The organism is Amycolatopsis jiangsuensis, assembly GCF_014204865.1.
GTDB classification, from domain to species: Bacteria; Actinomycetota; Actinomycetes; order Mycobacteriales; family Pseudonocardiaceae; genus Amycolatopsis; species Amycolatopsis jiangsuensis.
In genome coordinates this window covers 7,041,882-7,099,552 of record NZ_JACHMG010000001.1, presented here as the reverse complement: position 1 = coordinate 7,099,552, position 57,671 = coordinate 7,041,882, and the positions used below count along the sequence as shown (strand labels likewise).

Here is a 57,671-nt window from a genome sequence, read left to right as displayed (position 1 = left end):
CGCCGGAGGACATCATCACGAACGCGTCGAGCTCGGTGTCGCCGAGCAGCCGGTCCAGCAGCGCCGCTCCGGTCACCTTCGCGCGGGTCGCCGCGGCGAACTCCTCCGGGCTCACCTGGGCGAGCTCCGGTTCCTTCGCCAGCACCCCGGCGGCGTGGACCACCGCGGACGGCGAGTGCTCGGCGAGCACGCCGGCCAGCGCGGTCTCGTCGGTGACGTCGCAGGCCACGACCGTCACCCGGGTACCGGAAAGCTCGTCGACCAGCTCACGGGCACCATCCGCGTCGAGGCCCCGACGGCTGGTGAGCACGAGGTGCTGCGCGCCACGCGCAGCGAGCCAGCGGGCGACGTGCGCGCCGACCGCCCCGGTCCCGCCAGTGATCAGCACGGTGCCGCGTGGCGACCACCGCTCGACGGTCTCCGACCCCAGCGGCGCACGCACCATCCGCTTCGCGAACACGCCCGACTGCCGGATCGCCACCTGATCTTCGTTGTCCACTCCGGACAGCACCGCCGCCAGCCGAGCCGCACCGGACGCGTCGGCGAGATCCACCAGCCCGCCCCAGCTGCCAGGCTGGTCGAGCGAGGCCACGGTGCCGAGACCCCAGACAGCGGCCGCCTCGGGATCGGCGTCGGCGAACGCGTCCACCGCGACTGCACCGCGGGTGCCGACCCAGAGCGGGGCGTCCAGATCGTTGTCCCGCAAGGCCTGCAGCAGCGCGATCGTCGCCGCGACCGGGGTGCCGAGAGCCGGCGCCAGCGGATGTTCGGACCGATCGAACGCGAGCAGTGACAGAACTCCGTCGAACGGCCGGACCGCCGTCGCCTGCCCCACCAGCTCGGCCAGCGCGCCGCGGTTCGCGGGCTCCGCGGCGACGAGGCGGACGACCTCGCCGTGTACGGCCAGCGCGTCGGCGATCTCCGCCGCCTCGGCACTCCCGGCCGGAACGACGACCAGCCACGTTCCGGTCAGCCCACCGGTCACGCCGGTGAGCGGAACCCAGGAGACCCGGTATCGCCACGAGTCCACAGTGGACCGCTCAGTCCGGCGCCCGTGCCAAGCGGCCAGCGCGGGGACGACTTCGGACAGCGGCGCGGCCGGGATCCCGAGCCGGGACGCGAGCCCGTCGACATCGCCCTCGGTCACGTCCCGCCAGAAGTCCTGATCGGCCACCGGAAGCGCCGGATCCGGCACGGCGGACTCCGGCTCGTGCCAGAAGCGTTTGTGCTGGAACGGGTAGGTCGGCAGTTCGAGCACGCGTCCGCCCGGCGTCAGCGAAGCCCAGTCGACCGCGCCACCGCGCACGAAGTACTCGGCGAGCGAAGTCGCGAAGCGGGGCAAGCCGCCTTCGTCGCGGCGCAGCGTGCCGGCGACCGCACCGGAGTGCCCGGCCTCGTCCAGCGTCTCCTGAATGCTCATGGTCAGCACCGGGTGCGGGCTGACCTCGACGAACCGGGTGTACCCGGCCGCCGCCAGCTGCGCGACGACCGGCGCGAACCGCACCGTCCGGCGGAGGTTGGAGAACCAGTAGGCGGCGTCCACAGTGGAGTCGTCGACCGCGTCGAGGGTGACCGTCGACGTCATCGCGACCGTGCCGCGGTGCGGAGTGATCGGGCCGAGATCGGCCAGCAGCCGCTCGGACAGGTGCTCCACGTGCGTGGAGTGCGAGGCGTAGTCCACCGGCACCCGCTTGGCACGGAAGCCATCGTCGACCAGCTGATCGCGCAGTTGGTCCAGCGCGTCGCCGTCGCCGGACAGCACCGCTGAGGTCGCACCGTTGTCCGCGGCCACCGAAATCCGGCCGTCCCAGGCGTCGAGCCGCTGTTCGAGGTCCGCGACCGAGAGGCCGGCGGCGAGCATCCCGCCGCCCCGACCGCCGAGCACGTCACCGATCGCCTTGCTGCGCAACGCGACCACCCGCGCACCATCCTCGAGCGACAGTGCACCGGAGACAGTCGCCGCGGCGATCTCGCCCTGAGAGTGACCGATCACCATGTCCGGCTGCACACCATGCGCGCGCCATACCGCGGCGAGCGAGACCATCACTGCCCACAGCATCGGCTGGACCACATCGACGCGATCCTCGGGTGGCGTACCCGGCTCGCTCCGCAGTACCGAAAGCACCGACCAGTCCGTGAACCGCCGCAGCGCGGCGTCGCATTCGGACAGTCGCTCGGCGAACACCGGCGAATGATCCAGCAGCTCCAACGCCATCCCGGTCCACTGCGAACCCTGGCCGGGGAACACGAACACCGTGCGTCCGCGGACGTCGGCGGTACCGGTGACCACGTCGGGTCGCGATCGGCCGGCGGCCAACGCGCCCAAGGCTTCCGTCGCCTGCTCGGAATCGTGCGCGAGGACCACGGCCCGCTGATCGAGTTGTGCCCGTCCGGTGGCGAGCGTGTACGTGACGTCGGCGAGATCGTCCACCGAGGACGTGAGCTGTCCGGCAGCGGCGGCCAGTGCGGGCGGTGTCTTCGCCGACAGGACCAGTGGGTACACCGGTTGCGCGGTCACCGGCTCCGGCTCGGCTTCGGCCGGCGCCTGCTCCAGGATCACGTGCGAGTTCGTGCCGCTGACCCCGAACGACGACACCGCGGCACGACGCGGGCGCCTGAGCACGGGCCAGTCCCGCGCCTCGGTGAGCAGCTCGACGGCGCCGGAAGCCCAGTCGACATGCTTCGACGGCGTGCCGACGTGCAGAGTCCGCGGCAGCCGCCCGTGCCGTAACGCCTGGATCATCTTGATCACGCCGGCCACCCCGGCAGCGGCCTGCGGATGGCCCAGGTTCGACTTGATCGAACCGAGCAGCAACGGCTCCCCGGCCGTGCGCGTCCCGTAGGTCTCCAGCAGCGACTGCGCCTCGATCGGGTCGCCGAGCGCCGTACCGGTACCGTGCGCCTCGACGGCGTCCACATCGGACACGGACAGTCCGGCGTCGGCCAGCGCCGCCTCGATCACCCGTACCTGCGAAGGCCCGTTGGGTGCGGAGAAGCCGTTGCTGGCCCCGTCCTGGTTCACTGCCGAGCCGCGAAGGAGCGCGAGCACGCGGTGCCCGTTGCGGCGGGCGTCGGAAAGCCGTTCCAGCACCAGGACTCCCACGCCCTCTGCCCACGACGTGCCGTCCGCGTCGTCGGAGAAGGACTTGCTGCGTCCGTCCGCGGACAGGCCGCGGCGGCTGCAGAAGTCGACGAACATCTCCGGCGTGCCCATCACCGCGACCCCACCGGCCAGCGCGAGCGTGCAGTCACCGCGGCGGAGTGCCTGCGCGGCCGTGTGCAACGCGACCAGCGACGACGAACAGGCCGTGTCCACCGAGACCGACGGACCTTCCAGCCCGAGCGTGTAGGAGACCTGGCCGGACACCAGGCTGCCGTCCGGGCTGCCACCGCTGTAGTCGTGGTACATCACCCCGGCGTAGACGCCGGTCGGACTGCCCTTCAACGACTGCGGATCCAGTCCGGCGCGCTCGAAGGCCTCCCACGAAGCCTCCAGCAGGATCCGCTGCTGCGGGTCCGCGCGACGCGCGTCACGGGGGCTGATACCGAAGAACTCGGCGTCGAAGTCCGGGGCGTCGTAGAGGAAACCGCCGTGGCGGGTGTAGGTCTTGCCCGGACGCTCGGGTACCGGGTCGTAGACGCCTTCGACGTCCCAGCCGCGGTCCGCGGGGAATTCCCCGATCGCGTCCCGGCCCTCGTCGACGAGGTCCCACAGGTCGTCCGGAGTGCGCACGCCCCCGGGGTAGCGGCAGCTCATGCCGATGATCGCGACCGGTTCGGTGTCACGGGCCTCCAGCTCGTGCAGCCGCTGCCGGGTCTGCTTGAGGTCCGCTGTCGCCCGCTTCAGGTACTCGCGGAGCTTGTCCTCGTTGCGCATTGCCGCCTCCGCGGAAGGTGCGTCGCCGGTGTCCTTGGCGTGACCGTTCATGAGATGCCCAATTCGTCGTCCAGGACGGCAAACAGCTCGTCGTCGGTGGCCTCGCCCAGATCGGCGGACCCGGTGGTGCCCGTTGTCCCAGTGGTTGCCGTGTTCCCGGTGGAGTGCGCGTCGGCCCACTTCCGGACCAGCGCGTCGAGCCGCGCGGCGACCTTCGCGGTCGACCCGTTGAGCGCGCCCGCCGCCCCGCCGAGCACGGCTTCCAGCCGGTCGATCTCGGCGAGCACCGGGTCGGCAGGGCCGCTGCCCGCCCCGAGCAGTTCGTGCAGCCGCCGCGCGAGGGCAGCCGGCGTCGGATGGTCGAACACGATCGTCGCGGTGAGCTTCACTCCGGTGCGCGTGCCCAGCTGGTTGCGCAGCTCGACCGAGGTCAGCGAATCGAAGCCCATTTCCTGGAACGCCCGCTCGGGTTCGACGGCGGCCGCCGAGGTGAACCCGAGCACCGCGGCGACCTGGTCGGACACCACGTTGAGCAGGTAGGGCGCGCGCTCTTCGTCCGGCAGCGCGCCCCACCGCGTCGCGACGTCCCCGCCGGCGCGGGCCGGGCTCCGCCGGGGCGTGCTGCGGACCAGACCACGCAGCACCGGCGGCAAGCCATCGGTCCGGGCACGCAGCGCGGACAGGTCCAGCCGCACCGGCGCGAGGACGGCGTCCTCCGCGGTGAGGCAGGCGTCCAGCAGGGCCAACGCCTCCGAAGTCTCCATCGGCGGGGTACCCAGCCGGCGCAGGCGGCGGAGGCCGGCTTCGTCCAGTTCGCCTGCCATGCCGCCGTCCTCGGCCCAGGCGCCCCAGGACAGCGACGTGGCGGGCAGGCCCTGTGCCCGGCGGTGCCGCGCCAGCTCGTCGAGGAACGCGTTCGCCGCGGCGTATCCGGCCTGCCCGGCAGCCAGCGCGGTACTCGCCGCCGAAGAGAACATCACGAACGCGTCGAGGTCGCCGGTCTGCTCGTGCAGGTGCCAGGCACCGTCGACTTTGGACGCGAAGACGCGGTCGGTTTCGTCCTCGGTCAGGCTTTCGACCCGCCCCGCGGATGGCACACCAGCGGCGTGGACCACCGCGGTCACTCCTGTCTTGGCGAGTAGCGCGCGCACCGAAGCGGCGTCGGCGACGTCGCAGCTTTCGATCGCGACCTCCGCGCCCAGTTCGGTCAGCTGAGCACGCAGTTCGGCCGCGCCCGGAGCGTCCGGACCACGACGGCTGGTGAGTAGCAGGTCGCGCACGCCGTGCTTGGTGACCAGGTGCCGGGCGACGATCGCGCCGAGGCCACCGGTGCCACCCGTGATCAGCACGGTGCCTCGCCAGTTCAGCTCGGCCGGCTCCACAGCCGCCGCGGTGAACCGGGGCGCGTAGACCTTCCCGTCCCGGACCGCGGCCTCCGGTTCACCAGTGGCGAGTGCCGGAGCCGGATCTCCGTCCACCAGCACGAAGCGGCCCGGATTCTCCGCCTCCGCCGCACGGACCAGACCCCAAGCCGTCGCCAGCGCCGGGTGGACGTCCTCACCGGACACCGACACCGCGCCTCGGGTCACCACAGCCAGTCGTCCTTCACCGGTAAGGGTTTCCCTTACCGCAGCAAGCACCTGCCGGGCCACGCCACGAGCCGCAGCCGGCACTTCAGTGTCCGAGGTGGACACTTCCAGTATCCGGACGTCGCCCGGCTCGGCGACTGCGCTGACCGGTTCCCACGAGACGCGGTACAGCGAGTCGCGGGCGGGCGCCAGCTTGTCCAGCGAAATCGCCCGGGCGGCCAGCGTGTCGACCGAGAGGACCGGCCCGCCGGTGGCGTCGGCGATCTGCACCGTGACAGCGTCCGGGCCGGACGGTGCAACGCGCACTCGCAGCGCCGAAGCACCTGCGGAATACAACGTCGTGCCACTGAACGAGAACGGCAGCATCGGCTCGGCCTCGCCGGTTTCCGGCGCCGGACCCAGCAGTTGGGCGTGCAGTGCCGCATCGAGCAACGCGGGGTGGAGACCGTAGTCACGCGCGTCGGCGCCGTCCGGCAGTACGACCTCTGTGTAAGTATCCTCACCACTGCGCCACATCGCACGCAGGCCTCGGAACGCGGCGCCGTAGTCGTAACCGAGATCGGCAAGTGTCGCGTACGGATCGTCGAGCTCCACCTTCGTCGCCCCTGGCGGCGGCCACGCGGTCAGGTCGAACGACGGCGCCTCGGTCACCGGAGTGACGAAGCCGCTGGCATGCCGAGTCCAGTCGTCGGATCCGTCCGGTCGCGAATGGACAGTGACGCTGCGGCGTCCGGCCTCGTCAGCAGCTTCCACGGAGACCTGAACGGACACCGCCTCGGTCAAAGCCAGCGGAGCCTCGAGGGTCAGCTCTTCGATGTGCGCGCAGCCGGCCTCGTCCGCCGCGCAGCGCACCAGCTCGACAAATGCCGTGCCCGGCAGAAGAACCGTCCCGAGAACCACGTGGTCGGCGACCCAACCCTCGGGCGACAGCCGTCCGGTGAGGATCGTCGCCCCGGTCTCCGGGACCTGAACCACCGCGCTGAGCATCGGGTGCGCGGACGGCTGCTGCCCGTGGCCGGCCGCATCGCCGGATCCGGCCGTGGCAGGCAGCCAGTAGCGAGTGCGACGGAAGGCGTAGGTGGGCAGGTCGACACGGCGTGCGCCGGGGTAGAAGGCCGCCCAGTCCACCGGGACACCGCGGGTGTGCAACGTCGCGACCGCGCTGACCACCGTCTCGGCTTCACCGCGGTCCTTGCGCTGACCCGCCACGAAGGCCAGCGAGTCGTCATCGAATCCGGACGTCGCCGCGGCGGTGAGCACTGCGGAAGGTCCGACCTCCAGGAAGGTACGGACCCCTTCGTCGGCAAGCAGCTGCACGCCCTCGTGAAAGCGCACCGCAGCGCGGACCTGGTGCACCCAGTAGTCCGCAGTGGACACATCTCCACCAGCAGTGGACACCACCGGAATCTCCGGCTGTCGATACGTCACCCCACGAGCGACCGACGCGAACTCGTCCAGCATCGGCTCCATCAGCGGTGAATGAAACGCGTGCGAGACCTTCAGCCGGCTCGACTTCCGATCAGCGAACCGCGCCACTGCAGCGTCGACAGCCTCCTGGGTACCGGAAAGAACCACTGAATCCGGGCCGTTGATCGCGGCGATGCTCACCTCGCCGGTGAGGTACGGCGCGACCTCGTCCTCCGCCGCCTGCAGAGCCACCATCGCCCCGCCAGAAGGCAACCGCTGCATCAACCGCGCCCGTGCACCGACCAAGGCAGCAGCATCCGGAAGCGACAACACACCCGCGACGTGAGCCGCAGCCAGCTCACCGATCGAATGACCCAGCACATAGTCCGGCTTGATACCCCACGAGGACAACAGCCGGAACAACGCCACCTCGAACGCGAACAACGCAGGTTGTGTGCAGCCAGTCTGTTCCAGCGCCTCCGCGTCCTCCAGCACTGTCCGCAACGAACGATCCACATGCGTGTCCAGCTCGGTGCAGATCGCGTCGAAAGCCGCTGCGAACACCGGGTACTTCGCGGCCAGCTCCGTACCCATACCGGCCCGTTGCGCACCCTGGCCGGTGAACAGGAAAGCCAGCTTGCCGTCGTTCCGGCGGTCGCGAATCACCCCGGGGCCGTTCTCGGCGAGCGTGGCCAGCCCGGCCAGCAGCTCCTCGCGGGACGACCCGACCACGACCGCCCGGTGGTCGAACGCGGTACGCGTGGTCGCGAGGGAAAAGCCGACGTCAGCGGGTGCGCCCTCGGCCTGTTCGGCCAGCCGCCGGGCCTGCGCGGCCAGAGTGTCCGCGGAGTCCGCCGACACCGGCCACGCGACCACCGGCAGGTCAGCCCGTACCGGAGCGTCTTCGACGACCGGCTCTGCCTGCTCGACGATCACGTGCGCGTTGGTACCGCTGATGCCGAACGAGGAGACCCCGGCGCGGCGCGGACGGCCGGTCTCGGGCCAGGCACGTGCTTCGGTAAGCAGTTCCACTGCGCCGGCGGACCAGTCCACGTGCGGTGACGGTGCATCGACGTGGAGGGTCTTCGGCAGCAGTCCGTGCCGGATCGCCTGCACCACCTTGATCACGCCGCCGACGCCGGCGGCCGCCTGGGTGTGCCCGACGTTCGACTTGAACGAGCCCAGCCACAGCGGTTCGTCCGCGGGCCGGTCACGACCGTAGGTGGCCAGCAACGCCTGCGCCTCGATCGGGTCGCCCAGCTTCGTCCCGGTGCCGTGGCCTTCGACCAGGTCGACCTCGGCGGTGGTCAGTCCGGCCGACACCAGTGCCTGTCGGATCACGCGCTGCTGCGCCGGTCCATTGGGGACGGTCAGCCCGCTCGACGCACCATCGGAATTCACCGCGGAGCCGCGCACGAGCGCCAGCACCGGATGCCCGAGACGACGCGCCTCGGAAAGCCGTTCCACCACGAGGACGCCGGCGCCTTCACCCCAGCCGGTGCCGTCCGCCGCGGCGGCGAACGCCTTGCACCGGCCGTCGTCGGAGAGGCCGCGCTGCTCGCTGAAGTACACAAAGGTCTCCGGCGTGGCCATCACGGTGACACCACCGACCAACGCCAGCGAACAGTCACCGCGGCGCAGCGCCTGCGTCGCCCAGTGCAAGGCGACGAGCGACGACGAGCACGCCGTGTCCACGCTCACCGCCGGCCCTTCCAGGCCGAGTGCGTAGGCGACCCGTCCGGACACCACGCTGCCGGCCGCCGCGTGCCCCGCGTAATCGTGGTACATCACGCCCGCGAACACCCCGGTGTCGCTTCCCCGCAGTGTTTCGGGGACTATTCCGGCCCGTTCGAGAGCGTTCCAGGAAGTCTGCAGCAACAGCCGCTGCTGTGCATCCATCGCGAGTGCTTCACGCGGTGAGATACCGAAGAACTCCGGATCGAATTCCGCCGCGTCGTACAGGAAGCCCGCTTCGCGGGTGTTCGTGGTGCCGGGTCGTTCCCCGGCGGGGTCGTACAACGTGTCGAGCGGCCAGCCGCGGTCGGACGGGAACCCGCCGATCGCATCGGTACCATCGGCGACCAGCTCCCACAGCGCCTCCGGCGAATCCACCTCGCCCGGGTAACGGCAGGCCATGCCGACGATCGCGATCGGTTCGGTGTCCCGTTCGCGCACGTCCTGCAGGGCCCGCTTGGCCTCACGCAGATCGGTGGTCGCACGCTTGAGGTAGTCGAGCAGCTTGCGCTCGTTCTCGCCGGTCATACCGCACCTCCCGGTTCGGTGCCGGAAGTGCGGGAAATGCCGCCGGACAGGAAATCGGTCATCACGCCAGTCGCCCACCTAACCGCGGAAAAGGGTGGAAGGTGCCACGCCCGAAACGCTACCGACGACCTGGTGACCGACCCACCCCTAACGGGGCCGCGACCGCCCCACTTTCACCGCGCGAGATCGGCCACCACGGCACGCGGTGCGGGCAACGCGGCCACTTCCGCACCCAGCGCGGCCGCCCCTGCCCGGAGCGCATCGTCGGCCACCAGCCGGGAAATCCCGTCCGCCGCGCCGACCAACCCGGCGCCCGCACCGGCCACCCGACGGCCGAAAGCGGACTCGGCCAGCGACAGCTGCGGCAGCCCCGAAGCCACCGCGGCCAACGCGAGTGCGCCATCCCCGTCGTGAACCACGGCGGCGCAGGTCGGCAGCACGGCCGCGGGTGGCGCGGCGTCAACCAGCTTCACGTTGGCGGGTAAGGAAATGTCCGAGGGCAGCGCACTCGGCTCGACTGCACACACCAGTTCGGCGTCCACATCGGACACGGCGGCGAACACGGGACCGAAGGCCGCGGCTTCGTTCAGCGAAAGCAGGATCCGGCTGCGCCGCGCTTTGCGGCGGAGCCAAGCCGGCACGACGGCGGGTCCGAAGTACGGCACGTGTCGCACCGGCGTTGCCGAAGATCCCGGGTCCCGTAACGAGGGCGGGACGACGTCGAGCGCGAGGTCCACTTCGGACGCGTCCGGTTCGTCGAGCACGCCCAGCAGCCGGACAGCCACTGCGGCCACCGCGCGCGCGGCGGCGGTACCGGCCGGTGCCTGCGCGTCGGAGACCACGACCTCCGGCCGCCACAGCTTCGCGAACTCAACCAGAGCGGCGGACTCGGCCAGCTCCGCCTCGTCCCCGCCTTCGAGGTCGACCGCGACACAGCCGGTACGCAGGATTTCCTCGACGAACGAAGGACGTCCGGCGATCTTCACGTCGTGCCCGGCCGAGCGCAGCGCCCACGCGAAGGGCACCAGGCTGTGCAGACGGGACGGCGACGACGGCGCGGCCAGGAGTACACGCATGGGATCCCTCCGGAAACGGGAAATCGAGCAGCCTCGTGAGTGGCGAGTCCGGTTGTGCCCGGACTCGCCACTCATGAGGTGGTTGTCACTGACCGGGCAGGGTGACCGCGTCGATCGGGTTGCGCCGCATCGCCAGCCGGGCCGAGAGGGCGGTGACCGGCCACACGATGAGGAAGATCGCCAGCACGACGGCCAGGAACACCCAGATCGGCCCGGACGGGATGATCTCGCCGGTGGTGATCGCCATCGGCAGCACGGTGAACAGCGAGATCACGATGCCGAGCACCAGCCCGGTCACCGACACGATCCCGCCTTCCACGAACAGCATCCGCCGCACCTGCCGCCGGTCCGCGCCGGCGAGCCGCTGGGCGCCGAACTCCCGGCGCCGCGCCAGCACCGCCACCGCGAGCGTGTTCACCGCGGCGATCGCGGCGTAGGCGATGGCGAGCACCGCCAGCAGGTAGTTGATCAGCGCTTCCACGTCCGCGCTCGCCTGGAAACTCTCGGCGAGCGCGTCCGAATCCCCGACTGTGGAACCGGGCCAGTTCGCGGTCCGGTCCGACAGCGCGGACACCAGCGTGTCGGCGTCGGTGCCCTCGGCCGCCCGCACGAGCACCTGCGGGGCCAGCCCGCTGGTGGTGTGCGCGGTGAGCAGGTCGGCAGGCAGCACCATGCTCGCGTAGCTGGACGGGCTGTCCAGCAGCGCCACCAGCTTCACCGGCACCTGGGCGCCGTCCCCGAGCCGCATGGTGATCTGGTCGCCGACCTTGATCTCGAGGTCGTCGGCGACGTCCTCGGGCAGCGCGACGGTGTTGCCGCGCAACTGCTCCAGCGAACCCTCGGTGACCTCGGTGGCGAGTACGGTGCCGCCCTGGTCCTGCCCGGCGACCCCGAGCAGGCGCAGTGGATCGCTGCCGTTGCCGTCGTAGGGCTGTTCGATCCAGCCGGAGCTGGTGACCAGCGGCGAAGCCGTGCCGACCCCGGGCGTGCTGCGGATCCGCGCGAACTCGTCCGCCGAGATCCCGCCCGCCTCCGAACTGACCACGGCATCCGCCTGCAGCTGCCCGGCGTACGCGGCGACCTGGGCCTTCTGCGCGGTCGTCTCCGAATAGACGTTCCCGAGCGCCACCGCGCTCGCGAGCGTGACCGGGGTGAGCACCGCGGCGAACGCGACGGCACGGGCCCGCGAGTTGATCACCGCGAGCGTGGCGTCGCGTCCGGCGACCCGCCGGATGAACGGGCCGAACCGGTCCGCCACCCAGGCCATGATCTCCGGCCCCAGCAACGCCACCGCGATCGCGCCGGTCAGCACGGCGGGCCCGCCGATCGCGGACGCCGTGTCTGCCGGCATGAACAGGGTGGTCGCGGCCAGCAGCACGGTCGCCGCGGCGAACACCACCGCGCCCATGCGGCGCAACGGGTTCACCTTGGCGCCCGGGATCGAGGCCTCGGCCAGCGCCTGGATCGGCCGGGCACGGGCCGCGGCCAGCGCGGCGAACCACGCGGCGGCGTAGGTGATCGCCAGTGTGGCCACGATCCCGGCACCGAACGCGATGATGTCCTGGGTGAACGCCAGCTCGTGCGGCACGATGCCGAGCGAGACGCTGGTGGCGAAGATCCGGCCGCCGAGCAGGCTGCCCAGTACCGCGCCGCACACCGCGGCGAGCACCCCGACCGCCATCGTCTCGAACAGCACCATCCGGTGCACCTGCTTCGGCGTGGCACCGGTGGCCCGCAGCAGCGCCAGCTCCTGCTGCCGCTGCCGGACGGTGAGGCTGATCGTCGCCGAGACGACCAGCGCCATGACCACCAGGACCATGCCGCCGAACACCGCGGCCAGCAGGATCAACGGCAGCTGCCCGGCGTCGACGCCGAGGAATTCGGCCGCGCCGCGGTCGTCCCCGGTCAGCACGGTCAGCCCCGGCACCTGCTCGGCGATCCGGCCGGCCAGCTCGTCGGCGTCCACCCCGTCGGCCGGGAACACCCCGGCCAGCCCGACGCTGCCCGGATGCGGGTTGTAGCGCTGGGCATCGGCCGCGGAGAAGAAGAACCCGGGCGCCTGCACCTCCTGGGCGGGCCGGGCGATCCCGGAGACCAGGAAGGACTGCCGTGCCCCGGCGACCGCGAGGTCCACAGTCGTCCCCGGACGTATCCCGGCCGCACCGGCGGTGGCCGCGTCGAGCACCACCTGGCCGGTCGCGCCCGGCGCCGCGCCCTCGACGATCTTGTACCCGCCGAGCGCGGCGGAATCCCAGCCGTGTCCGGAAAGGACGGAGGTACCGGACCCGGCCGCCGGAGCACCGTCCCGCAGCAGCGCCGCGGCGAACGACACGTCCGGCACCGCCTGCCCGACGCCCTCGACCGCGGAGATCTTCGCGATCCCGTCCTCGGGCAGCCCGGCACGCTCGGCGTACGGGACCACCTGGGACTCCTCGTCCGGCAGCTTGAAACCGGCGGACCCGCCGACCACGACCGGCGCCGCGGCCAGCCGCTGGGGCTGCGCCTTCAGCACGATCGCCGTCTCGAACAAACCGGCACACGCGATGAGCAGTCCGCACCCGATGAGGATCGCGACGAACGACGCCAGTGACGCCGCCGCGCGGTACCGCAGGCTCGACAGCGCGAGGCCGAGCACCACCCGCCGCGAACTCACCGCTGCCCCCTGGCCTGCTTGGCCCGGGCGCCGAGCTGCGCCAGGGTGCCGGCCACCGCCTCCACGGTCGGCGTCGCCATCTGCGTGACGATCTGTCCGTCCACGAGGAACAGCACGGTGTCGGCACAGGACGCGGCGACCGGATCGTGGGTGACCATCACGATGGTCTGGCCCGCGTCGACCAGCTCCCGCATCAGCCCGAGCACCTCGAGCGCGGTGTTCGTGTCGAGCGCGCCGGTGGGCTCGTCGGCGAACACCACCTGCGGCCGGGCGGCCAGCGCACGGGCGATCGCCACGCGCTGCTGCTGCCCGCCGGACAGCTCACCCGGCCGGTGCTTCACCCGCTGGGTCAGCCCGACGCGGGCGAGCACCTGGCTCACCCACGCCTGGTCCGGCTCGCGGCCGGCCAGCAGGGTGGGCAGGGTGACGTTCTGCTCGACGTTCAGCGCGGGCATCAGGTTGAAGGACTGGAAGATGAACGCCACGTGCTGCCGGCGCAGCTCGGTCAGCTTGGTCTCGCTCTTGCCCTTCAGGTCGGTCCCCACCAGGGTGACCCGGCCCGAGGTCGGCTTGTCCAGCCCGGCCGCGCAGTGCAGCAGCGTGCTCTTGCCGGAACCGGAGGGCCCCATCACCGCGGTGAAGGACCCGGCCGGAAAGCCGACGGAGACCCCGGCGAGCGCTTCGACCGCGCTTTCGCCGGAGCCGTAGGTCTTGTGCACCGCGTCCAGCTGGACCGGTGTCTCGACGGAAGTCATCGTGGGCACGTCGTTCACTCCGATCCGCTCCCGGCACCCCGGCGTTCCGAGCCGAGATACCACCACAGGGCGAGCAGTACCCCGCCGACGCCGACCGTCCAGAGCCAGAACGGGGCCTTGAAGGACATGCTGATCAGGCTCATCAGCAGCCAGATCACGAACTGGACGCCACTGACGACGGCCCAGACGATGGTGACGATCCGGCGAGCGAGTCCGCTCGCTGAGCGGGTTTCTCCGGTGCTCTCCGGCATGAGGCCCCCAATACGGCTTCGGCGGAGTCAATTAACTGTGTAAGGCGTGCACAGTTTAGCGGAACCCGGGCGAAAGCGGTAGCCACCCCTCCCCTGGAGCCTGAGGGGTACCGGGCCCGCAGGGGTCAGCCGGACCCGCGGGCGGCGGCGCGGGTGCGCCGGTCGAAGTCGCGGACGCTCCACACGCCGACGACCAGCACGCCACCGCCGAGCAGGACCCACAGCAGCCACAGCGGGTCCCACTGGCCGCCGATCACCCCGATGAAGAACCAGATCAGCACGTTCACCCCGGCGACGAGCACCCACAGCCCGAACGCCAGCCGCGGCGCAGCCTCCAGCAGCGCGGGCGCCGGCGCATCCGGACGACCCTCGATCGCCGCGCGCAACGCCGGACGCGAACCGGCGAGCCGGACCCGGGCCAGTCGGCGGGCCGCTTCCTGCCCGTCGTACTGTCCGGCGGAGCGGGCGTGCTCGATCTCGGTGGCCGCCAGCTTCCGGTCCAGCTCGGTGACCCGCCCGAACCCGGACCGGTTGGTCTCGCTCACGTCCGCTCGCCCCCAGCCCAGATCAGTGTAAGACTTGCACAGTTTACTGAAGGACGTCCCGGAGCGAAAGATGCCGATCGAGCCCGACCCGCGTGATCTCCCTCCCGGCCTGGCCCCCGCCTGGCTCGGCGGCCCCCGGCCGCGCCGCGGCCCGAAGCCCGCGCACACCGTCGCGGAGGTGGTCGCGGCCGCCGTCGAGCTGGCCGACACGGAGGGTCTGGCCGCGGCGTCACTGCCGAACATCGCCGCCTCGCTCGGCCTGACCACCAATGCGCTGTACCGCTATGTCGGGTCGAAGGACGAGCTGGTCGCCCTGCTCGCCGACGCCGGGTTCGGGCCGCCGCCGGAGCGGACGGCCGCCGGCAGCTGGCGGGAGGAGGTCCGGGCGTGGACCGAGGCCGCGCTCGAGCGGTACGCGGCCCGGCCGTGGCTGCTGGAAGTGCCCTACCGCGGCGGTGGCCTGACCCCGCACCGCCTGCGCTGGACGGAACTGCTGCTGGTCACCCTGACCGGAGCCGGTTTGTCCGAAGTGGACGCCTTGGGCTGCGCCGAGCTGGTCACGGATCTGGCCCACACCACCGCGGAACGGCGCCGGGCACTGACCGGCCCGGACTCCGCGGACACCCCGGTGGACGACGTACGCGCCTTCCTGCGGCCCCGGCTCGCCGACGAGGGTTACCCGCATCTGGCCGGTCTCGCCGAGGCGGGGCGCTTCCCCGCCCCGGCGACGGCCGGGTTCGCGCTGGAGCGCGTGCTGGACGGGATCGCCGCCCTGCTCAGCGCCGCGCGCTGACCCGCTGGCGCAGGAAGAGTCCCGCCCGGTCCAGCGCCTCGTCGGCCTCGTCGAGCATCCCGGTGAAGCACGGGAACACGTGCGGCACGCCGGCGACGACGTCCAGGATCACGTCCACCCCTGCCTCCCGCGCCCGCGCGGCCGCCCTGGTCGAGTCGTCGAGCAGGATCTCGTTGGTGCCCACCTGGAGCAGCAGCGGCGGCAACCCGGTGAAGTCGGCCGAGACCGCCGGGCTGAGCAGCGGCTGCCGCGGGTCCTGCCCGGCGAGGTACAGCGCCGCGGGCCCGGCCAGCGATTCCGGGGTGAACATCGGATCGGCGGCCGCCCTGGTCACGATGCTTTCGCCGGTGCCGGTCAGGTCCAGCCACGCGGAGAACACCACGACCGCTGCGGGCAACGGCAGTCCCGCGTCGCGAGCGGACAAGCAGGTGGTGATGCTCAGGCCACCACCGGCGGAGTCCCCGGCGAACACGATCGACTCCGGGTCCACGCCCTGCTCCAGCAGGTCACGGTAGGCGCCGAGCGCGTCGTCGGCCGCCGCCGGGTACGGGTCCTCCGGGGCCAGCCGGTAGTCCGGGGAGAACGCGCGGAAACCGGTCCGGGTCACCAGGTTCCCGGTGGGCGAGAGCGCGGTCTCGGGTGAGCCGACGACGAACGCGCCACCGTGGAAGTACAGGATCGTGCCCGGTCCCGGATCGGCGGCGGGTTCCACCAGCAGGGCACGCCGGCCCCCGAGCTTCGTCTCCTCGGTGCGAATCCCGCCGGGAACGAGGGTGTTGGCCATCGTTTCCCGGAACTCGGCACGGAACTGCTCGACGGATTCGTGATTGCCCGGGGGACGTGCCCGGATCGCCGCGTCGACCTGCTCCCGCTGCTGCCTGCTCATCGCGCCTCCCTCGTGGAGTCCTGACCACCGGACCCTACGGCCGGGGCGAAGCGGGACGGGTGTGCCCCGCCGTTCAGAGGGTCTCCAGCCAGGTGTGCACGGCTTTCGCGGTGGTCTCGGCGTCCGAGTCCACCAGGCTGAAGTGGTCGCCCGGCACCGTCACCACGGTGTCCGCGCGGTGCCACGTCGTACGCCAGGTCGCCGGGTCTTCGCTCGCACGCGCGGGATCGTCGCCGGCGGTGGTGAAGCGGTGCTCGGGTTGCAGCAGCACCGTCGGCGCGGAGACGGCGGGCAGGCCGAGGCCGTCGAGCAAGCCCAGGTAGTGCGCCATCGCGGTGAGCTTGTCCCGGTCGAACGGGCCGTACTGGTCCTCCCGTTCGAGCATGCCGGAGGCCATGTCCGCGACGGTGTCCGCGGTCTGCTCCCCGCCGCCGTTCATCTCGTAGCTGTCGAGCAGCACGATCGCGGCCGGAGCCCGGCCGGTCTCCTCGAGCCGCGCGGCCAGCTTGTAGGCCAGCACACCCCCGGAGGAGTAGCCGAGCAGCGCGAACGGCTCGTCGCCCGCGGTCAGCCGGACGCTTTCCGCGAGCACGTCCAGCAGGGACTCGACGTCGGCAGGAATCCGTTCCCCGGCCAGGAAACCGGGCGTCGGCAGGGCGGAGAAGCCCCGCGTTCCCCGGAACCGGGCGGCCAGCTTCGCGTACTGGTAGGCGCCACCCATCGCCGCGGGCGGCGGAACGGCCAGCAGCCGGGGTGCGGCCGGGCCTTCGGCCAGGTCGAGTGCACGGGGTTCCTCGCCGAGGTCGGCGACTCCGGTGAACTTCGGCCGCAGGTTCGCCGCGGCGGCCAGCAGTGCGATGCCGTCCTCGACCCGGCCGCCACGAACCGCTCCGAAGAACATGTCCTTCAACGGATTCGCGTTCTCCCCGGTTCCGGGTCCGGTGAGCGCACCGAGCAGGTGCGTGGCGAGTCCGGCCGGAGTGCGGTGGTCGAACACGACCGACGCCGGCAGCGCCATGCCGGTCGCGCTCGTGATGCGGTTGCGCAACTCCACTGCGCTCAGCGAGTCGAATCCCGCCTCGAGGAAGTGCGCATCCGGGTCGATGGCGTCGGTGTCGCCGTATCCGAGCAGGTCGGCTGCCTGCGCCACCACGAACTCGCGCAGGCCTTTCTCGGTGATCTCCAGATCCACAGTGGACTCTTCGACCACGGAGCGCCGCTTCTTCACCGGCGCGACCCGGTGTGCGCCAGTCGCCGCGGACTCAGCTTCACCCAGCACCACCGATGCCGCGGAAGCCACCGGCTGACCGGAGAGGTCGGTGAGCAGCAACGAAACCGAGTCGTCACCGGTCCGCGTCAGCTTGGCCCGCAGACGCGACGCACCAGTGGCGAACAGGCGGAAGTCGTGCCATTCCACCGGCTGGCCACCCACACTGGACAGTGCCGCGTCGAGTGCGATCGGGTGCACCCCGAACTGCCCGGCCCGGTCCCCGGGCGCGAGGTCGACTTCGGTGTGGGACGAGCCGTCCGCCGGCGGCCACTGGGTCAGCGGCTCGGGCTCCGGGCCGACGTCCGCGGCCACGACTCCTTCCGCGTGGCGAACCCAGCTCTCCCCGGTTCGCGAGTGGACGGTGACCGGCCGGCGGCCGTCGCCATCGGGCTCGCCGACGACGACTTGCAGCTCGATCGTCGTGTCACCGAGGGCCAGCGGGGCATCGGTGCGCAGCCGTACCAGCCGCCCGCATCCGACCTCGTCTCCGGCTCGCACGGCCAGTTCCACGAAACCTGCCGTCGGGAACACGTCCCCGGACGGCCAGGTGGACCGCGAAAGAGAGACCGGCAGGACCACAGTGGACGATCCGGCCACGGTCAGCGGTGAACCGGTCAACGCCACCTCACCAATGTCCCGGCGTGCCTCCATGTCCACCGTGGGCCAATACCGTGTGCGGTGGAAGGCGTACGCCGGCAGGGAAACCGTGTTCGCGACTCGACCGGAGAACAGCTTCCCCACATCCAGACCGGCTCCGCACACGTGCAGCTGACCGGCCGCGAGCAGCGCTGCGGCAACTTCCGGCCGGTTCTTCCGGAGCACGGGCACGAAGACGACGTCCTCGGTGTCGTCCAGCGAGGTCTGCGCAGCCGCGGTGAGCACACCGTCGGTGCCCAGCTCCACATATCGGGTGGCGCCCGCCGCCCGGACGGCCTCGGCGAACCGGACCGTGCCGCGGCAGTTGGCGACCCAGTGTGAGGGATCGCGCAGCTCGTCCGTCACCGCTTCGCCGGTGACCGTCGAGACCACCTCGATGACGGGCTTGTCGTAGGCCAATTCCTCGGCGATCTCCTCCAGCTCTTCGACAATCTCGTCCAGCAGCGGTGAATGCACCGCGCAGTCGATCGGAAGCCGCGTGGTCCGCCTGCCGAGCTTGCCGAAGTGTTCCGCCACGGCCAAAACGCCTGATTCGGCACCGGAAACCACTACGGACTTCGACCCGTTCACGGCGGCCAACGCTGTCTTCTCACCGAGCAGCGGCCGCACCTCGTCAGCAGTCGCCTCGATCGTGAAGACGGCACCAGGTGGTGTCTCGGCCATCAGTTGTCCGCGGTGCGCGACGAGCTTCACCGCGTCGTCCAAAGTGAACACCCCGGCCAGATGTGCGGCCGTGATCTCCCCGACCGAGTGTCCGATCAGCACGTCCGCGCGCTGACCCCACGACTCCAGCAGCCGGTACAGCGCCACGGAAAAGGCGAACACGGCAGCCTGACCGAACTGGGTACGGTCCAGCAGCTGGGCCTCAACCGTACCCTCGTCGGCGAACATGACCGCGCGCAGCGAGTGCCCCAGGTACGGGTCGAACTTTCCGGAGACCCGATCCAGCTCGTGGGCGAAAATCGGGAAAGCGTCGTAGAGCTGCGCGCCCATGCCGGCGTGCTGAGTTCCCTGCCCGGGCAGCAAGTACGCGGTACGGCCGCCCGGACGGGCCCGGCCGATGACCGAGCCTTCCGACGTGTCCGAAGCAGACAGAGCGATCAGCGCGGCCCGTAGCTCCGCCGCGTCCGAGCCGACCACCGCGGCGCGGTGCTGGAAGAGCGGGCGGCGGACGGCCTGGGAGTAGACGAGGTCCAGGACACTGACCTCGTCGAGCCGGCCGAGCAGCGCACGGGCCTGGCCGGGCAGCGCCGCCACCGTCCGGGCGGAGAGCACCAGCGGCGGAAGGGGTCCGCCCGGGTCGGTGCGATCGACAGCCTCGGCCGGCGTCGGCGCGGGTGCCTGCTCCAGGATCACGTGCGCGTTGGTGCCGCTGTAGCCGAACGCCGACACCGCGGCCCGGCGTGGCCGGTCCACCTCGGGCCACGGACGGGACTCGTCCAGCAGCCGCACCGTCCCGGCGGCCCAGTCGACCTCGTGGGTCGGCTCGCCGGCGTGGAGGGTCGGCGGCAGGACACCGTGTTGCAGGGCCTGCACCATCTTGATTACTCCGGCGACGCCGGCGGCCGCCTGCGTGTGCCCGATGTTCGACTTCACCGAACCCAGCCACAGAGGGCGCTCGGCCGGGCGGTCGCGACCGTAGGTGGCCAGCAGCGCGGACGTCTCGATGCGGTCGCCGAGTGGCGTGCTCGCACCGTGTCCCTCGACGGCGTCCACTTCGGAGGGTTCGAGACCGGCCGCGGTGAGGGCACGGTGGATGAGTCGTTCCTGCGCCGGTGCGCTGGGTGCGGTCAGTCCGTTCGAGGCACCGTCCGCGTTGACCGCGCTGGACTTCACGACGGCGAGCACGTCGTGCCCGTGGCGACGGGCGTCGGAGAGCCGTTCGATCACCAGTACGCCGACGCCTTCGCCCCAGCCGAAACCGTCGGCTGCCGCCGAGTACGGCTTGCAGCGACCGTCCTTGGCCACCGTTCCGTACTGCGCGAACGGCGCGGGCGACACGAGCGCGGACACCCCGGCGACCAGCGCCAGCGAGCAGTCCCCGCCGCGCAACGCCTGGGTTGCCTGGTGCAGTGCAACCAAAGACGACGAACAGGCCGTGTCCACCGAGACCGCGGGGCCCTCCAGGCCGAACGCGTAGGCGACCCGGCCCGAGACCACGCTGCTGAGCGCACCGGAACCGCGGTAGAGCCCGCCCTGTTCCGTTGCTTCACCCGGGTCGTAGTCCGACTGCATCACGCCCACGAACACGCCTGTGTCGCTTCCCTTCAGCGCCACGGGATCCACCCCGGCGTTCTCCAGTGCGACCCACGACGATTCCAGCAGCATCCGCTGCTGGGGGTCCATCATGACCGCCTCGTTCGGGCTGATGCCGAAGAAGGCCGCGTCGAAGTCGGTCAGGCCGGGTACGAATCCGCCCTGCGGCGTGCCGCCGTCCGGAGCGATCTGCGGCAGCCAGTGCGCCATGTCCCAGGCCCGGTCGGACGGGAAGTCCCCGATCCCGTCGCGGCCCGCGGCCACCAGCTCCCACAGCTGCTCGGGCGTGCCGACGCCGCCGGGGAACCGGCAGGCCATGCCGACGATCGCGATCGGCTCGTCGCTGCCCAGCACCGTGGGCGCGGCCTCCCGCGGTGCCTCGCCCACGTCACCCAGGAGCGATTCGTGCAGGTGCGCGGCGAGCTCACCGGCGGTCGGGTGGTCGAAGACCAGCGTCGCGGTGAGGCCCAGGCCGGTGGCCTCGTTCAGCGTGTTGCGCAGCTCGACCGCGGTGAGCGAATCGAAGCCGAGGTCCTTGAAAGCGCGGTCGGCGTCGATCACGTCGGCAGAGCTGTGCCCGAGCACGGCGGCCGCGTGCTGCGCCACCAGTTCCCGCAGCTGCTCCAGCCGCTTCTCCGCGGGCAGCCGGATCAGCTTGCCCAGCAGGGAGTCCGCATCCGCGTCCTGTTCGGACACCGTACGCCGAGCCGTCGGGACCAGGCCGCGCAACAGATCGGGCACAGAACCGGCGGCCCGCCAGGCGGACAGGTCCAGTTTCACCGGAACGGTCGCTGCGGCGACTGAGGCGACGGCGGTGTCGAACAGTGCCAGCCCCTCGTCCGCGGTGAACGCGCCGAGCCCGTGCTTGCCCTGGGTGTCGCCGGCCATGCCGGATGCCGATTCCCACATGCCCCAGGCCAGCGAGTGAGCCGGCTTTCCCTCGGCACGGCGGTGTTCGGCCAGCGCATCGAGGAAAGCGTTCGCGGCCGCGTAGTTCGCCTGCCCGGGTGCGCCGAGCACCCCGGCAGCCGAGGAGAAGGTGACGAAGGCGGACACGTCACCGGCCAACTCGTGCAGATGCCAGGCAGCGAGTGCCTTCGGGTCGAAGACGCTGTCGATGCGCGCCGGAGTGAGCGAGGACAACACACCGTCATCGAGCACCCCCGCCGCGTGCACCACAGCGGTGACCGGATGCTTCTTGAGCAGCCGAGCGACGGCTTTCCGGTCGGTCAGATCGCACGCGGCGACGATCGGTTCCACGCCCAGCTCGGCGAGTTCCGCGGCCAGCTCCCCCGCGCCGGGTGCCTGGTCCCCACGCCGGCTCACGAGCAGCAGCTTCTTCGCACCGTGGCGCGCGAGATGCGTCGCGACGAGCCGCCCGAGCGCCCCGGTACCGCCGGTGAGCAGTACCGTTCCCGCTGCCCAGTCGATCGGCTCGGCGGCCTCCGGTACGGCCCGCGCCAGCCGGGGGACGCGCACCTCGCCGCCGGTCACCCGCACAGCCGACTCGTCGCCACCGGCGATCGCCGCCAGCTGCTCGTCCGCCGGATCGCCCTCGATGAGCACGATCCGGCCCGGGTTCTCCCCCTGTGCCGAACGGATCAGCCCGGCCACGGCGGCGCCGGCCAGATCACTGCCGGTCACCACCAGCAGCGTGCCGGATCCCTCGGCCAGCTTCTCCCGGACGGTCGCGAGTGCGTTGTGGACAGCCGTTTTCGCTGCCTTGGCGTCATTCCCGGCCTTGACCCGGTAGACCTCGTAGCCGGTTCCCGCGACGTCGGGCAGCGTGGCCGGGACCCACTCGACCTGGAACAGCGAGTCCGGGCCACCGGGCGCTGTCCGTGCCGCGGCCAGCTGCTCGTCGCTGATCTCCCGCAGTTGCAAGGTGCCGACCCGGGCCACCGGCGCACCGGTCGCGTCCGCGAGCCGCAACTCCACCGCTTGCGGACCGGACGGACGGACGTGCACGCGCAGCGTGGTCGCACCGGTTGCGAGCAGTTCCACGTCGGACCAGGCATACGGCAACGTGGTGCCTTCGCCGGCCGCGGAGCTGAGACCCACCGCGTGCAGTGCCGCGTCGAACGCGGCGGGATGCAGGCCGAAGGCCTCGGCGCCCAGCCGGTCCTGCTCGGGCAGGGAAACGTCGGCGTAGACGTCTTCACCGTGCTGCCAGGCCGCGCGCAAACCCCGGAAGATCGGGCCGTACGCCATTCCCGCCTCGGCCAGCACGTCGTACATGCCCTCGACGTCGATCATCTCGGCGCCGGCGGGCGGCCACTCCGTCAGCTCGAAGGTGGCTCCGGCCGCCGCGGGCGCCAGCGTCCCGTCGGCGTGCCGGGTCCAGCCGCCCGCGGCGGCCAGATCGTCGGGGCGCGAGTGGACACTGATCGGGCGGGTTCCCTCCGCGGTCGGCGTGCCGATCCGCACCTGGATCCGGGCCGCGCCCTTGGCCGGCAGCACGAGCGGCGCGTGCAGGGTCAGCTCACGCACCCGGCCGCAGCCGACCTCGTCACCGGCCCGCACGGCCAGCTCCACGAACGCCGTCCCGGGCACCAGGATCGCACCGCCCACCACGTGCTCACCCAGCCAGGGGTGGGTGGCGGTGGAGATCCGGCCGGAAAGCACCACGCCGTCCGGATCCGCGAGCAGCGTCGCCGCACCCAGGAGCGGGTGGCCGACCGGGTCGAGCCCCATCGCCGTGACGTCGCCGGAACCGGCTTCCACGTCCAGCCAGTAGCGCTGGTGCTGGAAACGGTAGGTCGGCAAGTCGGCATGTCCGGCGCCGCGCGCGGCGAAGTGCGCGGCCCAGTCCGGAACAACGCCGCGGACGTGCAGCGTCGCCAGCGCGGTGATCAGTGCGACGTCCTCCGGCACCTCGCGCCGCTGCGCGGGAACGGCGACAGCGTCCGCGGCGGACTGCGGGACGACGGCGCTGAGCGGCGAATCCGGACCCACTTCCAGGAACCGGGTCACGCCTTCGGCCGTGAGCGCACGCACGGCGTCGGCGAACCGCACCGGCTCGCGGACGTTGCGTATCCAGTACTCCGGGTCGGCCAGCTCGGCGTGCACCTCTTCGCCGGTCACGCTGGACACGACCGCCACCGACGGCTGCGTGTACGTGAGAGTTTCCGCCACCGCACGGAATTCCCCGAGCATCGGTTCCATCAACCGCGAGTGGAACGCATGCGAAACCTTCAACCGCGTCGTGCGACGGCCGGCCTCGGCGAACTTCTCGGCCACCGCGAGCACCGCGGCCTCAGCACCCGAGAGGACGACTGACCGCGGACCGTTCACGGCGGCGACGTCGATTGTCCCTTGTGGATCGTATGCGGCGACTTCCTCCGGAGTACCTTCGACGGCCACCATCGCGCCGCCCTCCGGGAGCGCTTGCATCAGCCGACCGCGAGCGGCTACCAGCTTCGCGGCGTCAGCGAGGGAGAACACGCCGGCGCAATGTGCGGCGGCGAGCTCACCGATGGAATGCCCGCACAAGGCGTACGGTGCGATCCCCCACGACTCGACCAGGCGGTACAGCGCGACCTCGAACGCGAACAGCGCGGCCTGAGTGTTCCCGGTCTGGGTCAGCGCCTCCGCGTCCTCCTCGGCGACCGTCCGAATCGGACGCTCCAGATACCGGTCGAGCTCCGTGCACACGGCAGCGTAAGCCTCGGCGAACACCGGGAACGCCGCAGCCAGCTCGCGGCCCATCCCGAGCCGCTGCGAACCCTGTCCGGAGAACAGGAACGCGACCGTCGCGTCTCCTCGCACCAGGCCGTTCACCGCGCCGGGCTCACCGTTGGCGAGCGCCGTCAACGCGTTCCGCAGTTCCTCGGCGGAGTTGCCGACCACGGCCGCACGGTGGTCCAGGTGCGTGCGCGCGGCACCCAGCGTGCGTGCCACGTCGAGCAGCGGCAGCTCCGGATCTGCGGCAAGGTGCTCTGCCAGGCCCTGTGCCTGCGCCCGCAATGCCTGCGCAGTACGGCCGGACAGCACGAACGGCACCGCCGCGTCGTCCGCCGACACGTCCTCGACCGCCTCCGGGTCCGGCGCCTCCTCGATGATGACGTGCGCATTGGTCCCGCTCAGTCCGAAGCACGAGACCGCGCCGCGACGCGGCCGGCCGGCCCGCTGCCACGGCCGCGCCTCGGTGAGCAGTTCGACCCGGCCCGCGGACCAGTCCACCTGCTTGGTCGGCTTGTCGACATGCAGGGTCTTCGGCAGCTCGCCGTGGTCGAGCGCCAGCACGAGTTTCAGTACGCCGGACACCCCGGAGGCCGCCTGTGTGTGTCCCAGGTTCGATTTGACCGAACCGAGCCACAACGGCTCCTCGCGGTCCTGACCGTAGGTCGCCAGCAGCGCCTGCGCCTCGATCGGATCGCCCAGTCTGGTCGCCGTCCCGTGCGCCTCGACGACGTCGACCTCGTCGGGCTTCAGGCGAGCGTTCGCCAGAGCCTGCCGGATCACGCGCTGCTGCGCCGGCCCGTTCGGCGCGGTCATGCCGTTGGAAGCGCCGTCCTGGTTGATCGCGGTGCCACGCACGAGGGCGAGCACGGGGTGGCCGTTGCGGCGCGCGTCGGAGAGCCGCTCCACGAGCAGCATGCCGCAGCCCTCGGACCAGCCGGTGCCGTCCGCGGAGTCGGCGAACGCCCGGCAACGCGCACTGCGCGCGAGCGTGCCGTCGAGGGAGAACTCCACGAAGGTGCGCGGAGTGGACATGACCGAGACGCCACCGGCGAGGGCGAGTGTGCATTCACCGCTGCGCAGAGCCTGCACCGCCAGGTGCAGTGCGACGAGCGAGGACGAGCACGCGGTGTCGATGGTGACCGCGGGTCCTTCGAGCCCGAAGGTGTAGGCGAGCCGGCCGGAGATGACCCCGGACGAACCGTAACTGCCCTGGTAGTTGTGGTACATCGTGCCGGCGAACACACCGGTCGGGCTGCCCTTCACCGAATGCGGCGCGATCCCGGCGCGTTCGAAGGCCTCCCAGGACGTCTCCAGCAGCAGCCGCTGCTGCGGGTCCATCAGCAACGCTTCGCGCGGGCTGATGCCGAACAGGTCGGCGTCGAAACCGAGCGCCTCATGCAGGAAACCGCCCTCCCGCACGTAGCTCGACCCGGGACGCTCTCCGGTCGGATCGTAGAGCCGGTCGAGGTCCCATCCGCGGTCGGCGGGGAACTCACCGATCGCGTCCACCCCGTCGTGCAGCAGCCGCCAGAGGTCCTCGGGCGTGTCCGCGCCACCCGGGAGCCGGCAGGCCATCCCGACGATCGCGATCGGCTCGCGCGCGGCTTCGGTGAGCTTGCGGTTCTTTTCGCGCAACCGCTCGGTTTCCTTCACCGACGCTCGGAGCGCACCGACCAGTTTGTCCTCGGAGTTGCCCACGTGTCTTCGTTCCTTCCACGTCGATCGCGCCGGACGCCAGCGACGATACGAGCGCGCGCCCGCCACGACCCACCCCTAACGGCCCCTGCCACGCCCGCAGCCCCGCACGCCAAGGTCCGCTTTAGACGGTCTTTAGGGGTTGTCGCCTCACCTCGGCGGATGCCAGATTTCCCTGACGTGCCAAGCACTTTCATCGGCTCGTTTTCGCTGGGGAGCCCGCTTTCGGCTAGCACTAGGACTGGGGAACGGTATGCACACGGTGACACGCAGGCTTCTGGTCGTGGGAGCCCACGGCGACGACGAAACGCTCGGCGCGGGCGGTACCATCGCCCGGCTCGCCGACGAGGGCGTCACCGTCTCGCTCTGCATCCTGACCAACGACGACGGTTCGCGCTCGGTGAGCGGCGCCGGGGTCGTCAACCGCACCGCGGCCATCGAGCTGGCCGCGAAAACCCTCGGTGTCGACCGGGTGCGCGTGCACGAGTTCGGCGACAACCGGCTGGACACCGTCAGCCACCTGGACATCAACCGGGTGGTCGAGCAGGAGGTCCGCGAGTTCGAACCGGACACCGTCTTCACCACCAGCATGTGCGATCTGAGCACCGACCACGCGCTGGTCAGCCGGGCCGCGCGGGTCGCGGGCCGGCCGGGCAAGGGCCCGGTGCGCGAGGTCCGCACGTTCGAGATCCGCTCCGCCACCGACGTCGGGGAGGCCTCCGGGCTGCCGGTCGCCTTCCGGCCGAACTGCTGGCAGGTGCTCGAGGAAACCCACCTCGAACGCAAGATCGAGGCACTGCGCGCCTACGGCAAGGAACTCGAGCCGTGGCCGAACCCACGCAGTGAACGCGGGGTGCGCGCCCTCGCCGAATACCGCGGCTCGCAGATTTCGGTCGGGCTGGCCGAGGCGTTCGAGATCGTCCGCACGGTCCGGTGACCACCGCGATCCGCGCTTGTCCGCCATTCTTCCACTGCCCTGCCAGAAACGGGTGAACCGGGATGACCAGTACTGTCGCTGAATTCGCAACCACTGCCGAACCCGCCACGCTGACCTCGGTCGCGGTGCTCGGGATGGGGTACGTCGGCCTGCCCACCGCCCTGGGCCTGCACGCCGGCGGGGTCGAGGTGATCGGCATCGACCTGTCGCAGAACCGGCTGGACGCGATCCGCTCCGGCCGCGTGGACCTGATCGAGGCCGACCACCGCCGGCTCGAAAAGGCGGTGCACCAGGAGGATTTCCGGCTCACCACCGACTCGTCGCGGATCGCCGACGCGGACGCCGTGCTGGTGTGCGTGCCGACCGGGCTCGACGAGTACCTGATGCCCGACCTCGGCCCGCTGGAGAGCGCGTGCGCGCAGCTGGTCACGCACGCGCGCCGCGGCCAGACGCTGATCCTCACCTCCACCAGCTACGTCGGCACCGCGCACCGGCTGCTGGTGAAACCCCTGACCGCCAAGGGTTTCACCGTCGGGCGTGATCTGTTCGTGGCCTCCAGCCCGGAGCGGATCGACCCGGGCAACGTCACGCACACGCAGGCCGAGACGCCGCGTGTGCTGGGCGGGGTCACGCCGGTCTGCACGGCGATGGCGCAGCGCGTGATCACCGTGCTCACCCCCGCCGTGCACTGCGTCAGCTCCCCGGAGGCCGCGGAGATGACCAAACTGTACGAGAACACCTTCCGCGCGGTGAACATCGCGCTGGCCAACGAGTTCGCCGAGATCAGCGACGGGTTCTCGATCGACCCGATCGAGGTGATCGACGCGGCGGCCAGCAAACCGTACGGGTTCATGGCCTTCCACCCCGGCCCGGGCGTCGGCGGGCACTGCATTCCCTGCGACCCGCACTACCTGCTCTGGCAGCTGCGGGCGACGCAGAGCAACGCGCCACTGGTCACGCAGGCCATGCACGCCATCGCCGAACGGCCGAAGCAGGTCGTGGACCGGGTGCTGAACACCCTTTCCCGCGACGGCAAGGGAATGTCGGGCACCCGGGTACTGGTGGCCGGCGTGACCTACAAGCCGGGGGTGGAGGACGTGCGCTCGTCGTCCGCGCTGGACATCCTCGACCTGCTCGCGGCGAAGGGCGCGAAGGTCGGTTACCACGATCCGCTCGTGCCGAACGTCCGGGTGACCGGCGGTTCCCTCGACAGCGTCATGGACCCGGACGGACGGGATTGGGACGTCGTGCTGATCCACACCGTCCACCCCGGACACCGCTACGACTGGATCGAGCAGTGCCCCACCGTCATCGACGCCACTTACCGTTTCGACCGCGCGCTGTTCGCACACTGAAGGAGAGACCGTGCGTTACCTGATCACCGGCGGGGCCGGGTTCATCGGCTCCCACCTCACCGAGCACCTGCTGGCGCGCGGCGACGAGGTCGTCGCGCTCGACAACCTGAGCACCGGCACCCTGGACAACCTCACCGGTGTCGCCGGGCATCCCGGGTTCCGGTTCGTCCGTGGCTCGATCACCGACCCGTCGACGGTCGAGGCATGCATGCCCGGCGTCGACGCGGTGTTCCACCTCGCCGCCGCGGTGGGCGTCTTCACGATCCTCGACAGGACTCTGGACAGCCTGCGCACCAATCTGCACGGCACGGAAATCCTGCTCGACGCGGCGCTGCGGCACGACGCGGCGATCCTGGTCGCCTCCACCAGCGAGGTCTACGGCAAGAACACCGTCGACGGCCTCACCGAGGACAGCGACCGGATCATCGGTTCACCGCTGAAGAACCGCTGGTCCTACGCCGAGGCCAAGGCGCTCGACGAGACCTTCGCCTACCTGTACGCGAAGGAACACGGCCTGCGCACGGTGATCGTGCGACCGTTCAACACGGTCGGCCCGCGGCAGACCGGACGCTACGGGATGGTCATCCCGCGGTTCGTCACGCAGGCGCTGGCCGGCGAGCCGATCACCGTGTTCGGCGACGGTCAGCAGACGCGCTGCTTCTGCCACGTGCACGACGTGGTGCCCGCACTGGTGGACCTGCTCGCCGACGAATCGGCGCACGGCAAGGTGTTCAACCTCGGCAGCACCGAGCAGACCACCATTTCCCAGCTGGCCGAGCGGGTGATCGCGGCGACCGGCTCGGCCAGCACCATCGCGAAGGTTCCCTACGAGGAAGCCTACGGCGAAGGCTACGAGGACATGCAGCGCCGCATCCCGGACTGCACCCGTGCCTACAACCAGATCGGTTTCGTACCCACCCGCACCCTGGACGACATCATCAGCGCGGTGGTCACCGACCGCCGCGGCTGACGGAACGGGGCGGGCCGAGTTTGCGGTAGATCGTCCGCAGCTGCTCCGCCACGGCGTTCGCGGATACCCCCAGTGTCTCCGCGATCGCCGTGGCGGGAGTGCCGGTCGCGGCGAGTTCCGCCACCCGCAACTCGAAAACGGTCAGTACCGCCGGAGCGGTTTCCTCTCCGGTCTTCACCGCGCGGTGCCCGCACCGGCCAGTTCACCGGCGAGCGCGCTGCGCCCGGTGACGCCCAGTTTCCGGTACACCCTGGTCAGGTGCTGCTCCACAGTGGACACCGTGATGTAGAGCGTCTCGGCGATCTGCCGGTTGGTCCGCCCGTGCGCGGCCAGTTCCGCGACCCGCAGTTCGGCGTCGGACAGCGTGGTGGATGACAAGGTCGTGTCGACCGGCCCGGCCGGGTCCGATTCCGGCCGTGGTTGCAGTGGCGCCGGCAGTTCCGGCTGCGGAGCCGGTCCGCCCGCCACCGGCCGCGGCGCGACCGACCGGGCCGCCGGCTGCCGCGGTACCCGTACCGGCTTGACCAGGCCCGCCGAGCGTTCCGCTCGCTGGCTCAGCTGGTTGATCGCCCGCACGGTGCGCGCCAGCTCGAGCCGGTCACCGGAGTCCTTGAACCCTTCCACGGCCCGGGTCAGCAGGCCGTGCCGCGCCGAAGGGGCCCCCGCGAACGCGAGCACGCGCAGTGCCGAAGCCCGCGTGTAGGCGTCCGTCGGCGCACTGTCGCCCAGCTGCTGTTTGGCCAGCTCCACCGCCAGCGTCGGATTCCGCAGCCGCAGGTTCGCCTCGGCGAGATCGGTCCGCCACGGCGCCACGGCCGGCAGGTCGAGCTCCTCCTCGCGAAGAAAACGCTGGCACTGCTGGAAATCACTGACGGCGGCGAGACCACGGTTGGTGGCCAGGTGGAACTGCCCGCGAGCACGGAGGTACCGCAGCCCGCCGAGCGTCCGCAACGCCACGTCCGGCAGGGGATGCCGCAGCACCCCGGCCGCCGCCTTGAACGCACCGGCGGCGGTGTGCGCGGCCAGCAGCGTGCCGAGCGGATAGCAGATCGCCACGCCCCAGTTCGGCGCGTCGAGCAAGGCCAGCGTGCGGTTCGCCAGGTCCGCGGCCGCCGCCGGCTCGCCCCGGCGCAGCAGCAGGCCCGCGCCGATCGCGTCGAGCATCGCCTTCCAGGTCACCGCACCGCGGTACTCCGCCTCCTCGGCGAGCGAGGCGCACCAGCCCTCGGCACGGTCGGTCCGGCCGTCGTAGCCGAGCGCGAGGATCGCGGTGGCCAGCGCTTCCAGTGAGGTGTCGGACAACCGGCAGTTCTGCAGGATGCGCTCGGCACTCGCCGAGGTTTCCTCGGTGCCGCCGGTACGCCACACCGAGGCCAGCGATTCCGCTGTGCGCAGCCAGGGATCGTCGGGCTCCGCCGACACCGGCGCCGAAGTGCCGTAGTGCCAGTACGCGGCCAGGGTCAGCTCCGCGGCGATGCGCGGATGCAGTGGTTCCAGGTCGTCGCCGAGCCCGGCCACCGCGGTTTCGAACGTCTCCCGTTCCCCGAACCACAAGGCCTGCCGCACGAGCGCGAGCCGGTCCGACTGGTCCAGGCAGCTGCTCGACGCCCGCAGTGTGGCCAAATGTGGCGCGGCGGCCGCCGGGTTGACCCGCCAGGTGATCTTGGCCAGCAGCTGCGCGATGCTCTGCTGCTCCCATTCGGCGGTCGAAACCGACGCGGCGAGCCGAAGGCACCGGGTGGCGAAGTCGACGTCGTCGCCCAGCATCACCTCTTCCGCCGCGGCCACGAGCACCGGCAGCGCCCACTCCGCCTCGGCCGCACCGCAGGCGACGAGGTGCCGCGCGACCTCCGGTGCCGGCAGGCCCCTGGCGTGCTTCACTTCGGCAGCGCGAGCGTGCAGCCGCACCTTCTCCGGCCCCCGGAGCCCGCCGACCACCGCGGCCGCGGCCGGCTGCTGCCGGAACCGCACGCCGTCGACCAGCCCGGTTTCGGTGAGCAGACCGGTGGAGGCCTCGGCTTCGAGCGGGTCCACGCCGGCGACAGTGGCGACGGCTTCGGTGGTCACCTCGCTGTCCAGTACCGCGATCGCCGTGGCGACCTCCCGCAGCGGCGAACCGTAGCGGTGCAGGAGTCGTTGCACTGCCTCGGAATACACCGGACCGTGGTCCACCCTGCCGCGGTGCGCGTCGATGAGCGCACTGACCAGCAACGGGTTTCCCGCGCTGAGCCGGTGGATCTCCTCGGGCAGCCCGTCGTCGTCGTGGTCGGCGACCAGCTCCGCGATCGCCTCCACGGTGAACGGCCTCAGCTGGACGTGCCAGTGCGGCTGTGCGGCGAACCGCAGGCCGTCGCCGGTGTACCAGCTGTCCGGATGAGTGCCGATCAGCAGCAACGCCGCCGAACGCGCCCGCCGCTGCAGGCGCAGCAGCAGCCGCGCCGAAGTCTCGTCCACGTGCTGGAGGTCGTCCACCGCCACCAGCACCGGCCGTTCCCGCGCGAGCCGGTGCAGCGCACCGCACAGCGCGGCGATCCGGTCCTCCTCACCGGCGGTGTCCCCGGTGGTCGTCGCCGTCGGCAGCGCCGGGCTCGCCAGCAGCTGGTCCAGCACCCCGCCGTCGATCTCCCGTTCGTCCGCCGCCCCGGCCGCGGTCAGGGTGAGCACGCCCAGTTCCCGCGCCCGCGCCACCACCTGGTTCAACACCTGTGTCTTCCCGCTGGCCGGCCCCCCGCCGATCAGCACCGTGTCCCCCGTGCCCGCGTCGCACTCGATCAGCAACCCTTCGATCAGTGCTACGGCCTCGGGTGGCTCGGTGCGGCGGTTCTGCCCCCAGTTCTCGCCCATCGCAAGCTCCTCGACCCGACAGTCCTGGTTCTCTGCAGGTAGAACCGTCGCAGGCGACCCCTAAGCACAGCCAACCGCAACCTAAAGTCACTCGAACAGGTGAGATCGGCTACGCGGCGTGTGCACGGCGGTAGGGGTTGCCGCGGCCGCGTGCGGTCCGAACACTCCTGGGACTGTGACTGTCCTGAACGAAACCGCCGTGAGCCGGTGGATCCGGCGCTTCCACCCGTCCGCCCGCGCCCGGGCGCGGCTGGTCTGCCTGCCGCACGCCGGCGGGTCGGCGACCGCGTACTTCCCGTTCTCCCGCGCGGCCACCGAAGCCGGTCTCGAAGCCGAGGTGGTCGCGATCCAGTACCCCGGCAGGCAGGATCGCCGTGGTGAGCGGTGTCTCGACGACGTCGGCGCCATGGCCGACGCGATCGCCGAGGACCTGCGGCAGTGGTCGGATCTGCCGCTGGTGCTGTTCGGTCACAGCATGGGCGCCACGGTCGGCTACGAGGTGGCGCGCCGGATGCAGGCGCAGGGCCGTCCGCCGGCCGGGCTGTTCGCCTCCGCCTGCCGTGCGCCGTCCGCGCACCGCATCGAGTACGTCCACCAGCGCGACGACGAGGGCCTGATCGCCGCGTTGAAGGAACTCAGCGGCACCGACGCCGGCGTCTTCGGCAACGAGGAGCTGCTGCGCATGGTGCTGCCCGCGATCCGCGGCGACTACACCGCCGTGGAGACCTACCGGCACCGCACTGGCGTGGAACCGGCGTGCCCGCTGCAGGTGCTGACCGGCGACGCGGATCCCGTCACCACGCTCGCCGAGGCGGACGCCTGGCGCCGGCACACCACCGGTGAGTGCGCGGTCGAGGTGTTCCCCGGCGGGCACTTCTACCTGCACCACCAGCTGCCCGCGGTGCTCGAAGTGGTGGCCGCGCGGCTGACGTCGTGGCTCCCGGAGAACCCGTCGGTCTAGGGGTGGGGAAACCCCATGCCGGGTTCAGGTGCCGACCCCATGGTCCACCCGGCCACGGTCGGCGAAACTGGTGACACCAAGGACGAGGAACCACTCCCCCGGAGGTCAGTCATGATGGCGATCACCACCGCTCCCGGCGTCACCCAGCGGATGCTGGCCAACGGCCACCTGGAGCTGACCTGCCGCGACACCTCCCGGCACATCGAGTGCGAGCCGGTGGCCGCGGCCATGTGGATCGCGCTCAAACAGCACAACGGCGACATCGACCGGGCCGCGGAAGTCCTCTCCGCCCTGTGGGAGACCGACCCCGAGGACACCCGCTACGACCTGATCGCGCTGGCAGGCTCCCTGTGCTCGCTGGGCATGGCCCAGGAGGACTGAGCACGCCGGCCAGGCCAGGGTGGCAGCTTCCGCTCACCGGGTTCGAGACCGCGCAGCGAGCGGATCCCGTGCAGCGCCAGCAGTGGTTTGAGCAGCAGCCATTCCCCGAAGCGGTAGTCGTCCGCGGGCGCCAGCTTCGCGGCGAGATCGGGGCGCTGCCGCCGGAGATGGACACGAGCCTTGAACGCGTGCGCCGGCTGGGAAACGATCCTGATCCGGTCGACGTGCTCGAGCAGCGGGATGACGTTGGTGATGTTCTCCCACGTCGTCCGGCTCTCGTCCTCGATGAGCACGGGGCCGTCGTGGCCGAGCACAGATTTCGCGTAGCCGGCCATCAACCGGGCTTCGGCCGGGCCGTCGCCGGTGGCGCCCCCGCTGAAGATCACGCGAGTCCGGTCCGGAACGCGGATCGAGCGAAGCCCGGCGCGGACCCGCCAGCGGTTGACGAAGTTGGCCGCCGGCTGGGGATTCCGATACCCCAGCACGACGACCGCTTCGGCAGCGCCCTCGCCGGCCGCCGCCGGGAAACGAGACCGGCGCCAGTTCCACCATTCGCCCCAGACCAGCACCGCGGCTGCCGCCACTCCCGCCTGCTTCAGCACGGAACCGACTCCAGTGCGGTGTCGGACGGCTGCGGCGCCGGACTCAGCGAGCCTCCAGCTCCTTGTCCAGCAACGCGAACAGTTCGTCCGCGCTGGCGCCGGCCACGTCCTCGTCCCGCTGTAGTCCGGCGACCAGCGCCTTCAGCCGTTCCGCCACCGGTGCGGCCTCGGCGGGATCGAGGCCCCGCAGGACGTCCTCCAGCGCGGCCAGCTGCGCCTCGACGGGCGAAGGTCCCTCCGCCACGAGGTGGTCGGCCAGCACCTGCACCGACGGATAGTCGAAGATCACCGTGGCCGGCAAGCGCATTCCGGTCACCGCGTCCAGCCGGTTGCGCAGCTCGATCGCGGTCAGCGAGTCGAAGCCCAGCTCGATGAAGCCCTTGCGTGGATCGATCGCGTCGGTGCGCTCGTGCCCGAGCACCACCGCCGCGGTCCCCCGCACGAGCTCCACCACGGCACGAGCCCGTTCCGCTGCCGGAAGCGCGGTGACCCGGGACCAGGAGTCGTCACTGGCCTCGACCCGCCGCCTGCCGTTCCGCACCAGCCCCCGCAGCATCGCCGGCACCGAATGCGCGTCCGCGCGCAGCCCGGACATGTCCAGCCGTACCGGGACCAGCGAAGGCTGCGTCGTCCCGAAGGTCGCGTCGAACAGCTCCAGACCGTCGGCGAAGGACAGTCCGAACACACCCGAACGCGCCATCCGGATCAGGTCGGTGTCCGCGAGTTCCCCGGACATCCCGCCCTCGGACCACAGTCCCCATGCCAGCGAAACGGCCGGCGCTCCGGCGGCGGCACGGTGGTGCGCCAGCGCGTCGAGGAACACGTTCGCCGCCGAGTAGTTCGCCTGCCCGGCCGCACCCAGCGTGCCCCCGGCCGAGGAGTACAGCACGAACGCCGCGAGATCCATCGACGCGGTCAGCTCGTGCAGATGCCAGGCAGCGTCCACCTTCGGCCGCAACACCGCGTCCATCCGTTCCGGCGTCAGCGACAGCAGCACGCCGTCGTCGACGACACCGGCGGTGTGGATCACCGCGGTCAACGGGTGCTCGGCCGGGATGTCGCCCAGCAGGCGGGCGACGTTGTCCCGCTCGGCCAGATCGCACGCCTTCAGCGAGACCTGCGCACCCAGCTCTTCCAACGACGCCACGAACTCCGCCGCTCCGCGCGCGTCCGGGCCGCGACGACTCGTCACGAGCAGCTGCCGGACACCGTGCGCGGTCACCAGATGCCGGGCGATCAGCTGCCCCAGCACGCCGGTGCCCCCGGTGACGAGCACCGTCCCGTCCGGGTCCAGCGCGACCGGGGAGGGTTCCGGCGTGTACTTCGCGAGCCGGTGCACGAGTACCGCGCCGTCCCGCACGGCCACCCCGGGCTCGTCCGAGTACATCGCCCCGAGCACCGTGCCCAGTGGCAGCGGCCCGCCGTCGAGGTCCACCACCATGAACCGTTCCGGATACTCCAGCTGAGCCGTCCGGATCACACCCCAGAGCGCGGCATGGGTCAGGTCTTCGGCGCCTTCTTCCGGACCGGTGGCGATTGCACCCGAGGCGACGACGACCAGCCGGGACGCAGCCAGTGCGTCCTCGCCGACCCAGGCTTGCGCCAACGCGAGCAGCCCGTGCGCGGCCTCCCGCGCGTCCTGCGGCGTGGCGGTTTCCGGCGCGACGTAAGGCACGTACACGACGTCGGGCACGGCCGCCCCATGATGGATGGCGGTGACCAACGCGTCGAAGTCCACATGCGACTCCCCGCCGAGGCCGAACTCATCGGCACCCAGCACGGCGGACGTCACTCCGGTGACATCCTTGCCCTGCCACGGGACCCACTCCACCCGGAACAGCGAATCGTCCACTGCGGACCGTCCGGAAGCCGCGAACGCGTCGTCCGCGATCGGCCGCAACGCCAGTGCATCGACGCTGAGTACCGGCGCTCCGGACGGATCGGTGGCGGTGAGCGAAACAGTGTTCTCCACCGCGGACGAGAGCAGCACCCGCAGGCTCGACGCACCACCGGCGTGCAGGGAAACCCCGGCCCAGGTGAACGGCAGCACCGGCTTGTCCTCGGTCGGCCCGGCCAGTCCGATGGTGTGCAAGGCCGAGTCGAGCAACGCGGGATGGAGCCCGAACGCACCGGCGTCGGCGTGTTCCGGCAACGCCACCTCGGCGGCCAGCACGTCGCCGGCCTGCCAGGCGCGTCGTAGCCCGGCGAACACCGGACCGTAGTCGAATCCCTGTGCGGCAAGCTCGTCGTACCGCGTGGTCACGTCGATCTCGGTCGCCCCGGTGGGCGGCCACTGCGCGGGCGCCGGAGCAGCCACCGGCGGCGCGGACAACCGGCCACTGCCGTGCTGCACCCACTCGTCGCTGTCCTCGGCCTGGGAGTAGATGCCCAAAGACCGGCTGCCGTCGTCCTGTTCGGCTCCGACAGTGACCTGCAACCGCACCGATCCTTTCTCCGGAAGGATCAGCGGGGCGGCCAGGGTGAGTTCATCCACCCGCCCGCATCCGACCTCGTCACCCGCCCGCACGGCCAGCTCGACGAAGGCGGTGCCCGGGAACAACGCCGATCCCTGCACCACGTGGTCGGCCAGCCACGGCTGCGCAGTCAAAGACAGCCGTCCGGTCAGCACCGCACCGCTGGCGTCCGCGGCGACGACGACGGCGCCCAGCAACGGATGCTCCGCCTCCCGCTGTCCCACCTCGGCAACGCCGCGGGCTCGGGCGCCGGTCGGGTTGTCCAGCCAGTAACGCTTGCGCTGGAAGGCATGAGTCGGCAATTCGGCCACGTGCGCGCCGTCGTAGAACGCTGGGTAGTCCACCGCGGCACCGAGCGTGAACAACGTCGCCACTGCCGTGGCCGCCGACTCACCTTCCGGACGGTCCTTGCGGAGCACGGGAACGAACGTCGCACGGTCGTCTCCGGAAAGGCAGCTCTGCCCCATCGCCGTCAGCACCGCACTCGGGCCGACCTCCACAAAGGTTCGCACTCCGTCGTCCAGCAAAGTCCGGACACCGTCGGAGAACCGTACTGCGGCGCGAACCTGACGCACCCAGTAGTCCGGTGTGGACAGGTCGGCCGCCGAGTCCACAGCGGACACGATCGGCATGGACGGCGCGGAGTAGGTCAGCTTACGAGCCACCGTCGCGAATTCTTCGAGCATCGGCTTCATCAACGGCGAGTGGAACGCGTGCGAGACACGCAGTCGCGAGGTGCGGGTGAACTTCTCCGCCACCGCAAGCACTTCGTCCTCGGCACCGGAGAGCACCACCGAATCCGGGCCGTTGATCGCCGCGATCGAGATTCCGTCGGTGAGCAGCGGGCGGACCTCGTCCTCGCGGGCCTGGACCGCCACCATCGCACCACCGGCCGGGAGCGCCTGCATCAACCGGGCCCGCGCGGCGACCAGCGTGCAGGCGTCGGCCAGCGAAAGCACCCTGGCGACGTGAGCAGCGGCGATCTCGCCGACCGAATGCCCCAGCAGCCGCGAAGGACGCACACCCCAGGACTCCAGCAGACGGAACACCGCCACCTCGACCGCGAACAGCGCGGGCTGTGTGTACCCGGTCTGGTCCAGCAGTTCCGGGTCGGCGAGCAGCGTGCGCAGCGGCACGTCCAGGTGCTGGTCGAGTTCGGCGGCCACCTCGTCGAGCGCCGCACCGAACGCGGGGAACGCGACCGCCAGTTCGAGCCCCATCCCCGCCCGTTGCGCGCCCTGGCCGGTGAAGAGAAACGCCGTCTTGCCGGGCTCGGCGACGCCCTCGACGGTCCCGGCCGGGTTCCGGCCGGCGGCGTACTCGGTCAGCGTCCGCACCGCGGACTCCCGGTCGGCCGCCACCACGCCGGTCCGATGCTCGCCGAGCGTCCGCGTGGTGGCAAGCGAAAGCCCCAGGTCAGCCGCCGAAGCGGGCGACGAGGGCACGAACTTCGCAAGCCGTGCCGCCTGTGCCCGCACGGCTTCCGGCGACGACGCCGACAGCAACCAGGTCACCGGGCCCGCCTCCGGGGAGGCCGCGGGCACCGGGTCGCCCTGCTCCAGGATCACGTGCGCGTTGGTTCCGCTGATCCCGAACGACGAGATCCCGGCCCGCCGCGGACGTCCGGCATCCGGCCACGGCTGTTCCTCCCGCAGCAGCGAGACGGTGCCGTCCGCCCAGTCGACGTGCGGCGACGGCTCGTCCGCGTGCAGCGTTCGCGGCAGCACACCGCGCCGCAACGCCTCCACCATCTTGATCACCCCGCCGACCCCGGCCGCGGCCTGGGTGTGCCCGACGTTCGACTTGAACGAACCGACGTACAGCGGCCGCTCCGGCGTGGTCACCTTGCCGTAGGTGGCGATCAACGCCTGGGCTTCGATCGGGTCGCCCAGTTTCGTACCCGTGCCGTGCGCTTCCACAGCGTCCACATCGGACAGTTGCAGTTCGGCGTCGGCCAGTGCCGCGCGGATCACCCGCTGCTGCGCGGGACCGTTCGGCACGGTGATGCCACTTGACGCGCCGTCCGAGTTCACCGCGCTGCCCCGCAGCACTGCGAGCACCTGGTGCCCGTTGCGGCGAGCGTCGGAAAGCTTCTCCAGCACCAGCATTCCCGCGCCTTCCGAACAGCCGACGCCGTCCGCGCCACTGCCGAACGCCTTGCAGCGCCCGTCCGAGGAAAGCCCGTGCTGCTCGCTGAAGTACACGAACATGTCCGGCGTGACCATCACGGTCACCCCGCCGGCGAGCGCCAGCGAACACTCACCGCGGCGCAGCGCCTGCGCCGCGAGGTGCATCGCGACGAGCGAGGACGAGCACGCCGTGTCCACCGACACCGACGGACCTTCGAGCCCGAGTGTGTAGGAAACCCGGCCGGAGATCAGGCTGCCGTCGCTGCTGCCCGCGCCGTAGTCGTGGTACATCACCCCGGCGAACACGCCGGTGTCGCTGCCGCGGAGTGTCGACGGCACGATCCCGGCGCGTTCCACCGCTTCCCACGAGGTCTCCAGCAGCAACCGCTGCTGGGGATCCAGCGTGATGGCCTCCCGTGGCGAGATGCCGAAGAACTCCGGCTCGAATTCGGCGGCGTCGTAGAGGAAGCCGCCTTCGTTCGAGTAGGAGGTGCCCGGCCGGGCGCCGGTGGGGTCGAAGACCGCGCCGACGTCCCAGCCCCGGTCGCCCGGGAACTCGCCGATCGCGTCGCCCCCACCGGCCACCAGTTCCCACAGCTGCCCGGGAGTGCTGACCCCGCCGGGGTAGCGGCAGCCCATGCCGATCACGGCGATCGGCTCGTGCTGCCGCGCGGCCAGGCGCCGGTTGTCCGCCTTGAGCCGTTCGTTGTCCGTCATGGACTGGCGCAGCGCGGCGACGATCTGCTCGGTCGATGGCGCTGTCGAAGGCTCGGTCGATGGCCCTGTCGAAGGCGTTTCGGTCACTGGGACTCACCCCGTTCGTCGGTGCCGGTGCCGCCCATCGCCGAGCGGACCAGATCGGCCAGGTCCATCGCCGCGACCGAGGCGGCGGTCTCGTCGGTGCCGTTGACTGTGCCGCCCTCAGTGCCGCCGTCGGTGCCGTTGGCGGCACCCGCCTGCTCCTCCGGCGCGGGTTCCGGCGCCAGCTCGGCCAGCAGGTGCCGGGCCAGCGGGAGCGGGCTCGGATAGTCGAAGATCACCGTGGCGGGCAGCCGCAGGCCGGTCGCGGCGCCGAGCCGGTTGCGCAGTTCGAGCGCGGCGAGCGAATCGATGCCGAGGTCGGTGAAGCCCTTCTCGGCGCCCACCGCGGAGCCGTCGTCGTACCCGAGTACCGCGGCCGCGTGTTCGCACACCAGCTCCAGCGCCGCTGTGTCGCGCTCGTCCGCCGCGAGCGTGGCGAGCTTGTCCGCGAACCCGGCCTCGGGTGCGGCCGGTACCGCGACGGCCGCGGTCCGGCGTGGTGCCGTGGCGACCAGCCCCCGCAGCAACGGGGACAGGCGGTCCGCCGCCTTGAGGTCGGCCAGCCGCACCGGGACCAGCGCCGGCGATTCGGCCGCCAGTGCGGCGTCGAACAGCTCCAGGCCTTCGGCCACGGGCAGTTCCGCGACTCCGGACCGGGCGATGTGCGCCAGGTCCACCTCGCCGTCGGTGCCCTCCCACGGGCCCCACGCCAGCGACGTCGCCGGCAGGCCACGGGCCACGCGGTATTCCGCCAGCGCGTCGAGGAACACGTTGGCCGCCGCGTAGTTCGCCTGCCCGGCGGCGAGCAGCAGACCACCCGCCGACGAGTAGAGGACGAACGCCGCGAGGTCCCGTTCCGCGGTCAGCTCGTGCAGGTGCCAGGCCGCGTCGACCTTCGGCCGCAGGACGGTTTCGACCTGCTCCGCAGTGAGGGCGTCGACGACCGCGCTGTCCATCTGACCCGCCGCGTGCACCACAGCGGTCAGCCGCGGCAGCGTGTCGAGCAGCTGCGCCAGCTCAGCACGGTCGGCCACGTCGCAGGCGGCGACGGTCACCTTCGCACCCCGTGCAGCCAGCTCTTCGACCAGCTCCCTGGCACCTGGCGCGTCGAGGCCCTTCCGGCTCGTGAGGACCAGGTCACGGGCACCCCGGGAGACCAGGTGCCGCGCCAGCAGCCCGCCGAGCAGGCCGGCGCCCCCGGTGATCAGCACCGTGCCGTCCGGGTCCCAGTCCGGCGTTTCGCCGACCTCGGTGACGCGGGACAGCCGCGGCAGGCGGACCTCGCCGCGACGGACGATCGCCTCCGGCTCCCCGGAAGCCACCACCGCGGGCAGGGCACGTGCCGAGTCGGCCGCGTCGTCGAGGTCGACCACCTGGATCCGGTCCGGGTGCTCCGCCTGCGCGGCACGCACCAGGCCCCAGACCGGCGCCTGCGCCAGATCCGGCTCCCCGGCCGCCACCGCGTCGCGCGTCACCACCACCAGCTTGCCGTCCGCCGTGGACAGCCAGTTCTGCAGTCGGGACAAGGTCTTCTGCACGGTCTCGTGCACCCGGGCAGGTACCTCACCTTCGGCAGAACCGACCGGAAGGACCAGCACCGCGGCCGGGACGACCTCGTCGTGCACCGGAACGCCGAGGCCAAGGTCGTCCTCGCCGAGCACCGCCCAGCCGTCCAGCGAGGGTGCCAGCCGCACGCCCGAAGCCGGCTGCCAGTCGATGCGGTACAGCGACTCCGGCGCCTTCGCGCCGAGCTGTCCCTCCGAAACCGGCCGCGTGACCAGCGATTCGATCCAGGCGACCGGGGTGCCCGCCGCGTCGGCGAGGGCGAGTTCCGATCCGCTGCCGGTCTTGCGCACCCGCACCCGCAGTGCGGCCGCCCCGCCGGCGTGCAGCGAGACGCCGTTCCAGGCGAACGGGATCGTCGTCTCGGTCAGCGCCTTCGGACCCCCCGGAACCAGGAAGTCGGTCGCGCCCAGTGCCGAGTCGAGCAGCCCCGGGTGCAGGCCGAATTCGCTCGCGGCGGCGCCCTCGGGCAGCGCGACCTCCGCGAAGACCTCGTCCTCGCGCAGCCAGACCGCCCGCAGGTTGCGGAACGTCGGGCCGTAGCCGAAGCCGAGCCCGGCCAGGTCGTCGTACAGCCCGGCCAGGTCGACCGCTTCGGCACCGGCCGGCGGCCACTCCGTCAAGGCGAAGTCCGGCTGCCGCGGCTCGCCGGCCAGCGTGCCCGCGGCGTGCTGGACCCACCCGGATTCGCCGCGGCTGTGCACCGACAGCTCCCGGCGCCCGCTCGCGTCCGGCGCGCCGATCAGTACCCGCAGCTCGACACCGTCCTCGGGCAGCAGCAGCGGGGCCTGCTGGGTCAGCTCCTCCAGCACACCGCAGCCGACCTGGTCACCGGCGTGCACCGCCAGTTCGACATACGCGGTGCCGGGCAGCATGGTGCGGCCCATGACCACGTGGTCGGCCAGCCATGGCTGCGTCGTGGCCGACAGTCTGCCGGTCAGCACGGCCCCGCCGTCCGGCAGCTCCACCAGCGCGCCCAGCAACGGGTGTGCGGCCGCCTGAGCACCGAGCGAGCTGACGTCGCCACCGCGCTTCGTGGCTTCGAGCCAGTAGGACTTGTTCTGGAAGGCGTAGGTCGGCAGATCCACTGTGGACGCGCCCTGCCCGGAGAACAGTGCTCGCCAGTCCAGCTTCGCGCCTCGTGAGTACACAGTGGTCAGCGCGGTGAACACAGTGGACACCTCGGCCCTGCCACGCCGCATCGCCGGCACCTGCACGATCCGGTCCGGCCGGTCGGCCGCCGCGGTGTCGCATTCGCGGGCCATGCCGGTCAGCACCGCGTCCGGGCCCAGCTCGACGAACCGCGTCACCCCCGCCGCGAGCAGTGATCCGACGCCGTCGGCGAACCGCACTGCCTCCCGCACGTGACCCACCCAGTACTCGGGCGAGCACAGCTCTTCGGTGGTCGCGACGCGTCCGGTCACGTTGGACACGACCGGAACCGCAGGCGGCGAGTAGGTTAGTTTCCCTGCCACGGAAGCGAATTCGGCCAGCATCGGCTCCATCAGCGAGGAGTGGAACGCGTGCGAGACGACCAGCTGCTTCGTCCGGCGACCCGCCTCCGAGAAGCCGGCCATCGCTGCCTGGACCGCGGCCTCCGGACCGGAGATGACCACCGAACGTGGGCCGTTGACCGCCGCGATGTCCACGTCGGGCGGCAGCGCGGCACGCACTTCCTCCTCAGTGGCAGCGACCGCGGCCATCGCACCGCCGGCAGGCAGCGCCTGCATGAGACGGCCGCGAGCCACGACCAGTGCGCAGGCGTCGGCAAGCGGGAAGACTCCGGCGACGTGCGCGGCGGCCAGCTCACCGATCGAGTGCCCGGCGACGTAGTCCGGAGCGAGGCCCCACGACTCCACGAGCCGGTACAGCGAAACCTCGACCGCGAACAGGGCACACTGCGTGTAGGCGGTCTGGTTCAGCAGCCGGCCCTCGGCCGAGCCCTTCTCCGCCCAGATCACCTGCTTCAACGACACCTCGAGCTCGGCGTCGAACAGCCCGCAGATCTCGTCGAAAGCACCGGCGAAGGCCGGGAACGCGTCGTACAGCTCACGCCCCATACCCGGCTGTTGCGCACCCTGACCGGTGAACAGGAAGGCGGTCAGGTCCGCCGCGCTCGTCGTCCCGGTCACGGTGCCTGCCGGCGTGCGGCCCTCGGCCAGTCCGTCGAGTGCCTTCAACGCCGCTTCGCGGTCGGACGCCAGCACCACCGCCCGGTGGTCGAGCGCGGCTCGTCCGGTGGCCAGCGAGTAACCGACGTCGGTCAGCCGCACCTGCGGACGTGCTCGCAGGTGTGCCGCCAGCCGGGCGGCCTGGTCCGCCAGCGCCTGGGCCACCGAACCCGCCAGCGGCAGCGGAACCACCGGCAGTTCCGGCGCGGTCCGCCGGTTGTCCTCGGCCGGGGCGGGCGGTGCCTCCTCGATGATGATGTGCGCGTTCGTGCCGCTGATGCCGAACGACGAGACGCCCGCCCGGCGCGGATGGCCGTTCGGCAGCCATGGCCGGGCTTCGGTCAGCAGCTCGATGTCGCCGGTGGTCCAGTCCACGACCGGGGACGGCGCGTCCACGTGCATCGTCTTGGGCAGCAGGTTGTGCCGCAGCGACTGCACGACCTTCATCACGCCGGCCGCGCCGCCGGAGGCCTGCGCGTGTCCGATGTTCGACTTCACCGAACCCAGGTACAGCGGGCGGTCCCGGTCCTGCCCGTAAGTCGCCAGCAGCGCCTGGGCCTCGATCGGGTCACCGAGCTTGGTGCCCGAGCCGTGCGCTTCGATCGCGTCCACATCGGACGGGCGGAGACCACCGGCGGCCAGCGCCGCGTGGATGACCCGCTCCTGCGACGGGCCGTTCGGGGCGGTGAGACCGTTGGACGCACCGTCCTGGTTCACCGCGCTCGAGCGGACCACCGCGAGGACCTCGTGCCCGTTGCGGTGCGCGTCGGAAAGCCGTTCCAGCAGCAGCAGGCCCGCGCCCTCGGCCCAGCCGACGCCGTCGGAGGCCGCGGAGAAGGACTTCGACCGGCCGTTCGGCGAGAGCACGCCCTGCCGGCTCGAGTCCACGAACAGGTCCGACTGCGACAGCACGGTCACCCCGCCTGCCAGCGCGAGCCCGCACTCCCCGGCACGCAGCGCCTGCACCGCGAGATGCAGGGTGACCAGCGAGGACGAACATGCGGTGTCCACCGTCATGCACGGCCCCTCCAGGCCGAGCAGGTAGGAGATGCGGCCGGAGACCACCGCGCCCGAGCTGCCGTTCGGGATGTAGGCGGCGACGTCGAGGGGCGCACCGGGTGCCCGGCTGCCGTAGTCGTCGTACATCGCGCCGGTGAAGACGCCGGTCAGGCTGCCCCTGAGCTCGCTCGGGTCGATCCCGGCCCGCTCGATGGCCTCCCACGCGGCCTCCAGCAGCAACCGCTGCTGCGGGTCCATCGCCATCGCCTCACGCGGGCCGATGCCGAAGAACGCCGGGTCGAACTCGGCGGCGTCGTGCAGGAAGCCACCCTCGTTGGCGTAGGTCTTGCCGCGTTTGCCGCGCTCCGGGTCGTAGATGCCCTCGATGTCCCAGCCGCGGTTGGTCGGGAACCCGCTGACCGCGTCGACCTCGTCGACCAGCAGCTGCCACAGGTCCTCCGGCGACCGCACCCCGCCGGGATAGCGGCAGGCCATGCCGACGATCGCGATCGGCTCCTGCATCGAGGCGTTCGTCCTTGCCGTGGCGGCCGGGCCCTTCGCCACCGCGCCGAGCAGCTTGCCCTTGACGAAGTCGGCAACGGCTTTGGCCGTCGGATGGTCGAAGATGAGCGTCGCGGGCAGGGAAAGCCCGGTGGCCGTGCCGAGCAGATTGCGCAGCTCGACGGCGGCCAGCGAATCGAAACCCAGCTCCTTGAACGCCCGTGTGCCGTCCACTTCGGACTTGTCGGCGTAGCCGAGCACAGTGGCGACCTGAGTGCGCACGAGGTCGAGCAGCGTACGGTCACGCTCGCTCTCGACCAGCGCGGCCAGCTCGGCAGCCAGTGCGTTGTCGGCGGCCTTGGCTGCCTTGGCCACGCGCCGCGCCTTCGGCGGCACGAAGCCACGAAGCAGCGCCGGAAGTTCGTCGGTACGTCCGCGAAGCGCGGCGACGTCGACCCGCAGCGGCGCGATCACCGCGTCCTCTGCGGACACCGCCTGGTCGAACAACGCGAGGCCCTGCTCCGCGGTCACCGCGGGCAGGCCGAGGCGCGCCATCCTGGCGAGATCGGCTTCGGCGAGATCGCCGCCGAGTCCGGTGTTCTCCGCCCACAGGCCCCAGGCCAGCGCAGTCGCCGGAAGCCCGGCAGCACGACGATGCTCGGCGAGCCCGTCGAGGAACGCGTTGGCCGCCGCGTAGTTCGCCTGGCCCGCCGGCAACACCTGGCCACCGGCCGAGGAGAACAGGACAAAGGCGGAAAGGTCGCGACCTTCGGTCAGCTCATGCAGGTACCAGGCCGCGTCGACCTTGGGCCGCAGCACCGTGTCCACCTGCTCAGCGGTGAGCGAATCGAAGACACCGCTGTCCGCGGCACCGGCCGCGTGCACCACGGCAGTGAGGTCCGGCACCGTGGCGAGCAGCCGTTCGACCGCCGCCCGGTCGGCCACATCGCAGGCCGCGATCGTGACCTCGGCACCGAGGTCGGCCAGCTCTTCGGCGAGCTGCTCGGCACCGGGTGCGGTGAGCCCACGGCGACTGGTGAGGACCAGCTGCCGGACGCCGTGCTCCGCCACCAGGTACCGCGCGAGCAAGCTGCCGAGTCCGCCGGTGCCACCGGTGATCAGAACGGAGCCGGAGCCCCAGGGCGCGGCACCCGCCGGCTCCGTGCGCACGTACCGCGGCACGAGCACCGAACCCGTCCGGATCGCCGATTCCGGCTCACCCGAGGAAACCACCGCGGCGATCGTCTCCACCGAGGCGCCGGAATCGGCGTCCACCAGGAAGATCCGACCGGGGTGTTCGGCCTGCGCAGCGCGGGCCAAGCCCCACAACGCTCCCTGTCGGACGTCCACAGTGGATCCAGCAGGGGCCGCGGTGTCCGTGACGACCGCGAGCTTGGTGCCCGCGAACCGCCCTTCGGCCAGCCAGGCCTGGATCTGCGCCAGCAGCCACGCGGTTCCGGCGCGAACTGCTTCCGGAACCGAGCCGTCCTGCTCCGGCACGGACAGCGTGACGATCCCGGGCACGGGCTCACCCCGGTCCACCGCACCGATCAGGTCCGGGAAACCCGAGTAGGTGGCCGCCACGCCGACCCGGCCGCGGCCGACAGCGACGACCTCGTCCGTCTCCGCGGCGGCGACCGCCACCGGCTGCCAGCCGATCTTCCACAGCGAACCGGCAGCCGCGTCGGCGGGCCGGGCGGACAGTTCCGCCCGCACGGGCCGGGAGACCAGCGACTCGATGGAAGCCACCGGACGGCCTTCGCCGTCGGCGACTTCGATGGCGGACAGTTCGTCGCCGTCCAGCCGCACGATCCGCACCCGCAGCGCCGAAGCACCGACCGCGTGCAGGGTCACGCCGTTCCACACGAACGGCAGCAACGTCGAACCGTCCGGATCGCCCAGCAGATCGGCGTGCATCGCGGTGTCCAGCAGCGCGGGGTGCAGACCGTAGGAGCCCGCGGTGGACGCGGCCGGCTCCGGGAGCGCGACCTCGGCGAAGACCTCGTTGCCCCGCCGCCAGGCCGCCCTGAGCCCCTGGAAAGCCGGGCCGTAGCCGTAACCACGCTCGCTCAGGCGTTCGTAGGCCCCCTCGACCGGGATCGAGGTCGCCCCGGGCGGCGGCCATTCGGTCAACCCCGCCGGCTCCGGACGAGCGGCCGCGGAGAGCGTACCCGTCGCGTGCTGCGTCCACTCACCGTCAGCCGGGGCGTCGGTCGCCCGCGAGTACACCGTGACCGGACGGCGGTCGCCCGTCGCCGGGCCGACCACCACCTGCAGCGCGACCGCGCCGTCCGGCGGCAGCACGAGCGGCGCCTGCAGCGTCAGCTCCTCCACCACCGGATGGCCCACCTGGTCACCGGCCGCGACCGCCAGCTCGACGAATCCGGTGCCGGGCACGAGGATCGCTCCCTTGACCACGTGATCGGCAACCCACGGCACCGATCCGGCCGACAGTCGTCCGGTCAGGACGGTGGTGTCCGAACCGGACAGTGCCACCACGGCACCCAGCATCGGATGCGCCAAGGGCTGCTGCCCGACCGCGGTCACGTCGCCGGAAGGCGTCGCATCGAGCCAGTAGTGCTTGTGCTGAAAGGCATATGTCGGCAGGTCGAGCCGCACCGGACCGTCGCCGAGCAACGGGCCGAGCTTCGCCGCGCCACGCACGTGCAGCCGGCCGACCGCGGCGAGCGCCGTACGCACCTCGTCGTGGTCCCGACGTCCGAACGGGACGAACTCGACGTCCTCGGCAGCGCTCTGCGGGCCGAGTACGGAAAGCACGCTGTCCGGGCCGATCTCCAGGAACGTCCGCACTCCGCTTTCCGCGAGCACGGTCACCGCGGCGCCGAAGAGGACCGCCTCGCGGACGTGGGCGACCCAGTACTCCGGTGAGCGCAGTTCGTCGTCGGTGGCCGGCCGACCGGTCACTGTGGACACGATCGGGATCTTCGGCGCCGAATAGGTGAGCTCCGCCGCGATCTCCCGGAACTCGTCCAGCATCGGCTCCATCAGCGGCGAGTGGAACGCGTGGCTCACCCGCAGCCGCCGGGTCCGCAGTCCGTCGGCGTTCTGCTCGATGCGCGTGACCACGTCGGCGTCACCGGAGACGACGACGGTCGCCGGACCGTTCACCGCGGCGATGCTCACGTCGCTTTCGTGACCACGTAGCAGGTCACGCACCGCGTCTTCCGGTGCGGAGATCGCCACCATTGCGCCGCGGCGCTGCGAAAGTGCCCCCATCAACCGGCCACGCGCGGCGACCAGCTTCGCTGCGTCCTCGAGGGACAGCACACCCGCGACGTGGGCCGCGGCCAGTTCACCGATCGAGTGCCCCGCCAGCGCGTCCGGCGTGATACTCCAGGACTCGGCGAGCCGGAAGAGCGCGACTTCCACGGCGAACAGGCCGGTCTGCGTGTACTGCGTCTGGTCCAGCAGACCGCGGTCGGCCAGCTCGGTGGTTCCGAAGACGACGTCGCGCAACGGCACGTCGAGCAGCGGGTCGAGCGCCGCGCACACCGCGTCGAACGCGGTGGCGAAGGCCGGGTAAGCCTCGTACAGCGCGCGGCCCATGCCGACCCGCTGAGCACCCTGCCCGGAGAACAGGAACGCGAGCTTGCCGGCCGTGACCTGGCCGGCGGCCGGTTCCCCGGCGGCCAGTGCGTCGAGACCGGTGGCCAGCTCAGCCGTCGTCCCGGCCACGACGAACGCGCGGTGTTCCAGCGCGGCCCGCGTTTCGGCGAGCGACCGGGCGATCTCGGCGACCGGCACGTCCTCGTGACCGGCCAGCCAGGTACGCAGGCGGGCGGCCTGGCCCTTGACCGCGGCGGCAGACCGGCCGGACAGCGCGACCGGGACCACCGTCCGGGTCTCGGCGACCTGTTCGACAGTGGTTTCCGGCGCCTGCTCGAGGATGACGTGCGCGTTCGTGCCGCTGATGCCGAACGAGGACACCGCGGCCCGGCGCGGCCGCCCGGCGGACCACTCGCGAGCTTCGGTGAGCAGCCGGACCGAACCGGCGTCCCAGTCCACCACGGTGGACGGACGGTCGACGTGCAGCGTGCGCGGCAGCTGTTCGTGCCGCATCGCCATGACCATCTTGATGATCCCCGCGACGCCCGCCGCGGCCTGGGTGTGGCCGAGGTTGGACTTGATCGAACCCAGCCAGAGCGGGCTGTCCTGTTCGCGTCCCTGGCCGTAGGTGGCCAGCAGCGCCTGCGCCTCGATCGGGTCGCCGAGCGTGGTCCCGGTGCCGTGGCCCTCGACAACGTCCACTTCGGACGACGTGAGGCCGGCGTCCGCCAGCGCCTTGGCGATGACGCGTTGCTGCGAAGGTCCGTTCGGAGCAGTGAGACCGTTGGACGCGCCGTCGTGGTTCACCGCGGAACCGCGGAGCACGGCGAGCACCGGATGTCCGTTGCGCTGTGCGTCGGACAGCCGCTCGACCAGCAGCATGCCGACGCCCTCACCCCAGCCGGTGCCGTCGGCCGCCTCCGCGAACGCCTTGCACCTGCCGTCCGCCGAAAGCCCGCGCTGGCGGCTGAAGTCGACAAAGGTGTCCGGAGTGGACATGACAGTGACGCCGCCGGCCAGCGCAAGTGTGCACTCGCCGCGCCGCAGCGCCTGGACCGCCCAGTGCAGCGCGACCAGCGACGACGAGCAGGCGGTGTCCACGGTGACCGTCGGCCCTTCCAGACCGAGGGCATAGGAAACGCGGCCGGACACGACGCTGGCGAGGCTGCCGTTGCCGAGATACCCGGCGATGTCGTCCGGGACAGCGCCGAGCCGGGTGCCCCAGTCGTGGTACATCACGCCGGCGAACACACCGGTGGCGCTGCCGCGCAGCGAGACCGGGTCGATTCCGGCCCGCTCGAAGGCCTCCCACGAGGTCTCCAGCAGCAGCCGCTGCTGTGGGTCCATGGCCGCGGCCTCGCGCGGGCTGATCTCGAAGAAGTCCGCGTCGAACTGGGCCGCGTCGTGCAGGAACGAACCATGTCTGACGTAGGAGCGTCCGGGTTTGCCGGGCTCCGGGTCATAGAGCGCGTCGACGTTCCAGCCGCGGTCGGCCGGGAAGGGGGACAGTGCCTCCTCGCCCTCGGCGACGAGCCGCCACAGGTCCTCCGGCGTCTCGATCCCGCCCGGGTAGCGGCAGGCGACGCCGACGATCGCGATCGGCTCCTCCGGGTCGACCGTGGTGACCGGCGCGACCGGCCGCGCCGGCGCCAGCCCGGTCAGCCGCGACGCCAGGTACTCGGCCAGCGCACGCGGCGTCGGGTAGTCGAACACCAGCGTGGCGGGCAGTCGCATGCCGGTGACCGAGTCCAGGATGTTGCGCAGCTCGACCGCGGCCAGCGAGTCGAAGCCGATCTCGCCGAACGGGCGGGCCGGGCTGATCGCCTCGGCACCGTCGTGGCCGAGCACCGCGGCGACGTGCGTGCGCACCAGGTCCAGCAGCGCACGGTCCCGGTCCGCCTCGGCCAGATGCGCGAAGCGGCCGGCGAACTGCTGCTCCGGCGTCAGCTCCCCGGACGGCACCGCTGCCGCGACGCGGCGACGGCCGGCGGGCACCAGCCCCCGTAGCACCGCCGGAACGTCCTCACCACGTGCCCGGAGTGCGGCGCGGTCGACGCGGGTCGGAACCACCGCGGCCGCGTCGGTACCGAGCGCCGCGTCGAGCGCGGCCAGGCTTTCCGACACGGTCAGCGGTGCCAAGCCCAGCCGGGCGATCCGGTTTCGGTCCACTTCGGACAGGGTCGCGCCCATGCCGAGCGCTCCGCCCGCGTCCGGCGCCCACAGGCCCCACGCCAGCGAGGTCGCCGGGAGCCCTTCCGCACGGCGGTGTTCGGCCAGCGCGTCGAGGAAGGTGTTGCCCGCCGCGTAGTTCGCCTGCCCCGCACCGTCGGCGAGCCCCGCCGAGGAGGAGAACAGCACGAACGCCGAAAGATCGAGGTCCGCGGTGAGCTCGTGAAGTGCCCAGGCCGCGTCCAGCTTCGGCGCCAGCACCGCATCGAGCCGCTCGGCGGTGAGGGAACCGATCAGCGCGTTGTCGAGCACGCCGGCGGTGTGCACCACCGCGGCCAGCGGCTGATCCGCAGGCACCTTCTTCAGCGCGGCCGAAAGCGACCGCTTCTTGCTCACATCGCAGGCAACGGCGCGTGCGGTGGCACCCAGCTCGGCAAGTTCCTCGACCAGCTCACGCGCGCCCGGAGCGTTCTCGCCACGGCGGCTGAGGAGCAGCAGACTGCGCACACTGTGCTCGGTCACAAGGTGGCGGGCGACCTCAGCGCCCAGGCCACCGGTGCCGCCGGTGATCAGGACCGTGCCCTCGGCCGGCCAGGCCGGCGCGCCGGCATCGGCAGCCAGCCGAACCAGCCGGCCGGCAAGCACTGCGTCGTCTTCGATGCGCAGCTCCGGCTCCCCGGAACTGAGCGCCGTAGCCAGGGTCGCCTCGGTGACCGAGCCTTCGACCAGAACGATCCGGCCGGGATTCTCCGCCTGCGCCGAACGCACCAGCCCGCGCACAGCCGCGTCGCACAGCGACCCGTCCGTCAGCACGACCAGCCGAGACGAACCGAAGCGATCACCTCCCAGCCACTGCCCTACCACGCTGTGCACACGATGCACAGTCTGCTTCGCGACCGTCGCCACCTTGCCTCGTGAGCGCTGAGGCCGGTGAGAAGCGGCTTCAGCACTCACAAGAGGCAGGAGCACGACGTCGGGGGCCTCGACAAGGGAGGCGAGTGAGTCCACGACCGGCACGTCGAAACCCGGCACGGGGGCCAGCGCGGCGAGCGAAGGCAGCTCTCCCCCGGCCGGGACCGGCGTCCATTCCACTGTGTACAGCAGATCACGTGCCTGCGTGCCCAGGTCGGCTTCACGGACCGGCCGCGACCGGAACGACTCGACGGACAGCACGGGCGCACCCGCCGGGTCCACGACGTCGATCGAGACCCCGCCGGTGGCCGGGGAGGCGATCCGGACCCGCACCTCGGTCGCGCCGGTCGCGTGCAGCCGCACGCCGGTCCAGGCAAACGGCAGCCGGATCTCGTCCGGCTCGCGCACCTCGCCCGGCGCGAAGTCCGTCGCGTGCAGGACCGCGTCGAGCAGCGCCGGGTGCACGCCGAACGCAGCGTCCCGGCCGCCGGCCGGCAGCGCGACGTCCGCGTACACGACGTCGTCGAGCTTCCACGCCGTGCGCAGTCCCTGGAACAACGGGCCGTAGCCATAGCCCTGCCCGGCCAGTTCGCGGTACAGCTCGGCGGTCGCCACGACCTCCGCACCGGCGGGCGGCCACTCGGCACTCGCGGCCTCCACCACCGGCCCGGCGGCGAGCACCCCGACCGCGTGCCGGGTCCAGGCGGCGTCGGCGTCCTGGTCGGAGCGGGAGTGGAACTCGATGGTGCGACGACCCTCGACGTCCGGGCCGACGAGAGCCTGCAACGCGACGCCACCGGTCTCCGGAAGCGTCAACGGCGCCTGCAGCGTCAGCTCGTCCAGCACGCCGAACCCGACCTGCGCCGCGGCGTGCAGCGCCATCTCGACGAACGCGGTCCCGGGCAGCACCGGCGACCCCGCGATCGCATGGTCGGCGAGCCACGGGTGGGTACGCAGGGCGACCCGTCCGGTGAGCACCAGGCCGTCGTCGCCGGCCAGACCGATCTCGGCGGCCAGCAGCGGATGGCCCGAGGCGAGCTGACCGAGACCGCTCGCGTCACCTTGCCCGGACGCAGCGGTCAGCCAGTAGTGCTTACGCTGGAAGGCATAAGTCGGCAGATCGACCGCACGGGCCGGTCCGAAGAACGCGGCCCAGTCGACGGCCGTACCACGGGTGTGCAGGCGGCCGAGCGCGACGGCGAGCGTGCCGGTCTCGGAGTGGTCCCGGCGCAGCGCGGCGGCGAACGCGATGGTCTCGGCATACGGTCCGGTCGCGGCCATCGCCGACAGCACGGCGTCCGGACCGACCTCGATCGCCGTGGTCACCCCCGCTTCGGCCAGCGTCGCGACTCCGTCCGCGAAGCGCACCGCACGGCGGACGTGCCACAGCCAGTATCCCGGTGAGCACAGCTCTTCCGCCGTCGCGACCCGTCCGGTCACATTGGACACCACCGGAATGGTCGGCGCGGCGTACTCGACGACCTCCAGGATCTCCCGGAACTCGGCCAGCATCGGCTCCATCAGCGGCGAGTGGAAGGCGTGGGATACCCGTAGCTCGCTGATCTTGCGGCCCTGCATCCGGAACACCGACACGACGGCGTCCACCGCGTCGCGCTCGCCGGACACCACGACCGACGAAGGCCCGTTCACCGCGGCGATGCTCACCTGCTCGTTCAGCAGCGGATGCACCTCGTCCTCGGTGGCCGCGACGGCCACCATCGCCCCGCGCTCGGGCAGCGCCTGCATCAGCCGGCCGCGTGCAGCGACGACCAGGCAGGCGTCGGCCAGCGACCACACCCCGGCGATGTGCGCGGCGGCGAGCTCGCCGATCGAGTGGCCGAGCAGCATCGCCGGCCGCACCCCCCACGACTCGAGCAGCCGGGCCAGTGCGACCTCGACCGCGAACAGCGCGGCCTGCGCGTACTGCGTTCCGTTCAGCTCCTCGGCGTCCTCGCCGAACAGCACGTCGCGCAGCGGGCGGTCCATCTGCACGTCGAGGTGGTCCACGGCCTCGTCGAAGACGTCGGCGAACACCGGGTGCGCCAGGTACAGCTCCCGTCCCATGGCGAGCCGCTGCGAACCCTGGCCGGTGAAGAGCATGGCCAGCTTGCCAGGAACCCGTTCCCCGAGCACGACGTCCGGATCCGCCGCCCCTTCGGCGAGCGCACGCAGCCCACGCACGGCGTCCGCGGTGTTCTCCGCGACGACCACCGCGCGCTGATCGTGGTCAGCCCGAGTGAGCGCAAGCGAGTACCCGACGTCGGTCAGCCGTTCCCGCTCCACAGTGGACACCAGAGCATCGGCCTGCGCGCGGAGCGCTTCTTCACTGCGCGCAGACACGACGAGCGGCACGATCGGCAGTTCGTCGCCCTCGGCCTGCTCCGTTTCGACGGCGGGCGCCTGCTCGATGATGACGTGTGCGTTCGTGCCGCTCACGCCGAACGACGAAACACCGGCCCGGCGCGGCCGGTCGGTCAGCGGCCACTCGCGCGCGGCGGTCAGCAGTTCGACCGCGCCCGCGGTCCAGTCGACGTGCGGCGTCGGCTCGTCCACGTGCAGGGTCCTTGGCAGCACGCCGCGGCGCATCGCTTCGACCATCTTGATCACACCGGCCACCCCGGCCGCGGCCTGGGTGTGCCCGATGTTCGACTTGACCGACCCCAGCTGCAACGGTGTGTCCCGGTCCTGGCCATAGGTGGCCAGCAGGGCTTGGGCTTCGATCGGGTCACCGAGCCGGGTGCCGGTGCCGTGCGCCTCGACAGCGTCCACTTCGGACGGCGACACGCCGGCGTCCGCGAGCGCACGGTTGATGACCCGCTGCTGTGACGGCCCGTTCGGTGCGGTCAAGCCGTTCGAGGCACCGTCGGAGTTGATCGCGGAACCACGGACGACGGCGAGCACCGTGTGTCCGTTCGCGACCGCGTCGGAAAGCCTTTCCAGCACCAGAACGCCGACCCCCTCGGCGAACCCGGTGCCGTCCGCGGCACCCGCGAACGCCTTGCACTTGCCGTCCTCGGCGAGGCCACGCTGCCGGCTGAACGCGGTGAACGTTCCCGGCGCGCCCATCACCGCCACGCCACCGGCAAGCGCCAGCTGGGTCTCCCCGCGGCGCAGCGCCTGGACCGCAAGGTGCAGAGCGACCAGCGAACCGGAGCAAGCAGTGTCCACAGTGAGCGTCGGCCCCTCCAGGCCGAGCGCGTAAGCGACCCGCCCGGAAACCACGCTGGGCGCGTTCCCGGTGAGCAGGTACCCGTCGAGACCGTCCGGAGCCTCGTGCAGCCGCGGTCCGTACTCCTGCGCCTCAGCACCGATGTACACCCCGGCGGGCGTGCCGCGAAGCGTGCCCGGATCGATCTTCGCGCGCTCCAGCGCTTCCCACGCGGTCTCGAGCACGAGTCGCTGCTGCGGGTCCATCGCGGACGCTTCCCGCGGCGCGATGCCGAAGAACCCGGCGTCGAACTCGCCGGCGCCGGGCAGGAAACCCCCCGCGGTCACGTAACTGCTGCCCGGCCGGTCCGGATCGGGGTCGTACAGGCCCTCCAGATCCCAGCCGCGATCGGTGGGAAATCCGGAGATGGTGTGCACCTCGTCCGCGACCAGCTGCCACAGCGATTCCGGCGAAATCGCGCCGCCCGGATAGCGGCAGCCGATGCCGACGATCGCCACCGGCTCGTCCGCCACCGCACCCCGCACCGCCACGCCGTCCGCCGGCTGGGCGCCGAACACCTCGGCGTGCAGGAACCGGGCGACCGCGGCCGGTGTCGGATGGTCGAAAGCGAGAGTCACCGGCAGGTCGAGACCGGTCGCCTCGGTGAGCTGCGCGTGCAGCTCCACTGCGGCCAGCGAGTCGAAACCGTGGTCGGAGAACGCCTTCTCCGGATCCAGCACCGCGGGCACCTCGGGCAGCACCGCGCGCAACGCGGCACGGGTGCCCTCGTGCACCACGTCGGCGAGGTAGCCGCCGCGGTCTCCCGGCGGCACCGCGCGCAACCGCTCCGCGAAGCCGGATTCACGATTCTTCTCACTCTCACGCATTGCGCACTCCACCGCGGTAGCAAGGCAGCATTCATGGTCGTCAGGGAAAACCTAAGCCGGACATCCCCGGCGCGGATCCCCAGAAAAGCCCGCTAGGGGCCGGATCGTGCGGCCGGGATCACCAAGCGATACGCAGCAGCGACGGGCCGCGCACGATCACGCCGAACTCCCACTTCACACCCTCACGCCCGTCCGCGAGCCGCAGGTCCGGGAAGCGCGCGAGAATCGCCTTCAGCGCTTCCTGCAATTCGAGACGGGCCAGCTGCGCACCGATGCAGTGATGCGGGCCGTGCCCGAAAGCGACGTGCGGGTTCGGGCTCCGGGTCAGGTCGATGACGTCCGGATTCGCGAACACCTCGGGGTCCCGGTTGGCCGCGTGCAACGCCGGCAGCACCGGATCGCCCGCGCGCACCACGACGTCGCCGAACCGCACATCCTCGCGCGCGTAGCGGGCGAACATCGCAGCGGTGTTGATCGGCACGTACCGCAGCAGCTCCTCGATCGCCGTCGGCATCAGGTCCGGATCGGCTCGCAGCTGAGCCAGCAGTTCGGGCTGCGTCAGCAAGGTGAACAGGAAACTCGGCAGCGCTGTCGACACCGTCTCGACGCCCCCGGTGAGCAGTCCCGCGCCGGCAATGGAGATCAGCTCGTTCTCGGTCAGCTTGTCCCCGGCGTCCCGTGCGTACACGAGCGCGCCCAGCAGGTCGTCGGTCGGCTCCTCACGGCGTTGCGCGACCAGCCCGGCCACGTACTCGTCCAGCTGATCGCCGTAGACGTCGAGCACGTCACCCTTCGCCGTGGCGTCGCTGACCAGCGCCTGCGTCCACTCACGGAAGATCTTGTGGTCCTCCTGCGGCACGCCGAGCAGATCGCAGATCACGGTCACCGGCAGCGGACGCGCCAGCTGTTCGACCACGTCCGCCGCGTCGCCGCTCGCGACCATGCCGTCGAGCAGCTCGTTCACCAGGTTCCGCACGCTGTCGCGCATGGCCTCCAGCCGGCGCGCGGTGAACGCCTTCGACACCAGCCGGCGCAGCCGCGCATGGTCCGGCGGGTCCATGCCCATGATGCCGTCACCCATCTGCTGGCGGCGCATCCGCGGCTGGTCGAGGCCCTGCGCCAGCTCCCGGCTGAACCGCTGGTCGGTCATCACCAGCTTGACGTCGGTGTACTTCGTCGCCAGCCAGGCCTGCTCCCCGAAGGGCATCTGCACCCGGCTCATCGGCTCCTCGCGCTGCAGCCGGTGGTAGGTTTCGGAAACGGAGATCTCGTGCATGTCGAACGGATAGGCCCGCACGGTCCGGCGCGTGCTCATCGTGAATCCCCTCCAATCGCGGTCATCGGATGGTCCAATGCCCGGGTGTCATGGGTGTGCTGCACGTACGACAGCGCCGACATGAGCGTCGACGAGGTGATCCGGCCACCCGGCGCGTGCTCCGCCACCCCGCGCAACGGCAGCGAGCCGAGTTCGGACCAGCCGAGCCGGCCCTCGGCGTCGAGCCGGCTGCGCGCCTGTCCGGCGTTGTCCGGGTGCAGGCAGTACGGCACGTCCAGCAGTCCGCGCTTGAAAGCCACCACGATCGCGCGGCCGAGGTCGGCATGACTGTTCAGGACCGCGTCGACCAACGCACAGGCCTCCCGGTAGACCTGGTTGTCCGACTCGACAGTGGCCAGTCGGCCGGTTGCCGACGCGCCGGCGTGTTCGAGCGCCGACACGTTCTCCGGGACGGTCGGGATCCGGTGCGCCTCCGCCGCGGTCTTCACGATCAGCCGCTCCGACCCGGTGCTCACAGCCAGCCGGGCGGCGTTGCCGAGCAACGACATCGCACCCTCGGGCGTGCGCGGGTACATGCCCATGTAGGCGTAGATGACCACGTGCCAAGTCGCCTCGGGCAGCAACTCCGCGCACAACCGGCGTAACGCGGCCACGGCTTCCTGGTCCTGTCCCAGGTTGGTCTGCTGGGCATAGCTCACCGAGATGCTGCGCAACCCCTTGCGGTAGAAGAACAACGCCTCGAGCACACTGATCGCGACCAGCTCACTCGGCGGGCACAGCTGGCCCAGCATGCAGCCGCCGAACGTCTCCAGATGCGGACGCCCACCGGCTTCCACCAGCAGTTCGCAGCAGTGCTCCCAATTGCGGACGGCCTCGTCGAGTGGCGTGCGGCTGTAGGGAAGGCAGTACGACACCGGCCCGCCCTCGGTGGCGTGCAGGCCGGCGGCGATCATCGCGCGGAAGATGTCGGCAGGCCGTGCCGAACCGTGCCGGACCTGCACCGGGAAATCCGGCCCTTCGATGCCGTCGAGCATCCGCCGGGTGACCGCGGGCGGGTGGTTCACGATCGGGTAACCGTTGAGGGGAATGCCGTTGCGCAGTGCGTGATCCACGGAATCGGTGTCACAAACGCGGGTGTAGCTGTCGAGCGTGATGGTTCCGACGGTCGTGGCGTCGGCTCGCTTGGTCGCGGCGAGACCGTCCCGCATCACACCCGGGTCGGCGAAGCCCATGCGCGGCTGCACGACCAACCGGCCGGCCGCGTGCTGCCGCGCCACGAACGCCTCGAAGTTCACGCCGCCTCCCCGTGCGGGATCACAGCGGCGGGACTCACGCCCCCTCCACGGACACCGTGGCGGCCCCCGGCAG

At 71.5% G+C, this 57,671-nt stretch carries 20 protein-coding genes and 3 pseudogenes (2 of these 23 cut by a window edge); 6 read left to right on the top strand and 17 right to left on the bottom strand.

Annotated elements, in window-relative coordinates; genetic code table 11:
• From BJY18_RS32190 to BJY18_RS32160, 7 genes and pseudogenes are all read right to left on the bottom strand, one after another.
• Positions 1–3,865: pseudogene (locus BJY18_RS32190) on the bottom strand (type I polyketide synthase); its annotated part reaches 878 nt to the left of the window's first position; the annotation flags it as partial.
• 59 nt (positions 3,866–3,924) lie between these two features.
• A pseudogene (locus tag BJY18_RS32185) lies at positions 3,925–9,030 on the bottom strand (type I polyketide synthase); the annotation flags it as partial.
• Between the two features lie 278 nt (positions 9,031–9,308).
• Positions 9,309–10,211 (bottom strand): nucleotide disphospho-sugar-binding domain-containing protein, encoded by a 903-nt coding sequence (locus BJY18_RS32180; protein ID WP_184783628.1) that lies wholly within the window; start codon positions 10,209–10,211, stop codon positions 9,309–9,311.
• Between the two features lie 85 nt (positions 10,212–10,296).
• Positions 10,297–12,864, bottom strand: a complete 2,568-nt coding sequence (locus BJY18_RS32175; protein ID WP_312874033.1) for an ABC transporter permease — start codon at positions 12,862–12,864, stop codon at positions 10,297–10,299.
• On the bottom strand, positions 12,861–13,619 hold the full coding sequence (locus tag BJY18_RS32170; protein WP_184783627.1) for an ABC transporter ATP-binding protein: 759 nt from the start codon (positions 13,617–13,619) through the stop codon (positions 12,861–12,863). The genes BJY18_RS32175 and BJY18_RS32170 overlap by 4 nt, the downstream gene beginning before the upstream one ends.
• Positions 13,620–13,633: 14 nt before the next feature.
• Complete coding sequence (locus BJY18_RS32165; protein ID WP_184783626.1) at positions 13,634–13,870, bottom strand: hypothetical protein; 237 nt, start codon at positions 13,868–13,870, stop codon at positions 13,634–13,636.
• 125 nt (positions 13,871–13,995) lie between these two features.
• Positions 13,996–14,415, bottom strand: a complete 420-nt coding sequence (locus BJY18_RS32160; RefSeq protein WP_312874032.1) for a hypothetical protein — start codon at positions 14,413–14,415, stop codon at positions 13,996–13,998.
• Positions 14,416–14,485: 70 nt separating this feature from the next.
• Between BJY18_RS32160 and BJY18_RS32155 the strand changes: the two genes are divergently transcribed.
• Entirely contained in the window at positions 14,486–15,208 is a 723-nt protein-coding gene (locus BJY18_RS32155; RefSeq protein ID WP_184783624.1) for a TetR/AcrR family transcriptional regulator, read from the top strand.
• Here the strand turns inward: BJY18_RS32155 and BJY18_RS32150 are convergent.
• Positions 15,192–16,094 (bottom strand): alpha/beta hydrolase, encoded by a 903-nt coding sequence (locus tag BJY18_RS32150; protein ID WP_184783623.1) that lies wholly within the window; start codon positions 16,092–16,094, stop codon positions 15,192–15,194. The genes BJY18_RS32155 and BJY18_RS32150 overlap by 17 nt on opposite strands.
• Positions 16,095–16,167: 73 nt before the next feature.
• Positions 16,168–25,650, bottom strand: a pseudogene (locus tag BJY18_RS32145) (SDR family NAD(P)-dependent oxidoreductase); the annotation flags it as partial.
• A gap of 259 nt (positions 25,651–25,909) precedes the next feature.
• On the opposite strand from BJY18_RS32145, the gene BJY18_RS32140 reads away from it, so the two are divergent.
• The 3 genes from BJY18_RS32140 (at position 25,910) to BJY18_RS32130 (ending at position 28,918) form a co-directional block, all read left to right on the top strand.
• The gene (locus BJY18_RS32140; RefSeq protein ID WP_184783621.1) at positions 25,910–26,593 is read left to right on the top strand and encodes a PIG-L deacetylase family protein; all 684 of its coding nucleotides are present in this window, start codon (positions 25,910–25,912) and stop codon (positions 26,591–26,593) included.
• 62 nt (positions 26,594–26,655) lie between these two features.
• Positions 26,656–27,948, top strand: a complete 1,293-nt coding sequence (locus BJY18_RS32135; RefSeq protein ID WP_184783620.1) for a nucleotide sugar dehydrogenase — start codon at positions 26,656–26,658, stop codon at positions 27,946–27,948.
• 10 nt (positions 27,949–27,958) lie between these two features.
• Positions 27,959–28,918 (top strand): NAD-dependent epimerase/dehydratase family protein, encoded by a 960-nt coding sequence (locus tag BJY18_RS32130; RefSeq protein WP_184783619.1) that lies wholly within the window; start codon positions 27,959–27,961, stop codon positions 28,916–28,918.
• Here BJY18_RS32130 and BJY18_RS32125 read toward each other — a convergent pair.
• Together BJY18_RS32125 and BJY18_RS32120 are read right to left on the bottom strand one after the other, a co-directional pair.
• Positions 28,899–29,096 carry a LuxR C-terminal-related transcriptional regulator gene (locus BJY18_RS32125; protein WP_184783618.1) on the bottom strand — a complete coding sequence of 66 codons (198 nt, stop codon included), beginning with the start codon at positions 29,094–29,096 and terminating at the stop codon, positions 28,899–28,901. The two genes, BJY18_RS32130 and BJY18_RS32125, sit on opposite strands and share 20 nt — an antisense overlap.
• A complete protein-coding gene (locus BJY18_RS32120; RefSeq protein ID WP_184783617.1) occupies positions 29,093–31,762 on the bottom strand; it encodes a helix-turn-helix transcriptional regulator in 2,670 nt (889 codons plus the stop codon). The genes BJY18_RS32125 and BJY18_RS32120 overlap by 4 nt, the downstream gene beginning before the upstream one ends.
• A gap of 199 nt (positions 31,763–31,961) precedes the next feature.
• On the opposite strand from BJY18_RS32120, the gene BJY18_RS32115 reads away from it, so the two are divergent.
• Both BJY18_RS32115 and BJY18_RS32110 read left to right on the top strand, forming a co-directional pair.
• Entirely contained in the window at positions 31,962–32,723 is a 762-nt protein-coding gene (locus tag BJY18_RS32115) for a thioesterase II family protein (RefSeq protein WP_312874031.1), read from the top strand.
• Between the two features lie 15 nt (positions 32,724–32,738).
• Positions 32,739–33,104, top strand: a complete 366-nt coding sequence (locus BJY18_RS32110) for a hypothetical protein (protein ID WP_246459032.1) — start codon at positions 32,739–32,741, stop codon at positions 33,102–33,104.
• On the opposite strand, the gene BJY18_RS32105 is transcribed toward BJY18_RS32110, so the two are convergent.
• The 6 genes from BJY18_RS32105 to BJY18_RS32080 form a co-directional block, all read right to left on the bottom strand.
• Positions 33,044–33,706 carry a YdcF family protein gene (locus tag BJY18_RS32105; RefSeq protein ID WP_312874030.1) on the bottom strand — a complete coding sequence of 221 codons (663 nt, stop codon included), beginning with the start codon at positions 33,704–33,706 and terminating at the stop codon, positions 33,044–33,046. The genes BJY18_RS32110 and BJY18_RS32105 overlap by 61 nt on opposite strands.
• Before the next feature lie 43 nt (positions 33,707–33,749).
• A complete protein-coding gene (locus tag BJY18_RS32100) occupies positions 33,750–39,113 on the bottom strand; it encodes a type I polyketide synthase (protein WP_312874029.1) in 5,364 nt (1,787 codons plus the stop codon).
• Entirely contained in the window at positions 39,110–55,027 is a 15,918-nt protein-coding gene (locus BJY18_RS32095; protein WP_184783616.1) for a type I polyketide synthase, read from the bottom strand. The genes BJY18_RS32100 and BJY18_RS32095 overlap by 4 nt, the downstream gene beginning before the upstream one ends.
• A gap of 118 nt (positions 55,028–55,145) precedes the next feature.
• Entirely contained in the window at positions 55,146–56,342 is a 1,197-nt protein-coding gene (locus BJY18_RS32090; protein WP_184783615.1) for a cytochrome P450, read from the bottom strand.
• Complete coding sequence (locus tag BJY18_RS32085) at positions 56,339–57,598, bottom strand: methylaspartate mutase (RefSeq protein ID WP_184783614.1); 1,260 nt, start codon at positions 57,596–57,598, stop codon at positions 56,339–56,341. The genes BJY18_RS32090 and BJY18_RS32085 overlap by 4 nt, the downstream gene beginning before the upstream one ends.
• Before the next feature lie 34 nt (positions 57,599–57,632).
• Positions 57,633–57,671: the end of a cobalamin B12-binding domain-containing protein gene (locus BJY18_RS32080; protein ID WP_184783613.1), read on the bottom strand. 444 nt of this gene lie beyond the right edge of the window; 39 of the gene's 483 nt are visible here — the last part of the coding sequence; its start codon lies off the right edge, out of view; it ends in the stop codon at positions 57,633–57,635.

Excerpts from the sequence above, each read along its gene's own strand:
- BJY18_RS32120 (WP_184783617.1), bottom strand. The coding sequence starts at position 31,762 with ATGGGCGAGAACTGGGGGCAGAACCGCCGCACCGAGCCACCCGAGGCC.
- BJY18_RS32170 (WP_184783627.1), bottom strand. The coding sequence starts at position 13,619 with ATGACTTCCGTCGAGACACCGGTCCAGCTGGACGCGGTGCACAAGACC.
- BJY18_RS32155 (WP_184783624.1), top strand. The coding sequence starts at position 14,486 with ATGCCGATCGAGCCCGACCCGCGTGATCTCCCTCCCGGCCTGGCCCCC.
- BJY18_RS32090 (WP_184783615.1), bottom strand. The coding sequence starts at position 56,342 with ATGAGCACGCGCCGGACCGTGCGGGCCTATCCGTTCGACATGCACGAG.
- BJY18_RS32165 (WP_184783626.1), bottom strand. The coding sequence starts at position 13,870 with ATGCCGGAGAGCACCGGAGAAACCCGCTCAGCGAGCGGACTCGCTCGC.
- BJY18_RS32095 (WP_184783616.1), bottom strand. The coding sequence starts at position 55,027 with ATGCGTGAGAGTGAGAAGAATCGTGAATCCGGCTTCGCGGAGCGGTTG.
- BJY18_RS32180 (WP_184783628.1), bottom strand. The coding sequence starts at position 10,211 with ATGCGTGTACTCCTGGCCGCGCCGTCGTCGCCGTCCCGTCTGCACAGC.
- BJY18_RS32135 (WP_184783620.1), top strand. The coding sequence starts at position 26,656 with ATGACCAGTACTGTCGCTGAATTCGCAACCACTGCCGAACCCGCCACG.
- BJY18_RS32140 (WP_184783621.1), top strand. The coding sequence starts at position 25,910 with ATGCACACGGTGACACGCAGGCTTCTGGTCGTGGGAGCCCACGGCGAC.
- BJY18_RS32150 (WP_184783623.1), bottom strand. The coding sequence starts at position 16,094 with ATGAGCAGGCAGCAGCGGGAGCAGGTCGACGCGGCGATCCGGGCACGT.
- BJY18_RS32110 (WP_246459032.1), top strand. The coding sequence starts at position 32,739 with ATGCCGGGTTCAGGTGCCGACCCCATGGTCCACCCGGCCACGGTCGGC.